The sequence below is a fragment of the Nostoc sp. 'Peltigera membranacea cyanobiont' 232 genome, from assembly GCF_002245985.1.
Lineage (GTDB): Bacteria > Cyanobacteriota > Cyanobacteriia > Cyanobacteriales > Nostocaceae > Nostoc.
Map to the genome: position 1 here is coordinate 1 of NZ_NOLK01000036.1, position 57,671 is coordinate 57,671.

The window sequence follows — 57,671 nt, forward strand, 5'->3', positions numbered from 1 at the left end:
GGGGAGCAGGGGGAGCAGGGGGAGCAAGGGAAGTAAATTCCCCCTCATCCTCCCCATCGCCTCTCCTCATTCGCATTATGCTGCGGCTAACTCCCGGTATTGAATGCCACACTCACGAATATATTCGCACGGGACACTTAGATAGCAAATTCGGCTTTGATCCCAACGATTTAGGTGAAGTTTTTACCTTTGTCAGTCAACAGCCAACCCTTAATTGCGTAGGGGTACACGCTCATATTGGTTCCCAAATTTTTGAGCGCCAACCGCATCAAGATTTGGCTGCTGTCATGGTGCAATGGCTGCGGGATGCCGGGAAGTATGGTTTAAATATTACAGAGTTAAATGTTGGTGGTGGTTTGGGGATTAAGTACACAGAATCAGACGATCCCCCCAGCATTGAAGAGTGGGTGAAGGCGATTTGTGAAGTTGTCCAAGAAGCCTGTGCGGTCGAAAATCTGCCTTTACCGAAATTACTGAGTGAACCGGGGCGATCGCTAATTGCCACAGCTTGCATCACTGCTTATACTATTGGTTCATCCAAAGTTATTCCAGAAATTCGTACCTACATAGCGATCGATGGGGGAATGTCCGATAATCCTCGCCCGATTACTTACCAATCAGTTTATCGGGCGGTAGTTGCCAATAAAATGTCTTATCCTTTAACTCAAACAGTCACAATTGCTGGTAAACATTGTGAATCAGGAGATATTCTGATTAAAAATGCTCTCCTCCCAAAGACTGAACCAGGAGATATTCTCGTAGTTATGGGAACTGGTGCGTACAATTACAGTATGGCATCTAACTATAACCGCTTGCCCCGACCGGCAGCAGTTGTGGTGGCGAATGGCGAAGCAAATTTAATTTTGCAACGTGAAACTTACCAAGACTTAATTCGACAAGATAGCCTACCAGAAAGGCTGAAAATTTAGTCATTTGTCCTTGGTCATTGGGAGCCACTGCGTTGCGGTGAGGCAGTCCGGTCTTCTCCCAAAGGGAGAGGCTAGCGCCAAGGGGGTTTCCCCCATGAGCAACTGCCGTTAGCGCAGCGTTAGCGAGCCTGCGAGCGTCACCCGAAGGGGGGTTCGCCCCGTTAAAGCAAGTGGCGTTCATTAGCCAGGAAATAATTACAAATGACTAATGACCAATGACTAAGTGTAATTAGAGGCAAAAGTGTAATCCAGATGTCATGAGAGATTGGTGGAAGCAATGGCTGATAAACCTGGGGTGGTCACAGTCCTTGCTACTTGGGACTCTGGATATAGTGTTAGTGTTGGCGCTGACGTACATGATACTAGTTATTATTAGTGAGCGCCGGACACTGTGGATGGTGCGGGGGTTCATTATCTTAATGCTAGCCTCAGCACTAAGTGGCAGATTAGGACTACCTCTGCTGAGTTTTGTACTAGAAAAGTTGGTGATTGGTTGTGCTGTAGCAATGGCAGTTGCTTTACAGTCAGAGTTTAGGCGGTTTTTGGAGCAATTGGGGCGTGGCGAATTTCGCCAGTTATTTCAACCCGATCGGCTGGCAATTCCCAAATCTGATAGTGTAATTGATGAAATTGTTGAGGCTGTTAAAGAATTGTCAAAAAACCGGATTGGAGCTTTACTAATTGTGGAAACCACAGGGCCAATTGATGAGCGAGATTTTTCTGTGCCAGGAGTAAAGCTAAATGCGGAGGTTTCTAAAGAACTAATCCAGACAATTTTTCAGCCGAAAACTTTGTTACACGATGGAGCGACATTAATCCGTGGCTCACGGCTCATATCATCGGGTATAATTTTACCACTTTCGGGACGCACAGCCTCGCGCCAGTTGGGAACACGCCACCGAGCGGCAATGGGAATTACTGAGCGGGTCGAAAATTGCATTTGTGTCGTCGTATCTGAAGAAACGGGTTCCATTTCCTTAGCGGAACGGGGAACCCTAAATAGACCACTGACGATTAAGAAACTAAAAGAGTCATTAGAGGCTCTTTTGTCACCAACCGTAGATAGGGAAGCTGTTGCTCCTGGTCTGTTGAGTTTTGTTCGTCGGATAGGTGGGAAGACACTAGCACTGGTTTCACGTTTACTCGGATTACCACGTCTTCGACGCGCTACGCGAACGACCGCTTCTCGAGATAAAAAATGACAGCACAACAAACTAAACTGCAAGATTTGCCTACTGACTTAAAACGAGAACTATTACCGCAGCATGTTGCGGTGATTATGGATGGCAATGGTCGATGGGCTAAACGTCAGGGTCTACCTAGATTTATGGGTCATAAGCGAGGGGTAGATGCTCTCAAGGATTTACTTCGCTGTTGTCAGGATTGGGGAATTCAAGCACTCACAGCGTATGCTTTTTCCACAGAGAACTGGAAAAGACCGCAGGAAGAAGTAGATTTTTTGATGACTCTGTTTCAAAGAGTTTTGCGCCAAGAACTGCGGGAAATGGTCGAAGAGAATGTTCAAATTAAATTTGTAGGAAATTTGCAGGCTCTGCCACGATCGCTCCAGCAAGAAATATCCCGGTCAATGGAAAAAACCAAGGATAATCGCGGTATCCGGTTTTCAGTGGCAACTAATTATGGCGGACGGCAAGAAATTCTACAAGCTTGTCAGGCGATCGCAAAACAAGTTCAACAAGGTCTGTTACAACCTGATGAAATTGATGAACAGGTATTTGAAAGCCACTTGTATACTGCCGGAATTACTGACCCAGATTTATTAATTCGCACCAGTGGAGAAATGCGCCTCTCAAATTTCCTTCTCTGGCAAATGGCTTATGGAGAAATTTATATTACCGATGCTCTCTGGCCCGATTTTGATCGGGCTGAGTTTCATCGCGCTTTGTGTGCTTACCAGCAACGGGAGCGGCGATTTGGGAAAGTCTAAAATCTGTGAGAAGTTAGTAATTCAGTAGGGTGGGCATTGGTTTCAATCATTTTGACAACACTCAGTGCTGAGTGCTGAGTGCTGAGTTAAAAGACCACGCCACTTGCGGGTGGGGTATCAACCAACCTCTTGAGTTAAGAAGATTCCGCCACGCCACTTGCTCCTCTTGGCTACAAGCCAAGACCGCAGTGGCTCCACAAGGGGCGGGGCTTGTACCAAGTACATAAGTGATGAGTAGTTTTTTGACTTACTCAGCACTCAGCACTCTTCATGCGATCGCACATTTTTAGAAATACCCACCTAACAAGATCGGCGATCTCCCTTTTAAAATCCAATCACGCATCAACGAGTACGATCAATTTTCCATGTAGAGTTATCTAAAACGTAACTCTCACCGTCGATTCCATGACTAACTTCACCATTTGGACTGACTAGAGTTTTTGGTGCAAGGCTCTTGCGACGAAGTATACCTGTTACAATAATCATCTTACCCACAAGGTCACTATGCCATTCCTGAATTCCATCCATATAAACAGGTGTCTCATCCTGCGTTAATACGATGGCACCAAGAGAAGCATTCTCTGCCCTTCCGTGAATCGTAATAAGTTGGTTTATGCTTGCTTCAGAGAGAGTAGCATTTCTATTTGTTGTGTCTGTCTGATTGATTTCAGCTACGCTTGGATGTGCTAGCGGTAACTTTGTAGAATTACATCCAGTCAAAACAAGCGTTAATGCTAATCCCGGTAAAAAATATAACATCATTATTGGAAATACCCACTATGGAGCAATTGTCCAAGTTGGACTTTCTAGAATATAACTATCGCTATCAACTCCATGACTTACTTCACCTTTAGGGTTGATAGTAGCCTTTGGAGCGATACTCCGACGACGCAATATACCTGTTACAACTATTTCGCTTTCGGCGATGTTACTATCCCACTCTGGGATTCCATCTAAGTAAACAGGTGTGTAATCATCTGTCATGAGGACTGCACCCAGGGAAGCATTTTGTGCAATACCCTGAATCGTGGTTTTCTGATTGATTTTGTCTGCAAAATCTAGCTCTTCCATAGTTAAACCTACGCATCTTTCATAACGATTTTTTATGCTCTAAGGTGATTTGACTGCTTTTGCCGGATCGTAATTTTTAGCGATCGCAACACAATAAACAATTCTGTCAAAATCGATGTAACCTTTGGCAAACTTTTCTTTGGTACTTTGATAGACTTTCATCCCTGGTTGGCTATGATTGGCGTGCCAAAAGCTCTGGCTAGCTTCATCCCAGAATCCGTAATCAAAGTTGACAAAACCTGGTCTCTCAAGGTATTTGTATTCGCTCATGTCTACCTCACCAGTTTTTTTATCAGGTCTAAAGGCATTCTTATTTGGTTTCTTACGTTTCTTCTCATCCGAATCTTGATTTGACCAAAATAATTTGGCAAAAAGCACAGCACGCTGATCCTTAAAAGAATCATAAAGTTCAGTCATACCTAGATTGAGTGCCACATCTTTTTGCAATGCCAAACTTTCATTTTTCTTATCCATTTTGGCTTTTGCTTGATCGAAGGTAGCATAACAGTCATCAAGGGGTGGGTTGCCGCCACCACTGAGGTCTAAAGCAGTAATACCGATACACCCCCGTGCAAGAGTTTGTTTCTCAATATCTGTTAACTTGCGCCCCTGTTCAGCTTCCCACATTTCTATGTATTGTTCGACTGAATATTGGCGCTGTTTTCCATCTTTGGTTGTGCCTGATGCTGGTTTAATGTTCGGTTTAACTTTAAGTGATTCACCCAAACGCTGTACTGTTAAAGTATTTGTATTTTTGAACTGCAAATCTTGTCTTTCTCGTTCTGGTGATTGAGGTATCTGTACCTCTTGACCTTCCTCGCAGACTGGACATTTTCGCTGTACAGATGATTGATTTAAAGATTCACTAGTTTGAATATTGCCAGTCTGTTGCACTACATGGGTCAATTCATGGGCAGTCAACGCATCCTTACCGGGAGCCTTACCCGCCCCAAAGTAAACATCCTGCTTGTGTGTAAAGGCTTGAGCATTCAACTCTCGGTTCATCTGCACTGCTTCGCCGCCTGTATGCACTCGCACCTGACTAAAATCGGCACCAAAGCGGGGTTCCATAAACGATCGCACCTCATCCGGCAGCGCACTTCCCCCACCCTGACTACTACTTAGCCGATTTTCAAGATTGCTCTCCGCTTGAAAACCTGCATCAGGGAAGCTTTTTGTTTGAATCTCCTCTTCTTCTTCTGGCATTGCCTCTCGTTGCAGAGTCCCATTGCCCAGAGTTTTGGTTTGGAGTTCCTCCTCTTCTTCCGGCATTACCTCGCGTTGAATTGAGTTACCCAGAGTTTTGGTTTGAATTTCTTCTTCCTCTTCCGGCATTACTTCACGCTGGACTAACGGTGCGATCGTTGCTGCTAAAGTTTTGGTTTGGATCTCCTCTTCTTCTTCCAGCATCGTCTCACGCTGAATCGAGTTACCCAGAGTTTTGGTTTGAATTTCTTCTTCCTCTTCTGGCATCGTCTCGCGCTGCATAGATCCCTTGCCATCGGGCATACTCATTACTTGGTCAGCAACGCGATCTGCTTCCTGCTCATACATATCATTTGGCGCACCCACCGTCAGTTTTGTTTGGGGACGACGCAATGCTATGGAACTAATGTTGTGACCAGCAGTCTGCACTTCTTGAAGGTTGATTAATTCATCAGTTACTGTTTGGATGACATTATTCGTTGGTAAACCAAAGCCTCGCACTGGATTTGCCAGTGTCGGAGTTGTTGCTGAGACAAGGGAGGGATTTGAAAAAGTTGATGTAGCTGCTTTCTTCTGCCCAAACGTGCGTAGGCGTAGCCCGTTGTAGATATCGCTCATCTCACCCTTCCCTCATTGATGGGTAAAGCCGTAATTCTTACTACCAAGCAAATTTTACACTTTATCTAAATGCGATCGCTATCGACTTTTGTCTAAATTTACCTGTACTCACTACTTCACTTATGGCCCAGAAAACACAGCTTGTTCGACATCATCTCGACTAAGAGAATATTTGAATGAGCGTTGGATATCTTGCCCATTTTCCCCAGATTGGACATATCGCACTACAATTTGTTCAACGTCGAGCCATAATTCAGCTTGCCAACTAGGCCGCTGCACATGCCAGCAATGCTTCTGGGTTTCGTCTTGTTTACAGCCTTGGTCTTTTAGCCACTGTTCAATTTGTGGCAGGGGATGATTATATAGGGGGGTATCAGAGGGAAGGAGAGGCATAGAAATTTTGGATTTGCAATTAGGAAATTTTTTAATTTTTAATTACCATAAGGGTAATTAGTTGCGATACATAGTTAATCGGCTGTTGTACAGATGGAGTTGACTGTAGTAAGTGGGTTGGAAAAGCAGCATCACCACGAGTTAAGCCAAGGGCAACTGCTAATAGCAGACAACCTACAAATGTTAACACCAGCATAAATAAAGCAAAAATTTCGCCAGATGATAAGGGGCGATCGCTAGCATCAAGGTAAGCTGATTTTGACCAGTCATGACGCGAGACGGGATGATTCAAGTCGGGGGGTGGTTGAATCACTCCAAATCGGGAATAGCCAATTTTTAAATCGTAGCTTAATCGGCGTTCTGGATGGCTAAGGGTAGCGTAGGCTTCATTGATTTGCTGAAATTTAGCAGTAGCGATCGCAGTAGGCAAATCTGTAGTATCAGGATGATAGCGTTTGCTCAGTTCTCGATAAGCGCGACGAATATCAATTACTGATGCCGAGGGATGCAGTCCTAGCAGGGAGTAATAAGTTGGTTTACTGCTTTCTGGCATTGCCCCGTTTTGATTCACGGCTGTTTGAGTCACTTTGCTCAAAGATATTTTTTATATTTTAAATCCTTTGTGAATTGTGGAAGACAGAACAAGACACAGCAATTTTGAGTTAGTAATTATTTTGGTCAATAGCTTGATATAATTCCTCACCCCTAACCCAATAAATCAGCACGGGGTTTAAAGGTTTCAATTTGCCGTAACTTTTCGTAAAGTTCCCGTTCTTCTTGAGTAATATTTTTCGGTGTGACTATTTGAATTTCTACTAATTGATCGCCACGTTTACCGTCTTCGCTGGGGTAGCCTTTATTCCCTAGTCGGAATTTTTGACCAGACCTAACTCCTTGGGGGATAGTCATTTTCACTGGCCCGTCTAAAGTTGGGGCTTCTACCTGTCCTCCTAAAACTGCTTCGCTGGGAGTAACTGGTACTTGGCAGAGGATATTTAAACCTTCTATCTTAAATAATGGATGAGGTTCAACGGTAATTTTTAAGTATAAGTCGCCACCACCAACGCCTTGATTCCGCAAACGGATGGTTTGGCCTGTCACCATCCCTAGTGGCATATTAACTTCTAGCGATCGCCCATCTTCTAAACGAATGCGTTCATTACCACCTTGATAAGCTTTTTCTAGTGGTAGGGTTAATCTAGCTTCTATATCTCGACGGGTAGTGCGAGGTGGGGTGTTAACGGTATAGGCAACTTTTGTTCTGGGTGAACGAAAGGGATCGGTAGTATTGCTATTACTGGAGTTAGTTGTCCCACTCTTATTTTTGACACCGATAACTTGATTAATAAAGCTTTCAAAGTCAGAGAATTGACTTGGATCTACGTCCTGATTGCCGTTGCGATCGCTAGCGCCACTCTGCCAAGTTTTAGCCTTTGGTGTTTGTTTGTTGCCAGCAAAGTCTTTTTGCTTCCAGTAGCGGCTAAACTGGTCGTATTGCGATCGCTTGGCGGGATCTGAAAGAACTTCATAAGCCTCGCCGATATCCTTAAATTTTTCCTCAGATTCTTTGTTACCCGGATTGAGATCGGGGTGATATTGTCTTGCTAACCGCCGATAAACTTTTTTAATTTCCTCCCCAGAAGCATCTTTAGATACTCCCAAAATCTCGTAATAATCGCGGAAATTCGGCAAATTTTGCATAGTTAGTTATTTAAATTTTAGATTTTAGATTTTGGATTAATTAGGAGTAGAGACGCAATTAATCGCGTCTGTACAGGAGTTAGGAATTGAAAGATTTAATTTTTAACTTCTCACTCCTAACTCCTCACTCCTAACTCCTCACTTTTATTAAAAGTACTACAACCAATCATTGTCATCTTCATCATCCCAGTTATCTTGATAGCTAGGGCGGGCTTTGCGTGGAGGACGGTTTTCATAAGAGGAGGAACGACTGTCACGGCTATTATCTCGGCCATAGTCTCTGTTATAATCTTTACCGTAATCTTTGCCATAGTCCTTACTGTATGAGTCGCGTTCTCGATATGTATCTCTAGGAGATTCGCGGTCTTTATCCTTATCACCACCAGTAAAGATGTCACGGATAGTACCGAACAAGTCGTCATCTTCATCTTCAGCATAAGTCTCGCGGACTTCCCGATTTAGCTCGTAGAGAGCATCTTGCAAATCGGCGTAGGCTTGATCGATACCGCGATCGCTATTTTCCTTGAGACTCTCTTTTAAGTCTCGACAAATATTATCAATTCTTTGGCGGCGGCTGCGGGCAAACTGCATACCAAATTCGAGTGCTACTTCTCTAAGTTGCCGTTCTGCTTGGAAAATCAGCGCCTCAGAACGAGTCCGCTTTTCTACCCGTTCTTTCCGTTCGCGATCGACATCGGCGTATTTCTGAGCATCCTGAATCATCCGATTCACTTCTGACTCGTTCAAGGTGGAAGCGCCTTGAACGGTGATACTCTGTTCTCGCCCAGTAGTCCTATCTAACGCTGTAACTTGTAAAATACCATTAGCATCGATATCAAATGACACCTGAACTTGAGGAATTCCTCGTGGGGCTGGCGGGATACCATACAGCTTGAAACGTCCTAAAGACTTATTGTTTGCTGCCATTTCCCGTTCTCCCTGGACTACGTGAATTTCCACAGTATTTTGGTTATTTTCAGACGTGGAAAAAATGTCAGAACGGCGGACTGGGATGGTGGTATTGCGGGGAATAAGTTTTTTCATCACGCCGCCAATGGTTTCCAATCCCATAGAAAGGGGTGTAACATCCAAAAGCAGCACATCTTTGAGTTCACCTGCGAGAATTCCGGCTTGAATTGCAGCACCTACTCCCACCACTTCATCGGGGTTAACGTTTTCGTTAGGTTCTGTGCCAATTAAGTCCCGGACTAGCTGCTTTACCATTGGCATCCTTGTAGAACCGCCAACTAACACCACTTCTTCAATGTCTCTAGGCGAAAGTCCAGCATCTTTGAGGGCGCGTTTCACTGGTGTCCGCAATCGCCCCACCAAATCACCACACAAACCTTCAAACTGGGAACGAGTTAAACGAGTTTCTAGATGTTTGGGGCCTTCTTGGTCAGCAGCAATAAAAGGTAAGTTAATATCGGTAACGCTGACAGAGGAAAGTTCCATTTTTGCCTTTTCGGCCGCTTCCATCAGGCGTTGTAAAGATTGTCTCTCGCGTCTTAAGTCTATTCCGTCAGTTTCCAGAAATTGCTCTGCTAACCAATCTACTATTTTTTTATCAAAGTCATTCCCACCAAGTTGTGTATCCCCACTGGTAGCTTTGACTTCAAATATTCCATCGCCTACATCTAAGATCGATACGTCAAAAGTACCGCCACCCAAGTCAAAGACTAAGATAGTTTCCGTCTCACCCCGATCTAATCCGTAAGCCAAAGATGCAGCAGTCGGTTCATTGAGAATCCGCAGCACCTCTAAACCGGCAATTCTGCCAGCATCACGGGTTGCCTGCCGTTGAGAATCGTTAAAATAAGCGGGGACTGTAATCACTGCCCCTGTCACTGGTTCACCCAAATATTGACTAGCATCCTCTGCCAATTTCTTCAGCACCATTGCCGAAATTTCTTCTGGGGCGAAATCTTTATTGAGGCGGGGACAGGCAATTTTAATATTACCTACTTCGTCTTTGCGGATGGTGTAGGGTACACGCTTGGAATCTGGACTAAGTTCGGCATATTTGCGCCCAATGAAGCGTTTTACTGCAAAAAAGGTATTTTGGGGATTGAGGACGGTTTGCCGCCGTGCCATTTGCCCAACGACCCTTTCGCCTTCTTTACTGAAGCCAACTACGGAGGGTGTTGTTCGCATTCCTTCTGCATTGGCAATCACCACCGGCTTGCCACCCTCCATAACGGCGACTACTGAGTTGGTTGTACCCAAGTCGATGCCGACTACCTTGCCCATGCGTTACTCTTCTCCTAAAGTGTCTTATATATTATTTATTATGATTGGGCGAAACTACCTCTAGCTTGAATGCTATGGGATGAAAACACCTTAATGGTATAATAGTCATCCTTAAGGCAGTGAGCTAAGAAGTACAGCTAGAGGAGATAGTTGCAAGACTAGGATAGCATTGACGATGATTGCTGTGTCCAAGCAGCCTCAATTCTTGTTATCCGGTTGCTTGTATGCACTGAATCTATGAAGTTGCTAAATGCACTTTAATAATAAATTTCTGCTTCTTCGAGTGCCTGAAAACCTTAACATTACCGCTATTTTAAAAATTTGAATTTAACAGAGCGATTACAAACTTCCCTGGGTGCGATCGCGCGAGAACGCGATCCTTACATGGCAACGGCTGGACATTTTTTCGTCCAAGAATACATCCGTCAAGAATTTTCTCAATGGGGGAGTGTGGAAATCCACACCTTTGAAGTCAGGGGTAAAGCTTGTAAGAACTTGATATTAAATTTACCCCCTGAAGCTAGACGACAAAAAAAGGATTTGCCACCGATTTTAATTGGCGCTCATTATGATGGAGTTCCGGGAACATCTGCGGCTGATGATAATGCCACAGGTGTGGCTGTGTTGCTGGAATTGGCAAGAAAGTTTGCATCTGTGCCGATAAGATATCCTTTAAGGCTAGTTGCTTTCGATATGGAAGAATACGGCTTACTGGGTAGTGCTGATTATGCAGCCTTGCTGTACCAACAAAAGCAACAGCTACGCTTAATGATCTCCCTAGAAATGCTGGGCTATAAGGATTCTACACCTGGTTCGCAAAATTATCCCCCGCCTCTAGAACGCTTCTATCCAGATAAAGGTGATTTTATTGCTTTAATTGGCAATTTGCGGACATTGCCTGATTTAATTGGCATGAGCCGTAATATTCGCAAAGCTGGCGTAGCTAGTCAATGGCTACCTGTGCCGAATCGAGGTTTAATAGTTCCCCAAACCAGACTTAGCGATCATGCACCTTTCTGGGATTTGGGTTATCCGGCAATGATGGTGACAGATACAGCATTCTTGCGAAATCCCCATTATCACAAACCTAGTGATGCGATCGCTACTTTAGATTTAGATTTTCTGAGTGGTGTATGTGAAGGGTTGGAAATTGCCATTCGGCGGTTGTGAAAATATTAGACATATCCAGAAATTAAATATGCGTTATCCATAACCCTTGTAGAGATGTAGCAATGCTACGTCTCTACATTCTTTTTTACCAGATTCCCAATGCCCAATGCCCAATTCCCAATTCCCAATTCCCAATGCCCAATGTCCAATTCCCAATACAGTTGTTACCAATTACCACTTTGTGACTATAAGGATTGTACGAATTGACACGAAACAATGAGGCTAATGAATGCCAAGATCAAAAAAGGATGCCCCAAGGATATTAAAAGTACTATGCCAGAATTACACCAATCAATTGCCCAGCATTACCACGAACGGACTAAATACAACCCTGAGACTCTTGCCTCCAAAAGTCAGCAGTTAGACTGGACTAAACAGCCAGTACCTTTTAAAGAGTACAAAATTGGCTCTAGTTTTGATCTCAAACCCTATATTCAAGAAAAACCAGAAGCTTATGCTAATAATCCAGATGCTCAATGGTGGCAAAGACTTTCTCGGTTGCTGTTTCGCAGTTATGGATTGACAGCGAGAATGCCTTCTATGGGTAGTGCGGTGTATTTACGTGCTGCTCCCAGTGCAGGCGGATTATACCCTGCTGAGGTGTATGTGGTTTCCCGTGGTACGGCGTTATTGCCACCCGGTTTGTATAACTACCAGTGTCGGACTCATTCTCTGATGCATTATTGGGAAAATGATGTTTGGCAAAGTCTCCAAGCAGCTTGTTTCTGGCATCCTTCTTTAGAAAATACCCAACTAGCAATTATTGTCACTGCGGTATTCTATCGTTCTGCATGGCGCTATGAAGATCGGGCTTATCGCCGGATTTTTCTAGATACGGGACATCTGTTAGGCAATATCGAATTGGCTGGCGCGATTACAGACTTTCGCCCTCATTTAATCGGCGGCTTTGTGGACGAATCGCTAAATGACCTACTTTATATCGATCCGCAACAAGAAGGTGCGATCGCTGTCTTACCTCTGGCAGACTTGTTAGATGTCAATCAAAACTTGCCATTGGGATGTACTGCTTTACCTTCCGCCACCGAAACCAGTTATCCCCAAATCCCCGATGGTGAATTGCTGACATATTTCCATCGACATACCCAAATTCAATCAGGTATAACTGGCAATCTCAATCTACCAGTTATTAAACAAGAAAAATCTTTAGAGGATAAATATAACTTTCCTTTCTGTTTGAAAATTCCCACCACCACTGCACCTATAGATTGGGGTAAAAAGCTGTCAGAACTAGAAAGTACTATGTATAAGCGACGCTCTACCCGCGCTTATAATGGTGATGATTTAACTTTCGATGAATTAAAAAGTTTACTCGATTTCACCTACCAACCGCAAAATTATATCGATCAAAGTTTAGATATTTCTCCAGACTACTTTGATTTGAATTTAATCGAAACATTTATTGCTGTTTGCGGAGTTAAAGGACTGGAGGCAGGTTGTTACTATTACGCACCCAAAGCCCAAGAATTACGCCAAATTCGGTTTAAAAATTTCCGGCGAGAGTTACATTTTCTCTGTTTGGGGCAAGAATTAGGACGGGATGCAGCAGCAGTGTTGTTTCATACAGCCGATCTGAAGGCTGCGATCGCGCAATATGGCGATCGCGTTTACCGTTACTTACATCTGGATGCCGGTCATTTGGGACAACGCCTGAATTTAGCCGCAATGCACCTAAATATAGGCGTTAGTGGTATCGGTGGATTTTTTGATGACCAAGTAAATGATGTTTTGGGTATTCCTGCTGATGAAGCTGCTCTATATATCACTACATTGGGACGACCAAGATAAAACGTAAATGTGCATAATTTTACCGCAGGCTACCGCAAACAACATCAAGTCCACTTAACTATAGCCTTTTGGAATTTGTCGTAATACCAGACTTTCGTAGGGTTAGTTAAGACGATCGGTGCGTTAGCCTACGGCGTAAGACAACGCCAACGCACTGGCTCTCATATAAGGAAATGCAGTTCGGCAAAAAAGATATGTTCGCTTTAACAAATTATCGGGAACTATCGCACTTGAATGTGTAGTCAATCAATGTACATAGAGACTGATTTCATCTTTGTGGAGAACCAAAAAACAAAGAATCAGTGCATAAAACTATAGAACCTAACCGTATGTATTTATATAGGTTCAGATACAACAAACTCAATCTAGTTTGAAATTTTAAGGTGAAAAATTATGACAAGCTTTATCAAAATTCAGTCAAAAAATGACCTACTGCACCCACTCCGCCAGTGGTTGGAAACGATAGAAATTCATAACTCCAAATTGGCTCATTTTCTGTGCAAAGCGATCCCTGCTCAGTGTCCCTTTGAGCAAGACATCAGGCTCCTTGGCCGGAAGCTATTTCATATCCCTCCAATGTGTAAATTAAATCCCCTATACGAAGAAGTGGTTGGTTTGCGTTTTAAAGCGCTCTGTTATCTTGCCGATGAATGCGGTGAAGATATTGCAATCTATTGCTAATAGCCAGTCAAGTCGTTCTTCGATCGAGCAGCCATCGGTATTTGAAAACTTACGGTTGTTACTTACTCAGCTTTATACTAAGCTAACTTACACCTAATTTTAGATGTTTGGCTATGTAAGTAGCTGGCACCTCACTAAAGTGTTTCCAGACAGTATTTCTACTTACCGTACCCTGCTGAAATTATTAATATCATCATGACGCACATCTTACTGGTTGAAGATGAAGTCAAACTGGCGCGATTTGTCGAATTGGAATTGAATTATGAAGGCTATCAAGTCAGTATTGCCTACGATGGATTAACTGCACTTACCGCAGCGCGTGAGTTACATCTAGATTTAGTAATTTTAGACTGGATGTTGCCAGGTTTGTCAGGGTTGGAAATTTGCCGCCGCCTGCGAAGTATTGGCGATAAAGTGCCGATAATCTTATTAACCATCAAAGATGAAGAGAGCGATCGCATTGCAGGCTTAGACGCTGGTGCTGATGATTACCTCGTTAAACCCTTCAGCGTTGATGAATTATTAGCCAGAGTTAGCGCTCATCTGCGAAAAAATCGGCAAGTAGACGTTGCAGATGTTTTAGAATTTGAAGACCTGAGTTTAAATCGTCGCACTCGCCAAGTGTACCGAGAGCAGAGGTTAATTGAGTTAACTGCTAAGGAATTTGATTTATTAGAATATTTGCTCGCCCATCCGCGACAAGTAATTACTTGCGATCGCATTTTACAAGAAGTCTGGGCTTACGACTTCATGGGCGATGCCAACATCATTGAGCTTCATATCCGCTACCTGCGTCTGAAACTTGAAGCCAATAACGAAAAGTCCCTCATTCAAACAGTGAGTGGTATCGGCTACAAATTGCATGATTGAATTTGTTATGGGGAATTGGAAATTGGGAATTGGGAATTGGGAATTGGGAACTTGTACTGAGCGTTGTCGTGACGCAGCCTCTCGTAAAGAAGTATTGGGAATTGAGAATTGAAAATAGGAGCGGAGTGCAATGAGCAGAGGGGAAAACTACTCTCCCATTCCCTATTCCCCATTCCCCATTCCCCATTCCCAATATTAAATTTCGATGAACACAGAAGCCCAAAAGCTTTTATCTTATGAAGATTTGGGGTTTTTGGCAATATCAGCAAAAACTCATCCAACTTAGGGTTAATTATACTAGGATGCACAAAGCTGTCATCATCTAATAATCTAAAGTGGCATGACCTATCTAGAAACAGCAGCCCAATTCTACCGCGAAGTTGCCGAAACCCCGCAAGTTGGACTTTGTTGTGTGCAAAGTACACCTCTGCAATTACCAGGATTAAAAGTTCCTTTGGCAATGCAGGAAATGAACTATGGTTGTGGCACCACCGTTCATCCCACCGAACTAGGAAAGCAACCGACTGTGCTTTATGTCGGCGTTGGTGGCGGCTTAGAAGCTTTGCAATTCGCTTATTTTTCCCGCTATGCAGGTGCTGTAATTGCCGTTGAACCGGTTGAAGCGATGCGGGAAGCAGCCACACGCAATCTGGAAATTGCTGCTCAAGAAAACCCGTGGTTTGACACCAGTTTTGTGGAAATCCGCGAAGGCGATGCTTTTAACCTACCCATTGCGGATCTTCGCGTTGATATTGTGGCGCAAAATTGCCTTTTCAATATTTTTGAGCCAGAAGATTTAACCCGTGCTTTAAAAGAAGCCTATCGGGTATTAAAACCAGGGGGACGTTTGCAGATGAGCGATCCCATTGCTGCTAGTCAAATTCCGGCACATCTTCAAGAAGATGAACGACTAAGAGCCATGTGTTTATCAGGCGCACTCACATATCAAGAGTATACTGAACGGATTACAAATGCTGGCTTTGGTCAAGTTGAAATTCGCGCCCGTCGTCCTTATCGTCTACTAGATTCCCAGACTTATAATCTAGACAATCATCTACTTTTAGAAAGCCTGGATTCTGTCTCCTTTAAAGTTGCTATTCCCGACGATGGCGCTTGTATTTTCACGGCAAAAACAGCAATTTATGCTGGCTCGGAACCCTTCTTTGACGACTCAGCAGGACATCTACTCCAGCGAGGTATTCCCGCAGCAGTGTGTGATAAAACTGCTGCTAAACTTGCGGCACTCAAGCCAACAGAAATAATTGTTACCAATTCAACCTGGCACTATAGCGGTGGTGGTTGCTGTTAATTTCTTAGGAAAGAATTCAGGTGTCAGTAGTCGGAATAATGCCTCCGGCACGCTCCGCGAACAGAACAATTCTGTGCGACTGGGGAATGAATGCACAATTTGAATATTTCACGAATTGCATTCTGAATTATAGATTCTGACTTCTTCTTTATAAACCCCAAAATGCTGTTAATTAGTCTATTTATCGCTACGCTTTTTTTAGCATATTGCAATGGTGCCAATGACAACTTTAAAGGGGTAGCAACGTTGTTTGGTAGCCGAACTACCAGCTATCAAACAGCAATTTTGTGGGCAACTTTTACAACTTTAGGTGGTGCAGTAACTGCAACTTTTTTGGCAGGTACGCTAATTAAAAACTTCTCTGGGAAAGGACTAGTACCTGATGCGATCGCTAATGCACCAGAGTTTCATATCGCAGTTGCGATCGCTGCTGGTTTAACTGTACTGATCGCAACCCTCATCGGGTTTCCTGTTTCCACAACTCACAGTTTAACAGGTGCTATTGTTGGTGCTGGATTAGTAGCCTTCGGACTCCAAGTCAATTTTGCAGTTTTGGTAAATTCCTTTATTTTACCTCTATTACTCAGTCCCATCATTGCTATTTCCTTGGGAGCAGGAATTTACAGCTTGTCTGGCTATATCAATTCCAAGTGGAACCTACCAGTCAATCAGAAAAGAATTGATGCTTGCCATTTTATCAGCGCTGGAATTGTCAGTTTTGCGAGAGGATTAAATGATACTCCTAAGATTTTCTCAATCGTTCTAATTATTGAGTATTTTTCGATTCAGGGGGGAATGATCACAATTGCGATCGCAATGGCACTTGGCGGTTTACTCAACTCCCAAAAAGTTGCTATCACTATGAGTGAAAAGATTACTTCATTGAATCATATTCAAGGCTTATCAGCAAATATAGTAACTGCAATTCTGGTCATTATAGCTAGCCGATTTGGTCTTCCTATTTCTACCACTTATATTTCAGTTGGTTCTATTTTTGGAGTAGGATTAACTGGTAAAAAAGTTAATCTACGTGTTTCTTATCAGATATTATTACCGTGGATTTTAACTTTACCTACTGCTGCAATTATTAGTGCAATAACCTACAGATTATTGCAAGGTTAGAGGATGTTTGAAAAGTCCTATTGTAGGTATCAAAACGTTCTATATCCCCCTAAATCCCCCGATAAATTGGGGGAAGAATCAAAGTCCCCCAATTTATCGGGGGGTTGGGGGGGATCGCTAAGTGCCTAAAATCACGGCGAAATTCTTTTCAAACATCCTCTTAGAAAATTTGAATATATTTCTACCATATTTAAGGGATAGTAACTAATGCAAACTCAATCACAAGTAACGCTAGATTCAACAGTCACATCATTTAAAGATAAACTCAATTCCCCTTTGACAAAAAAGGGAATCACTGTTTTACAAATAAATCTAGGTAAGCGCTGTAACCTTTGCTGTACACACTGTCATGTTGAAGCTGGGCCAAAACGTACAGAAGAACTTTCTCCTGAAATTTGCGAACAATTGATTTCGCTAATTTATAAATCTCCCGAAATTAAAATTGTAGATTTAACTGGTGGCGCACCAGAAATGAATTATGGATTTAAGTTATTAGTAGAAGCAGCTAGAGCATCTGGGAAGCAGGTAATTGTCCGGTCTAATTTGACTATTTATTTTGAAGATGGATTTTATGATTTACCAGAATACTTTGCTCAACACCAAATAAGAGTTGTAGCTTCCCTACCTTGCTATTTAGCAGATAATGTTGATAAAATGCGTGGCTCTGGTGTTTTTGATAGTTCAGTCAAAGCTTTACAATGGCTTAATCAACTCGGCTATGGTAAAGAACAAAATTTAATTTTGGACTTGGTATTTAATCCCCAGTTACCCACGAATGAAAAATTCTCCTTAGCTCCCGAACAGACTAACCTAGAACGAGATTATAAAATGTTCTTACGAGAACATTTTAATATTGTATTTAACAACCTCTTCACCATTACCAACCTTCCAGTTGGTAGAACAAAAATGCATTTAGAACGGAGAAAACTGTACACCAGCTATTTGCAGTTTTTAGAGTCGCATTTTAATCCTGGCACAGTTGAACATTTAATGTGCCGCGATGAACTTTCAATTGATTATCTAGGAAATGTGTATGATTGTGACTTTAACCAGATGATGAATTTGCCTGCAAAAACTCGCAATGGTGAAACCTTAACAGTTAGCAAATTGCTAGAAGCTGGCAGTTTAGACCTGATTAGTGAGATCCAAACGGCTGCTTATTGCTATGGTTGTACTGCTGGATGTGGTTCTAGTTGTGGTGGTGCTTTGCTTTAAAGACAAATAACAGGGCTTACGCAAACAACAGCCAAAACCCTTATTTTAGGGTAGGGGCAATTCATGTAGACGCAAAGCGGCTTCCCGCAGGGTATTGCCCCTACAGCGTATACCTGAGAGTATCATTGCAAAAAAAAGTCTGTTACCAAAATTGTTACGAGTGCGTTGTTGTTGGGTGGTTACTTTATCATGATATATACTTAAACTCCTCACACCACACTGAAAGCCGTGAAACATTATGTTTTGCGGTTTTTTCCTTTTTAGGAATGATACACCTGGGACAATCGTGCTGTGAGATGAGGTGCGATCGCATCTTTCTACCCCTTCTAAAGAATTATCACTCTTTTCAGTGCTTATATGCAAAAAAAGCTTATTCTCATACATTACTCCAGCAATCTCTGCAAGAGTGTATAAATGTCCCCTTTGTCACCCTCTTTCCGTAGTCCTACCCCAACCACTAAAACCACAACTTTCTCTAGTTCTACTTTATAAATAATTCTGTAGCGTTGACCTACAGCCCTGACACTACGATATCCTTTCAGCTTGTCAATTAGAGGTTTTCCCTGCTTTTCTGGATCTATTTTGAGTTTGTCGATTCTATCGCTCAAAGATTTCTGATGACACCGATCCTTAACACTAGTCAACATTTCTAAAGCTAGCGGTGTCAGTTCAATTTCATAGTCTGTGTTAATGGGTTGTGGTATATCAGAGTCCAAGTTGGGCCTTTGCTTCCTTCCAGCTAATGGTTTCTTCCCGTTCCCCTTGGCTTATACTCTCCTGTAGTTGATGGGCAAACTCCCGATCAGATAAGATTACCAAGGTTTCTAACAAAGATTCAAATTGTTCAAAGCTAAGTGCTGCCATTACTGGCTTACCATGCTTGGTGATGATTACTGGTTCATCTTTCAACTCATCCGGCAAATCTAATAGTTGTCGTCGAGCTTCCGTAATGGTTAAGTACTTTGGCATAGAAATAAGTGTACACTTAAATGTACACTTATTATAACCTCAACGGGATGTCTACGAAGGGCTATGCGATCGCAGTTTTCCCTCAGACATAACTTTGTATCCACCCTCTGCGCTAAAGTTGCATAAGAACGTGCATCTAAAGCCAGGAGGAAAGAGTCGTGAAAGCAGTCTTGATGACAGCAGCTGGCAGTCCCGAAGTTTTGCAAGTACAGGAAGTACCAAACCCTGCTGTTCCTGTTGGGAATACTGAACTTTTAGTACGTTTGGTGGCAGCTGGCATTAACCCCATTGATACTAAACTTCGTAGCCGAGGCACTTTCTACCCCGATCGCACGCCGACAATTTTAGGATGTGATGGTGCAGGTATAGTCGAAGCGGTAGGTGCTAGCGTTCAGCGTTTTCGCGCAGGGGATGAAGTATACTTTTGCTACGGCGGATTGGGCGCACACCAAGGTAATTATGCTGAATATACCGTTGTGGATGAGCGGTTTGTGGCACCCAAACCCGCGTCTATCTCCTTTGCCGAAGCAGCCGCAGCACCTTTAGTATTAATCACCGCCTGGGAAGCTTTATACGAACGGGGACGATTGTCACCTGGGGAACGAGTTTTTATTCATGCGGGTGCTGGTGGTGTCGGTCATGTAGCAATTCAATTGGCGAAACTCAAAGGTGCTACTGTTGCTACCACAGTCAGTTCTGAAGAAAAGGCTAATTTCGTCAAAGAACTCGGTGCAGACCATGTAATTTTTTACAAACAAACGGACTTTGTGCAAGCGGTATTAGATTGGACTGGCGGCGAAGGCGTAGACTTGGCTTTTGATACCATAGGCGGCGAAACCTTTCACAAAACTTTCCCCGCAGTGCGAGTCTATGGCGATATTGTGACGATTCTCGAACCAGATGCCAATACTGTTTGGAAAACTGCTAGATTACGCAATCTCCGTATTGGTTTAGAATTAATGCTCGCACCAGCGTTGCTAGGATTGGAAGAAAGCCTCCAGCACCATGCAGAAATTCTCGAACAATGTGCCACCTGGATCGATGAAGGCAAGTTAAAAATCCATGTTAGCCACAAGTTTCCTTTAAAAGAAGCGGCTAAAGCCCACCAACTAATTGAAAGCGGTTCTGTGACGGGTAAAATTGTTCTACTAATTAGCGACGATTGATCGAACAATTTGCACAATTTATTTTTTCAAACTAGATGCACGCAAAAGTTAAACGCAGAGTTACACAGAAGGGTTTCTTTGCACTCCTCTGCGCTTTTCGTGTTCCTTTGCGTTGTATCAATTCTCATTTTCCCTCTATCAACCTGGGCGGCACAAACGCAACCAGAACGTATACCCTTAACTCTGGAATTATTACAAGAACGTCTACGCACACCGACACTGCGTGAAGGCAATTTGACGGTAGATTTGCAGAAGATGGTGATTGATTTGCGCCCAGAAAACGCTAGCTTTCGCGATGCTTTTTACCAACTACTGCGAAAAGAATTAGGTGCAAAACCTCTGGGTTTAGACCTCAGCTATGCCCTGATTTTAGGGGATTTTGTGGGCAGCGATTTGGGTTTAAGAACACCGTTGTATGCTAAAGCCATTGCTCCGATTTTTACCTCTACCGAACAACAAGAACTAGAACGTTTGCGCTTTGTTTGTCTGGAGTCATTAGTGAATTCTAAAGATTGTCGATCGCTATTAGGAACAAAATCAACTCCATCCAGTGAAATTGCTGTCTTTCGTGGTGTCTTGAAACTCGTGCAAACTCGCTTCAATGGCGAAATAAAGTTCTCTAATACATTCTTTCTTCAGTCTGTGGATGCCCAAGGTGCAACTTTTCTCCAATCCACTAATTGGACTGAAACCCGATTTGGTCGTCCTGTCAGCTTTAGCGGTGGTAAATTCAAGCAACCAAGCAATTTTCAAGGTAGTATTTTTTTTGAAAAAGCTAATTTCAAACAAAGCCAATTTCAGGAATTCGCTGATTTTCAAGGTAGTATCTTTGAAAATACTGCCAATTTTAACCAAGCAACTTTTAAAGAGTTGGCTAAATTCAATAGTGTGCAGTGGCGAGAAAATGCTGATTTTTCTGATGTCCGCTTTGCCAATCAAGTACAGTTTACTAAAGCAAATTTTAATCAGTTATTTATTTTAACAGATGCGACTTTTGAGCAAGCTGCCATATTTCGAGAAGTGGAGTTTAATCAATCGGTGAATTTGCAAGGTGCAAGCATTCTCAACCAAGCAGATTTTAGCGATGCTAGATTTTCTCCAGAAGCTTGTTTAAGCGTACCTGGTTTAACTTTTAATTCTAACCAAGCAAAAATTTTAGGTAATCCCGGTCAGATTGGTAAGATGTTCTGTACCCCGACATTGCAAGGTAATCAAAATATCTTGCGGAATTTAGGGCAAAATTTTCGTCAGCAACAACAAGTTACCGATGCTAATGAACTGGAATACACAAAACAAGAACTGCGATTAGTAGAAATGAGTCGCCGTTTGACGGCTACAAATATTAATAGTGCAAGTGTTGCAAGTTTGATTAAATTAGGTTTTTCTGCAACTCAAGCCGCAGCGATCGCCCAGCGTCGTCTGATAAAATCTTTTCGTAACAGCAGTGAGTTACTGACCTTAGCTGATATCGATTTAGAAAAATATACTCAACTTAGCGTAGACGTGCAACGGCTTGTCGCTAGACATCGCTTAAGTGTTGGCGAACCCCTTTCTATCGGTGGGTGGTTACTGCAAGCTTGGAGTTGGTTGGGGTTGAGTGTACTACTGCTGTTGAGTGGCTATGGGACAAATTTTTGGTTAGTGTTTGGCGTGGGAGGAGTTGCGATCGCTTATTTCGGCTTACTATTTTGGCTAGTAGATCGCTATCGTCGCCTGCATCCCATACCAATTATTCCCACAGCTTACGAAACCATTTCCATATTAGTCAGTTTTAGCGTTTTAGAATTCTTGAGCTTCCTAGCCATCTTTCGCAATACTCAACAACCTTGGCTGACATTGGGGTGTCTTTTCATAATTCTTGTCCCCGTACCACTGGCGTTATTAATCCGACTTTATCAACAAGGTCGTTATCACGACTTAATGGACGTTTCTTACTTTACCGAAGATGGTACATTTCGCCAGTTACGATTATTGATTGGGCGTTTACCAGTGATCCCAAGGAATCAGACATTTCGGGAACGATATATGCCTCTACTGAGCGATCGCCGTTGGAACTGGCTCAACTACTATGATTTTAGTCTCAACAACCTAGTTAAATTAGGATTTAATGATATTCGCCTGCGAGACGAACACTTACCAGGGATCATCTCTGCACTTGCTTGGTATCAATGGAGTTTAGGCGTAATTTACATTACATTAGTTTTATGGACACTTTCACGCACAATTCCAGGATTGAATTTGCTAATTTATCTGAAGTAATCGGTAGTCATTGCAGCTTTGCCCTTAAATAGGCTCCAGATTTTGTTTTAGAGTTAATATTACCAAGCGATCGCTCACTTGCCGGATTGGTTCTCAATGAGATTAAGCTGTCATTACCATTTGTGTTGTTCGTAGCATTGACATCCTGGTGCTTATGGAAACCACCAGTTACTTCTATTGCTGTAAAACTGAAACCGTCCAAAACCAAGAAATTGTCCGTGAGATTTTTCACCCACCGGGAATGCTGTCACACCTAGTAAGTAGACACCAGAAAAGCTGGGATTACTCACAGGACGCAAGGCGATTGTCACTGTCTGTCCCGGAGTGACAGGCGGATCAAAGTTCACAGTAACTGTTCGTGTGTCGCGTTCGTCTGTGACTGCGCCTAGTGTTAGGCGAGATTCTTTGCGCTCGCGTGTTCCGACAAAGGCGCGGGTATCATTAAGATTGTAACGGATGTTTTCTGTTCCTTCCCTTTGTGCGATCGTCACTTTCTGGAGGGATTCTCCAGCATTATCCGGCAGGTTGATCGTGAAATAGTAAGTTCCGCCCCAAATATTCACATCTTTATAAGTAGTCGTTGCATTCACAAGTTTCGGCGGTTGAACAAAGTAGACTGTACCATCTCTAAGCTGCACCGCTTGAGTCACCGGAGGCGTTAATCCCCCAACACCCATTGCTAACGAGAGTGTTATTCCAAATAAAGTTGCAACACGCATAATTCAAATATAAAAAACGCACTCATTTCAATTTTAATTCTTTGGGAATGAGTGACTTAGGAATGATAGAAGCTTGTTTTTTCCAATCAGAAGATTTAGTGTACCACCAAGCCCAAGCAATTAAAACTCCTTGAAAGGGAAGTCTGATTACGTGTACCCAAGGTGAATTTGGTATATGTTCTAGTTGAATATGATTAACCGCCATATTGATATTGGCAGGGTAAACAGCAATAAAAAGAGCAATAAGTCCCCAAGCAGCAGCTTGACTTACAGGCGGGACTAATAAGCCGATACCACCTAAAATTTCATAAAAGCCACTGAGATAAACTAATCCTAAAGGATAAGGAAGTTGCGGTGGCATAATTTTGACATAGGGTTCTGGAATAACAAAGTGTGTCACTCCAACCACAATGATGGATATAGCAAGAACTACACGTAATATTTCCTTATACTTGTTCATGATTGTTGCCTCATTATATACTTGCCCCTATTACTTCAGTTTGACTGACGGATTTTAATCTGCCTTGAGTCAATAGGAGTAAAAATCAACAAAATTCTCCAAAATACTAAGAGATTTATCTCTTTGCCAATCATGTCTTACAGCTATATAAGCGGTTCTTTAATGTTCGCTTCACTTAGTATGATATTATTTCAACTTTATCAGTAATCAATTTATTACCTGTTACGAATTATTCATAAAAAATATGAGCGATGCTTTTAGCCGACTTGCCCCCTTCATCCAAGAATATATTTATCATCATCAGTGGACTGAATTACGACCAGTCCAAATTGCCGCTTGTGAAGTTATATTTGACACCGATGCTCACTTGCTAGTTACTGCTGCAACTGCTGCGGGTAAAACAGAAGCAGCCTTCGTACCAATTTTGACTTTATTACATGCCAACCCTGCCACAACTATAGGCGCATTATATATTAGTCCAATCAAAGCTTTAATTAACGATCAATTTGAGCGCCTCAACGACTTACTCAAAGAAGCAGATATTCCAGTATGGCACTGGCACGGTGATGTTTCTCAAAGTCGAAAAAACAAACTTTTAAAGAATCCTCAAGGAATTCTCCAAATTACACCAGAATCTCTAGAAAGTTTGTTAATCAACAAAAATAACGACCTACTCCGCTTATTTGGTGACTTAAGATTTGTCATTATTGATGAAATTCACGCCTTTATGGGTTCCGAACGCGGTTGTCAAATTATTTGCCAATTACAACGTTTAGCAAGGTTGACGCAAAGACAACCACGCCGGATTGGTTTATCGGCAACTCTTGGTGATTATTCAATAGCTGAAGATTGGTTGCGTTCAGGAACAGATAAATCAGTGATTACACCACAAACCGATGGGATAAAACGCCAAATAAAATTAGCTGTAGAACATTTTTATATTACTGATGAAATAGATGAATCAGAGGCAACAGATTATGAACAATATATTTTCAACCTTAGCAAATCTCGGAAATGCCTAATATTTGCTAATAATCGCACGCAGACTGAATCTGTAATAGCATCTTTGCGACAAATTGCCACAAAACAAGGACTACCAGATATATATCATGTGCATCATGGAAGTATATCTGCTAGCTTGCGGCAAGCTGCTGAAAATGCCATGCGTGAACCCAACAATCAAGCAGTTACTGCTGCCACTCTAACTTTAGAATTAGGTATAGATATTGGTCATTTAGAGCGAGTTATTCAGTTAGAATCACCCTTGTCTGTAGCTAGCTTTTTACAGCGCTTAGGACGTGGTGGTAGAAGGGGTGAAGCTGCCGATATGCGCTTTGTCTGTGCTGAAGAGAAACCATTATCAGAAGCTTCTCTACCAGAACAAATACCCTGGCAACTGTTGCAGTCTATCGCTATTATTCAACTTTATTTAGAGGAGAAATGGATTGAACCAATCAGACCGATTAAATATCCTTTGAGTTTGCTTTATCACCAAACAATGAGTATTTTAACAGCAACAGGAGAACTTTCGCCTAATGCCTTAGCTAAACAAATTTTTAGCTTACCGCCTTTTGCTGCTATTTCCAAAGAAGATTTCCAATTATTGCTCCGCTATTTAATTGATATTGGTCATATTCAGCATACTGAACAAGGTAAATTAATCCTGGGTTTGGCAGGAGAAAGGATTGTGAGGAAGTTTCAGTTTTATGCTGTCTTTGCTGAACAGCAAGAATATATTGTTAAGCAAGGTGCAACAGAAATTGGCAGTATAGTTACGCCGCCTGCTGTTGGCAATCAATTTGCTTTAGCTGGCAGAAGTTGGGAAGTTGTAGAAGTGGACTTTAAAAAGAAGGCTATTTTTGTAAAACAAGCCGAGGGCAAAGCTAGTATTTATTGGCGCGGAAGTGGTGGCACTATTCATACCAAAGTTTTACAACGAATGCAACGAGTTTTATTTGAAAATATCGAGTATAGTTATTTGCAAAAAAATGCTTTACAACGGTTACATCAAGTTCGCCGATTGGTGCAGCAGGTTGGATTAGATAAACAAAATATCTTAGAATTGGAAAAAGGGAAATGCTATATTTTTCCCTGGATGGGTACGGTTGCTTATCGCACTTTAGAAAGATTACTCAACTCCTACTGTCGAGAATCGTTGGAAATTATCAGTATTGGCGGATTAAATCCCTATTATTTCACAATTAAATTAGGCAAGGGTAAATTTAAATCTCTTTATCATGAAATTGCTTCATTGTGTGAACAAAGAATTACCCCAGAAGATTTACTCAGTACTTCAGAAGCACCAGAAATTCAAAAGTACGATCGATTTATTCCTCATCCACTTTTACGAAAAGCTTTTGCTAGCGATTATTTAGATATGAGAGAACTCCAACAGCAAGTGGCATTGTGGAGAGAATAGACAATAATACAATATTTTAATTATCTTAAAATTCCTATGGCAATCTTAAATGAGTTGTGTTGGCATAGCTTACCGTAAGCAGAAATTATTATTTTCAACGAACCGCAGAGACGCAGAGAAGCCAGTGCGTTGGGAGGGTTCCCCGATTTTTAGCAACTGGCGTGACACAGAGAGGGAAATAAAGAGAGGTTTTCACGAATGATTTAGAACTGCTATTTTCACCCAGAAAAATTATAAGCAGGTAATCCAGTAACATCAGTTTGGAGAGCAAATAAATCACCAGAGGAGAAACTTTTATCGATTTCTGCTTGGCTGAGTCCAACTGAAGCAGTGGTAATGTAAAGTGTTCGCAAATCCTCGCCCCCAAAAGCGCAGCTAGTTGGCAATTGCACAGGTAGTTTTATCCGCAATATCTCTTCCCCTCTGGGGTTGAAACGAATCACACACCATCCACCCCACATAGCTGACCAAATATGTCCTTCACTATCTATTGTCAATCCATCTGGGTAGAAGGATTCATGAGTTAAATCAACAAAAATCCGACGATTAGTAATGTTTCCTGTTACGGAATTAAAGTCGTATGCATATATTTTTTGCTGAGGAGAGTCTGTTAAGTAAAATGTTTTTCGATCGGGACTCCACCCCAGACCATTAGAGATAGTCAATCCTGTTTCCATTACATGCAATGAACCGTCAGTTTCATAGCAATAGAGGCTAGCCTGGGGTTTCTCCAAAGAACACATTGAGCCGAACCAGAAACGTCCTTGAGGGTCATATTTACCATCATTGAGACGATTATCTGGCAAATTTCCTTCAATTTCCAAAATGGGGGTAACTTCACCTGTTTGGGTGTTGAGAAATGCTAGGTGATGACGCAGCAACATAATTAGTTTATCTTTACCTGCTGTTGCGATCGCGCCTACCACATCTCCTACATTAAAAAACAAGTCTTTCCCCGTAGCAGGATTGAACTGATGTACCCGATGGTTGTAGATATCAACCCAGTAAATTACGTTTTGGGTAGAATCCCAGATGGGCCCTTCACCTAAGCGGGCACGGGATTCTAGAACATTGTGGAGTGGATATTGTTCCATAAGCAGTTAATTTGAATATTAAATAATGTATACATCTTTACCCAATATCTACTGAATCTCTACCATTAAGTTCTTGGTTTAACTTATAACATCTGGATTTTATGCGTTTTATCATTCTTTTGAATTTAAACCATTTTGATAATAATAATTCGGGTTAAAATTTACTATAATTTTTTCTTCTAAATCATAATTACATTCCAAATCTCTATCTTCGTCCAAAAAATAAGCGTTTTGTTTATAACATTCCGTAACTATTAAAATAAAATCTTTAATATTTTTACAAATTATATATAAAACATCATCTTTAGGAGTCCATACAACTGATTGATCGTCTGACAAAGTTCTGACGCAATAGTAATCACCTCCGCTACCGTATAAAAAAGGAATCATATCTGATTGCCATTCCCAAGAGTCTGGATTTTTATGTACGCTCTGCAAAAGATTTATAACACTATCTACTTTATCAATTTCGATTAAATCGTATCCAGTAAGTAAATATGTAGGAAAATCAAAATTTTTAGGAAGTTCCAAATCACATCCTTTAGCACATGAATATATAGCGATTAAACCTTCAGGAATTGGATGAGTTGTAATGCTATTCTGAATTTCATCATCGAGTAAACCTTCTTTTAAAACAGCAATGTATCCAGGTCTTTGTTTTTCAATAATTTCTAGGAGATTTCTGAAATATTGTTGAATATTTTCTCGCTCATTCATTTTCAAAAATTTGTCTTTTGATTTTCGCCAAACCTTTGTCCTGATCCGTTAACTTAAAATTAGTCGGTCAGGATTCCCCTTATGTACCAAACAGACCCTCCGCGCCCTCCAAAAGAAACCCTACCCACCATGTACGATCTTCCCAGTGAATACCCGGAGGACTCTGGTTTGCCTGACGAATTTCACCTTTTTCAGCCCCAACTTCTGCGCGAAACCTTCTGTCCACCTAACTATCCAGCAGAGGAGGTATTTGTTGCCAGTGACTTAAACCTTTACTATGACCTCCGCCATACACTATGGTACAAACGCCCGGACTGGTTTGCTGCTGTGGGAGTTTCGCGTCTCTACGAACAGCAAAACTTGCGTCTGAGTTACGTCATCTGGCAAGAAGGGATTGCTCCTTTTGTAGTGGTAGAATTGCTTTCTCCTGGCACTGAAAAAGAAGACTTAGGACAAACTCTACGGGAGATTAACCAACCACCAACCAAATGGGAAGTTTATGAGAGGATCTTACGAATTCCTTACTACATTGTGTTTGACCGCTACACCGACAAACTCCAAGTATTCCAATTAGTTGCAGATAGTTACAGCGAATTGGACTTGAGTACTCCAAGGGTATGGATGCCGGGTTTGGAACTGGGCTTAGGACTTTGGCAAGGTTCTTACCAACAAATTGAGCGATTATGGCTACGTTGGTATGATGCATCCGGGAATTGGCTTCCCACACCGCTAGAACGAGAAAGTCAACGTGCTAACAGATTAGCAGCACAGCTGCGAGAGTTAGGCGTTAACCCTGATGAGTTATGAAGATGCGAAAAGCATCAGTAGAGGCACACGCCTGTATGCCACTACTCACAACGCTTGTAAAATCTCCTCATCTACAGAAAAATCAACATCAGCTTTGTCTTTTGCATTAGCTAAATAATCATTTTCCAAAGAGTCTTGCAACCCAGAAATCAAATCATATTCAGGCTGCCAGTTTAATTCTGTTTGCGCTTTATGCACCGAAGCAAAGAAATGCTGCACCCGCATCGGAAAAGCTTTACGTTTGCCAAAATCAAACTTTTTAGGGTCGTAATGGACGATTTTTACCGCATCGGGTGATTTGCCAGCCGCTACAGCGCTAGCACGGGCTAAACCATCAAAAGTGACAAAGCGATCGCCAGATATATTATAAATCTGTCCTATGGCCTGTTGATTACCCAAAACCTGAGTCATTGCTAGTGCCAAGTCTTTTACATGCCCTAGCTGCGTAATGTGCAACCCATTTCCAGGGATAGGAATGGGGCGATCGCGCACAATCCTATCAAAAAACCAGCCTTCCAACTCATTATAATTACGAGGCCCGTAAATATAAGTAGGACGAATAGAGGTAAAGGGCAATCCCAATTGAGTCAGATAAGCTTCTGTTTCATGTTTACCCTTATGGCGACTTTTGGGATCTACTAAATCTCCTTCGACATGGGGTAGTTGATCGGATTTGAGATACACTCCCGCAGAACTCATATATATAAAATGTTGCACTCGCCCTTGAAAAATCTCTGCAAGTGGTTGAGTATCAGTAAGTTCCCGGCCATTATTGTCAAAAATGACATCAAAGTTTTCTTGTGATAACTTTGCCTTTAATTGGGTAGCGTCAGTGCGATCGCCTATAATTTGTCCTACTCCCTGTAAAGAAGGTACTGTCCGATTTCCCCGATTGAACAGCACCACCTCATGTCCTTGTTCCACTAGTAATTGAGTCAAATAGACACCAATGAACCGAGTACCACCCAGAATTAGAATTCGCATAAATTCACCTTTTCCATATCAGTTGTCGTCAAGGACTAGGGATTGGGGACTGGGGAGACAAGGAGAAATAACCATTCCCAATCCCTAATACTCCAATCTGAGGTTATCAGGTTGCAGCATCCATCTGGAACATCTCAAGGAAAGATTGCGTCCTATGTGCTAATCTGGTGCGCTTCCCGTTAATTAATCAGAAGGGGAAACTTTTCAGTTAACGTCATCAAGTTGGTCTTTGTATCTTCCATTTATTCAAGTTAGCTGTGCCCTTGAAATATGCTCTGGTTCATGAGTGGCTGACACCCAAAGCCACCGGTGGTTCAGAACTCGTTGTCCGAGAAATTTTGAATCACATTGATGCTGATTTGTATGCTCTGATCGATTTTGAATCCAGCAATAGAGAAAGTTATTTATATAACCGTCAGATTGGCAAGACGTTTCTCCAGAACTTTCCATCTGCCCGCAACGGTATACAAAAATACTTGCCTTTGTGGCCCTTGGCAATCGAACAACTTGATTTGCGGCATTATGACGTAATTCTGTCTTCATCTCACGCTGTTGCCAAAGGAATCCTGACCACTCCCGAACAGATGCATATTTGCTACTGTCACAGCCCTATGCGCTACGCCTGGGACTTGACTTTTGATTATCTGCGCTACAGCAAACTGGGTAGTGGCTTACCTGGGTGGGTGACGCGATATTTATTACATCGTTTGCGCCAGTGGGATGTATTGAGTGCCAATCGCGTTGATTACTTCATTGCTAACTCGCAACATACAGCTCGGCGGATTTGGCGTTGCTATCGACGAGAAGCAACAGTCATTTACCCACCAGTGAATATTGCGGAATTTCCGTTCCTGTCTGAGAAAGAGGACTTTTACCTGACAGTTTCCCGCTTAGTGAGTTACAAGCAAATATCGCTGATTGTCAAGGCTTTTAATCAACTAAAACGACCATTAGTAGTTATTGGTACAGGAGATGAAATGAACAAGATTCGCGAGATGGCAAACTCTAATATCCAAATACTCGGATGGCAACCCGATAATGTGGTAAAAAAATATATGTCTAGGGCTAAGGCGTTTGTGTATGCAGCTTGTGAAGATTTTGGGATTGCCCTAGTGGAAGCACAAGCCTGCGGCACGCCAGTAATTGCCTACGGTGCAGGGGGGGCACTCGAAACAGTGCGAGATATCCGCTCTTGTGTGGATACAGGGACAGGTATATTTTTCCAGACGCAAACCGAGGCGGCTTTAGTGGAGGCAGTAGAAAAGTTTGAAGTATATGAGGGTTCGTTCAGTTCCGAGTATATGCGATCGCACGCCGCGCAGTTTTCACCGCAAATCTTTGCAGATCGTTATCTAAATTTTGTAAACAAATGCAACGAAAAAGACCGTTTTCGGAATGATGGTCTTGGTTAACGTCTTATTTTTTTAGGCTTTTGGCAATTTTCCCCCAGAAGCACATCATTTTGGCTTTAATATTGGGACTATGTGTGGTGTGGATTATTAAGGAGTATGATGACTGCCCAGAGCTCACTCCTCTCCGGCAAGCGAGGCGTACGGCAAGACACTAGAGCGTCTACGCGTACTTTCTTAAAACGCGGTCAAAAAACAAAGACGCCGAAAGTTAAGCCCAAAGGTTTATCTTTTCAGGGTTTAAACGGAGAGTTTGCCAAACGACTGTTCGATATAGTGTTTTCGCTGTCGGTATTAATTTTGTTCTTTCCCGTCTACTTAATTTTGACCTTGCTGATTGCCTTTAGCTCAGAAGGCCCAATTTTTTATGTCCAGGAACGGGTAGGGAAAAATTACAAAGCGTTTAATTGTATTAAATTCCGAACAATGGTAAGCAATGCGGACGAAATCCTCATGCAAATGATGGAAACATCGCCCGAATTACGACAAGAATTTGAGAGCAGTTTTAAGCTGAAACAAGACCCCCGGATTACCAAAATTGGTCGATTTTTGCGAATTACTAGCTTAGACGAATTTCCCCAGTTCTGGAACGTTTTAAAAGGGGATATGAGTGTAGTCGGCCCCCGACCCTTGGTAGCAGAAGAACTACCAAAATACGGTTGTCACATTGATGAGATTTTAACAATCCGTCCAGGAATTACTGGTTTGTGGCAGGTATCTGGGCGTAATGATATTCCCTATCCTCGGCGAGTCCAAATAGACCTGCATTATGTCAAATTTAGGAATTTCTGGCTTGATTTATGGATCATCTTGAAAACTGTTGATGTGGTAATTCTACCAAAAAATAACGGGGCATACTGAGCAAATACTTAGGTTCGACGATCTGGGGCAGTTAATGCCCCTAAAAACCTAATTTCAAATATCTATTTTATTTAGTCTTCACAAAACCAGATATATATGAAATTTTGGCAAAAAAAACGACGTATATAAAAAGAATGTTGATATATCTGATAAAAGAAAAATATACATACTTAAACAATCCTGGTTTATTTTAAGGTTGAGCTTAGGGATTAAATTACTTTTTGTTAAGTATATTTATTTACGGAAAAAGTCTCATAACAACAAGAACTCGTAGGTTTCCCATTAGGCAATTCAGTAATTAGCTGCTAGGTTGTATCAGATTGCCTGTAACTTTTTAATCAAAGATAATAAGGGATAATTGAGCATGACGCAACAGAAGCGAGCGTTGATTACTGGTATCACGGGTCAAGATGGTTCATATTTGAGTGAGTTTTTACTAGAAAAAGGTTATGAGGTTCATGGAATTATTCGCCGAACTTCTACCTTCAACACAGACCGCATCGATCACATTTATGAAGACCCCCACAAAGACGGGGTGCGGTTGTTTCTTCACTACGGTGACTTGACAGATGGTACAACGTTGCGGCGTATTTTAGAAGAAGTTAAACCAGTAGAGATTTACAACCTCGGCGCTCAATCCCATGTCAGAGTTAGCTTTGATTCACCAGAATATACGGTGGATGCTGTAGGAATGGGGACACTGCGTCTGTTGGAAGCAATTCGAGACTACCAACACCGAACTGGAATTCAGGTGCGATTTTACCAGGCAGGTTCTTCAGAGATGTACGGTTTAGTACAAGCAGTACCTCAAAATGAGACAACACCCTTTTATCCCCGCAGTCCCTATGCCTGTGCGAAAGTTTACGCCCATTGGCAAACTGTAAATTATCGTGAGTCTTATAATTTATTTGCTTGTAACGGTATACTTTTTAACCACGAGTCACCAAGACGGGGTGAAACCTTTGTAACCCGCAAAATTACTAGAGCTGTGGCTGGTATCGTTGCTGGTAAGCAGAAAAAGATTTACATGGGTAATCTAGATTCCAAGCGAGATTGGGGCTATGCAAAAGATTACGTGAAAGCAATGTGGTTGATGTTGCAGGAAGACCAACCAGACGATTTCGTAATTTCTACTGGTGAAACCCACTCGGTGCGGGAGTTTTTGGAACTGGCATTTAGTTATGTAAATCTCAATTGGCAAGATTATGTAGAGTTTGATGAGCGTTACCTGCGTCCATCTGAGGTAGATTTACTGATTGGCGATTCTACAAAAGCACGCCAGAAGTTGGGCTGGAAAACATCAGTAACCTTTGAAGAACTAGTTTCCTTAATGGTAGAAGCAGACTTACAGGCATTGGGTCACACTTCACCCAATGGAAATGGTTCGCAATTTCCACATGATATTGCTACTGTTCGTCAAGAACTGGGCGCTTTGCACTTCTGATTCGCACCACAGAGGATAAAAAATATGACCGCCTTAGAACTAAAAAATCAACGAATTCTCGTCACTGGTGGGTCGGGGTTTCTAGGCCGTCAGGTGATAGATCAACTGTGTAAAGCAGGGGCCGATCGTGAGAAGATTACAATTGTGCGATCGCGCGACTGCGATTTGCGTGTTTGGGAAAATAGCCAACGGGCAGTTGATCAACAAGACATAATTATTCACTTAGCAGCTCATGTGGGCGGCATCGGTCTAAACCGCGAAAAACCCGCAGAGTTGTTCTACGATAACTTGATCATGGGAACCCAGCTAATTCATGCTGCCTATCAAGCTGGAGTAGAAAAATTCGTTTGTGTTGGCACAATCTGCGCCTATCCTAAATTTACCCCAGTGCCATTTAAAGAAGACGATCTTTGGAATGGCTACCCAGAAGAAACCAACGCTCCCTACGGAATTGCTAAAAAAGCGCTTTTAGTTCAATTGCAATCTTACCGCCAGCAGTACGGTTTTAATGGAATTTACCTACTGCCAGTTAATTTATATGGCCCAGAAGATAACTTTGACCCTGGAAGTTCTCATGTTATTCCAGCGTTAATTCGCAAAGTTCACGAAGCCCAAATTAAGGGCGAAAAGCAACTCCCAGTTTGGGGTGATGGCAGTCCTACCCGTGAGTTTCTGTATTCAGAAGATGCAGCAAGGGGGATTGTCATGGGAACTCAATTCTATAACGACTTGGAACCAGTTAACTTGGGAACGGGTTACGAAATCTCCATCCTTGATTTAATAACTATAATCTGCAAATTGATGGAGTTTAAGGGTGAAATTGTTTGGCAAACTGACAAGCCTAATGGTCAACCCCGCCGTTGTTTGGATACTGAACGGGCGAATCTTGCCTTTAATTTCACGGCTAAAGTGGGCTTTGAGGAAGGGTTAAAGAATACCATTGAGTGGTATCGTCAACACGCTGCATAACGATGTACTGGTGAATGTAGGGTGTAATAAGCTGGGCATTGCCCAGCTTATTTGTTTGATGCTATAAATTTTATGGACAAAGTTGATCGTCAACTAAATAAAGCAGAACTACGCCACACTCTACTTAAAACACGCCAATCAATGTCCGTTGGAGAATGGAGAGAAAAAAGCGATCGCTTATGCTCTCATTTACAAAACTCTACTTTATTCACCGAAGCAAAAAAAACAATACTTGCTTATTTTAGCTTTCGCCAAGAACCTGACCTCAGTCCACTATTTGCAAACACCAAATATCGTTGGGGATTTCCTCGTTGCGTTGATAAATCCTTGTGTTGGCATATTTGGACACCTGGCGATTCTATCCAAAGTGGCGCTTATGGCATTACTGAACCACACCGCGACGCTCCAATCATAGATGCTGCTGAAGTAGATTTGATTCTCGTCCCTAGTGTAGCTTGCGACTATCAAGGATATCGCTTGGGTTATGGCGGGGGATATTACGATCGCTTGCTCAGTTTACCGCAGTGGCAGACAAAACCGACTATCGGAATTATCTTTGATTTTGCCTATTTGTCCCAAATACCTATTGAATCTTGGGATAAACCACTACAAGCTGTTTCTACAGAAACCGGATTGACTAGGAAAGGCTAAGGATTCAGGATGATGAAGACACATCATAAAATATTTATGACTAACCCAACATCATCTACCACTGAGCAGGAAGCAATAATTGACGAGATTATTGCAAATAGTCTCCAAGCTCAACAAAAAACAGGCCCAGACCTCCGGCAAATTCATAGCAAAAGTCATGGACTCCTGGCAGGAGAGTTTATTATTGAACCCAATCTTCCTGAAGACTTGAGAGTAGGTTTGTTTAAAACACCACAAACCTATCCTGCATGGATTCGTTTCTCTAGTGGTGGTTCGCCTAAAAAACGTGGTGAATTCACCTCCGATAGTCAGCCGGATGTTCGCGGTATCGCCATCAAGGTGATGAATGTGGACGGGCAAAAAGTTCTGGATGATGAAGAAAAAACTCAAGATTTTATCCTCAACAATTATCCAATTTTCTTGGCCAAAGACGTTCGTGATTACGCCGATATATCCAGAGCCGGAAGTGGACAACTTAGCCCAGAGCGGTTGCAGGAACTTGGTTATGCCTTTGCAATCTTGCAAAAAATTGGCAGTAATAAAGTCGGAAATCCGCTTTTGATTCAATATTGGAGTATGGCTCCATTTAAGTTTGGGAATCGCATTGTAAAACTATCTGTCAAATCTCAACAGCCGGAACAACCACCCGAAACACTTCCCGAATCAGAAAATTACCTTCGGGAAGCAATAGTCAAATATTTGACTGAAGAAGGTAAAGAAGCATCTTTTGACTTCTTCATTCAGTTTTATGTAGATGATGAAAAAACGCCGATTGAAGACCATGTTATAGAATGGCAAGAAGCAGATTCACCGTTTATTAAAGTTGCGACTGTCCGCATTTTCAGTCAGAAATTTGACTTTGAAGAACGCAAACGTTTAGATGAGGGTTTGCTGTTTTCTCCTTGGCATACACTGTTAGATCATGAGCCTGTTGGCAGTGTGAATCTCTCTCGCAAGAGGCTTTATAGCGAACTTGCAAAGTATCGACGAGAGCAAATTGCCCAACGCTTGCGGGAACCACAACCTTATGTAGCGGTTGAAGATTAACTACTGTAAATTAGCTTCAGACTGCAAGATAAATCTTTTACATCTGTGTGTGCAGTATCTCAGTTTCTAGCAATTATATCTGATTATTGAAATTTGAAAGCCCCAGATTCCCGACTTCTCTAAGAAGTCAGGAATCTTGTTTTTAACAAATGATTTTAGGACTGCTGTAGATTGTTTTTATGCGGATAATAGCTCAAAAAATCTGATAAATGTTTAATTTATGCAACACAATGCCTTTTGTCAATTGGAGACAAACTATGAAGGAAGATAGTGAACTAACTGAAAAGCTGAATAATATGTTAATTGAATCCGCAGATAAAGAATCTGTTATTAAGTTCTTGAGATTGAGTAATTATTCAAAAGCTGAATCAATTGGAATTTTAAAAAAGGCTTTGAGTATTTCTTATTGTGAGGCACAAGATATCATTCACAATAGTCAAACATGGAGTGATGTAAAAGAATTTGATGCAAAACTAATGAACGACTTCTTTGATGTACTGGAAGAATTAGGGAGTTCGGAAAGTGAAGAAACTTAATTATACTCATACCTGAATAAATTCCATAACAGAATTAGGTGAATTGCTTTAACCAGATTTTTGATGATAGGTTAAGATAAAATTAATCAAATCATCAAGTAAACCTATGTCTGACTCAGTTCAGTATGTCACTAACGCACGGGGAGATAAAGTTGGAGTACTGTTAGATTTAGAAACTTACCAACAGCTAACTAACTTATCTATAGATTCTGAATTATTGATTGGTTTAAGCCAAGATGAGTTGCAAGCTTTGGCAGAAAGTTATTTATCTCCCAAAGCTCAGATACAATTACAGGAATTATTAATTAAAAACTCTGAGAATGATTTGTCACATGACGAGACCGAAACCTTAGACAGATTATTGGCGCAGGTTGACCAATTAAATATTCTTAAAACTAGAGCTAGATATACCTTAAATATTTTTCAAAATAAACAGCAAGTAGCGTGAGTGTTTACATTCCTGTTGAATTAAAAAAGGAAATTCACAATAATTTTGCTTCTTCTCATTGCAAGTCTCTAAGCGCAAGCAATAATTATATATAGGTTTCACTGTATTTAAATATTTAAAATTATCCAAGATTTTCCCATTCACCCCATTCATCCTTACACCAGCCAAGACTACGCCAATGCCCATTATCATTAGATTGTTTTTCAAAAGCAAATGAAAGAAAGCTTTCGCCTGTTTTTAGACGTAACCGATTGTTACCAGTAGTATCGAATAAAAATAGTACAATACTAACATGAAAAATATCCCCCGACTCTTCAGTTCCTATAATATCGCCACCAATTAAGGCTGACCAAGTTACAGATAGAGGGAATTCTCCTTTTTCATCAGTCCATATCCAACGACCAAATGATGGACAATTCGGGTTTTCAATATTTAATTGAATTTGACTATCGCGGTAAAAATCGTGGACAACAAACTGATGAAAATCATCTAATAGAGAATCTATGATTTCATACCATGTTTCTTTGCTATATGCTTTTTCTTCTTTTCCTGCATTCCAAAGCTTCTGTTCAAGTTCTAAATTCATCTTTTAATATCCCAAAATAGTAGGTTTAGAATATTTAGGTTATTAATCAAATGCTGAACTGGAAAAAATCACGATCGCAAAATCTGCTAATGTATCTGCTATTGGGAGCGATCGCACTGGTAATGCTCTTTCCTTTACTATGGCTAATTAGTACGGCCTTGAAATCGCCGACAGAAAATATCTTGCAGTCCCCGCCACAGCTATTGCCTGCGTCACCGACACTAGATAACTTCTTTAGTGTGTGGAACTCTCTACCTTTTGGACAATACCTGTACAACAGTACTTTGGTGTCAGTGCTGACGGTTGGCTTAAATCTACTGTTTTGCGCTTTAGCTGCCTATCCCTTGGCAAGATTGTCGTTTCTGGGGCGAGACTGGATTTTTGTAGCGATTGTCTCCACGATTATGATTCCCTTCCAAATCGTGATGATTCCCCTCTATATTTTGACAGTCCAGTTGGGTTTGAGAAATAGTTATTTAGGGATGATTTTTCCGAGTTTGGCTTCTGCCTTTGGCATTTTCCTGTTACGCCAAGCTTTCATGAGTGTCCCTAAAGAGATAGAAGAAGCCGCCCGAATGGATGGCAGTTCGGAGTTAGGATTGTGGTGGCATATAATGTTGCCAGCAGTTCGCCCAGCATTGGTAACTTTAGCTATTTTTGTATTTATTGGTGCTTGGAGTGACTTTTTGTGGCCTTTGATTGTCATCCAAGACGAAAATTTATACACTCTTCCCCTGGGAGTCGCAAAGCTAGCAGGGACTTTTTCTCTTGACTGGCGTTTAGTAGCTGCTGGTTCAGTAATTGCGATCGCTCCAGTATTATTATTATTTTTATTTCTACAACGTTACATTGTTCCCACGGAAACTGGTAGCGGTGTCAAAGGTTGAATAAAAAAGTGGAGATGCGAAAAGGCGGATAATGACAAATGACTAATGACTAATTCAATAAGCACCAGTCTTTTTCAATACCACCCAGATAGTTTTAAAAATCAGACTCAGGTCATAAGTTACAGACCACTTGCGTTGATAATCTATATCCATCTTGACAATGGTTTCAAAGTCTGAAATGCTCGAACGACCATTAGCCTGCCATTCTCCAGTCATACCTGGTTTAACTCGTAATCTATCCCAGTGGTGTGGATCGTAATTGCTGACTTCATCAGGAGTGGGTGGACGAGTCCCAACTAAACTCATGTCTCCTACCAGAACATTCCAAAATTGGGGAAACTCGTCTAAACTGGTGCGCCGCAAAAACTTACCCACAGGGGTAATGCGAGGATCGTCAACAGATTTAAAGATGTGACCTTTGGCTTGGTTTTTAACCAAATGCTTGAGTTTATCAGCATCAACGATCATGGAACGGAATTTCCAGATGCGAAAAGTTTTTCCGTTCAAACCACAGCGAATTTGGGAATAAAATATTGGACTTGGCTCATCAATAAAGGTAGCGATCGCCACAGGGATTGCTACCATAAATGTAATAATCAGCCCCACAATGGCTCCAGCAATGTCAATTAACCGTTTTCTCACGCTTAAAGTTGACGGATGTAAAGGCTGTTGCGAACAATTAATTGAATAAAGAGAAAGATTATTCACAAGGGCTAACTTATTTTATAACAGGGATTTTTGCATTAGTAGTGTAGACATGGAGATAATTTTTAGGCGGTTTTTACTGCTTTTGTCGCTACTACTGAGTAGTAATGTACACAAAATAGGAGCAAAAAAAACACTGAAAACCCAAAGTTTACAGAATCTTTTAATTAAAGTAACATATTGTAAATTTACAGTATTTTTGACATCAGATAAAAAAGATAGTTTTAGAGGTACACTTCCAAAAATTCAAAATGCTTACGCTATAAGCATTTTGAATTTTGAGTAGTATTCTTGTTTCTAGCGTGATGCACTAGTCTCAATGATGAACCTCTAAGAGGATGTTTGAAAAGTCCTCTTGCTGGTATCAAAAGTCTTAGATCCCTCTAAATCTCCCGATAAATTGGGAGACTTTGATTCTTCCCCCAATTTATCGGGGGGTTAGGGGGGATCTAAAAGTGTCTAAAGTTACAGCAAACTACTTGTTCATTCAACCTCTAAGGCGAAATTCACTGTATATGGTTCCTCCAGTGATTGCTGATTACTAGCCTTGATCGCATCTAGATAGCGACGCAAAGATAACAGTTGTTGGGAATTGGGACGATAGGTAAGACTCCCTTGTTTTTCAAAAAGTGGTGCTGTAGCGATCGCCTGATAATCAGGATTTTCTTGTGAATTCTGGGTTAGCCAAGTCGAATCTGTAACTGAAGGGATCAATCCCGACGGCAGTTCACCTTCCAAAAAAGCCAGCAGGCGTTGTTGACAAGTGCGAGTATTGATCCCACGACCCTCAAATAACTGGACAACTTCACCGAAAGATAAAGGACGATCTGGTAGCAGCCGCAGCAATTCTGTAAATAGGAAATAATCAGTGTATTGTTGCCTGGGTATATCTAATATCTGGGGGTGTAAAGGCAGCATCGCCAAACCATAAGCAACGCGACTGCAATTAGGAGCGCCATTTTCGCCGAGATATGAATCTTGAATAATCTTAGCGTTGGGGAGTTTTTGCCTTAACCAACGGTTCACTGTCCCTATACAAGCCACCCCACCAGTTAGGATTGCTTGATTAATTGCTTCTGTAGGGATACCACGAGCTACCAATAATTTATTGAGTTCTCGATTCAGGCGGCGCACAAAGGGGATAAATACCTGGCTTTCTAAATCTCGTCGCTGCAAAATCCACTGCTGATCGGCCAATTCCAGGGTAAAAGATTCTTGGTGTTGCAAAATCAGCTTCAGGGCTAGTGCTGCATCTAATACCGCCTGTCCCAGTAGAGAACTTTCTAGACGCTGCTGGAGGCGAATTCGGGCGGTGATATCTGGTTCTCCAACTCTGGGTAGTCCTAAGTCTTCCAAACCTAAACTCTGCCAACGCATTTGGTCTAAACCGGGAATTGACGGTTGCCATTGCCAAGGATTACTGCTAATAGTTTTGCTATCGCTTTGTGTTTCTCTGCGTGATTGCCGAGATTTCGGTGGCAATAGCAGCTGGCAAATAATATCTTGTTCAATTCCCTTGCCAGCATAAGCAAAACTGTGGAGCATGAAATCATTGTATGTCAATTGCACCAAGCTTTCTGGGACATCGACCAGCAACATTTCTGTGGCAGTTGTCCCAATGTTAATTACCAGGGTGTTACCAACAATCGGATGTTCGCTGGTTTTTACCGGATGAGAACCTTGACGTTCGCTTAATTTTACTTGCTCACCGCTAACAGCATTGAGTTCTGGGAGTAGACTAGCGATCGCTTCTTCCACAAAAAAGACTTGCTGCGGATGTTGGATGAGTTTGCTGGTGAGTAAAGCTTCCCGGACGTTAAAGCGGTATTGTTCTGACCAACTAGATGGACAGGTGCAAATTACACCAGCAATATTATTGATAATCTGCGGAAAATCTGATTCGCCGATCCCAAGCGCAGCAGCTATTAAACTAGGGGTGGTACTTGTTTTTTCAGATTTCAGGGTTAATAGTAGTTTAGAGAGCGATCGCACAACCCAAATTAAAGGCCCTGCCGAAAATTCATTTAATTGCAAAACAGGTTCCCATTTTTGCCGTTCATTTTTGTAGGGAATGGCTACTTGTAAATAGGGCTTCAACTGCGCTGAGTAGAGATTATTTGTTGTCGAATCTGCTGTGGGTCTAGATGTTGCAGGAGTGGATGATTGGTCAGGCGCTTTATCTGGAGCAACAGCCGCAGGTGCTGTCCGATCGTGGACTTCAATACTTTCATTTTCTCCTTGGGGTACAGAAGCTGTAGGAAGATAAACCTCTGTTGGTAAACGAAACGATTGCTGGAAAGAACTTGTTCCCGGCGGATTTTCTGCTGACCAATAGATAGGATGCACTACAAAAGTTGAGCGATTTAATAATGCGGCAGAAATTCCTGTTGTCCCTAAATCAATTCCTAAATACCAGACTGGTTCTAGAACATTGAGCGAAAGTTCTGGATTGTTAATGGAGTTGGAAATTGAAGATAAAGAACTGTTTTGAACAGGAGTTGGAACTTCCTTTTGTTCTTCAATTTCTACCGGGGTAACTGCCAAACTGGATAAAGCAGCAGTTGAGGTATTTTCTGTTTGTGGTTCAGGGGGAGTTGTGGGAATTGTGTCTTGAGTTTTATCAATTAGTTCCGATAAAATATCTAAGTTGGTAGTTGGCTCCGACTCAAAATTTAGCTGCCGATCAAAATTAGCCAAATCCCGATCTAATTGCTGCAACTGTTCTTCATCTAAAGAAATATCAGGTACGACTGTAGCCTGGTTTGACTCAACACAAAGTAAGTTTTCTTGTGGCGAAGCAGCAATATAGTTATCTACAAACGGTTCTGGCCGATCGTTGTCGATCGATACTTCCGGTGTGACTTCCGGTTTGATGATACTTTCTGTGCGAGACACTATGCTAACGGTAGGCTTTGCCAACGCAATTTCTGCTATTTCTGGAGTAACTAGTGCTGTAGTTGTGGCATTATCCATAAAGGATGATCCGTCCAGCAATTGCTGTTCACTGCCTGCATCAGGCAATAGCTCAGTTAGGGTATTAATTGTATCAACACTAGCTGGCTGAGTGTTAAGTTGCGTGGGAGAACTGTCTGTTTGTGGTGTAGAAAAGCTCAGAGACGAATCTAGGTCAGTATCCTCTTCAAAAAAACTAGCTGGCTGAGTATCGAGTTGTGTAGGGGAATCTGTTTGTGGTGTAGAAAAGCTTAGAGGCGAATTTAGGTCAGTATCCTCTTCAAAAAATAGTTTTTCTTGTGGCTCTGATAATGAATCTCTAGTTTCTACTAAAGTCTCTTGGGCTGAAATACCTATATTTGGTGTCAAAACCGTAGAATCAACGTTTTGAGAGACAGATGGACTCTCCGCGATGTTTAACGTTGATTGGGAGGCTGTGGAAGCAGATAAGTCATTTGTGGCTAGATCGAGACTTAGATTATTGACATCACCAGTACCAAACAAACTGGCATAAAGTTGGTCTACTTCATCACCAACTAATGCAGAAATATCTTGCGGTAGTTCGGTTTGGTTTTCAGAAGATTCAGACGATTCTAAGCCAAGCTGCAACAGCACTGCATCTAAATCTTCTGTGAGGGAAGTATCCTGTTGCTCAGAATTAATTGTGAGTGGAGATGAAGTTTCTAGCTGTATCAGATCCGAGGGTTGGAGGTTAAGTTCAGCAGCAATCTCGGCTGGATCGGCCAATGATGGCGATCGTGGTGTATCAGATTGTGCTTCTGGGAAAGATGACGGGGAGCTAGGGGATTCTTGCTGTAAATGCTGGGTCAAATTGTTGAGGAAGCTGGCCATCATCTGTTCGCCTTGCATTCCCTTGCTATGCATCCTTGCCAGTGCTTGCGACAGAGATTCGTAATAAGTATTAATGTTGCGCTGTAGTGCCTCAAAGACTACATTGACAGTCCCATCTAGTGATAATAAGCGTTGATCCAACTCCCTGGCTAGCTGGGTTAACTGCTCTACACGGTCTGCTGATTCTAATAAAGGTTGAGTTGCAGAGGTTGGTGATTCTGCGTTGGCGTAATTAATAACTTCTGATGAACTGGAGGAATTTGCCAAAGTTTGTGTTATCAGTGGCGTTAAAGTTTGCACAAGGCGACTCATGAGTACCTGTAAAAACTCGGTAATCATTTGATCCTGGTTTGTCAACTGCTGCGCTAAGGAGTAGTTTTGTAATCGCCTTTGCTCTAGTTGCCGAATTTCCTGTAGGAGAGTAGTTCGCTCTTGCAATAGCCCTTCCAATTCCGATCGCAATGGCTGGAGCAAGCTCGAAAATTCACTTTTTAATTGTCCGGCTCCAATGGGACTCTGTTCCTGATTGGATTCGAGCGGCGGTAATGGATACTGGTTATAACCTCGATCGATAAATTTTGTTAATAAAGGCGATGGCGGTTCTTCAGAAGATTGATTTGGGATGCTGTTTTCTAATGCTTCTTTTTCTTGGAGCCTCACCAAGAAGTTGCGAATTCGTTCTAAAACTTCTTTAGGCTCCTGCGCCTGACCAGGCAGAAATCTAGACAAGCGCTTGCCACCACTGGCAAGTAAGTTGTCAATGTCTGCGATCAGCTTTTGAATTTCATCTGCACTGGAAGTCACTTTTATCACCTTACCTAAAAACGTATGTCAACTAATGTGGCAATTACTTTACAATTACTGTACCCCTGCGGAAAAGCAAGCTACGCGCAGCATCGACCATAGGAGAAGTTTTGAGTGGCAAAAGCCGCTGCTTGGACTTATGACTGTCATTATGTTATGGATTACTGGGAGTACTGGCAATCTTCAGTCAGCTTTTGTTAAATAAAAGAGGTAGTTAAAGAGAGAGGAATGCTACCCGACGCTCGTGGACTCGCTCTCAGCGTACTCCTGCAAAGAAGCAAGCTACGCGCAGTATCTCTAAAAGTTGCTATGCCGCAAGCTTTAGGCTGCGCTATCCTGCCTCTTGCCTTCTTCACGAGTTTTGCAGCTCTTGGTTGCCTATTTTTGAAAATCGGTAAAATACCTGAGCAATAATTTACTGGCTTTAGTATCATTGATGTTGTTTGCCTATATTTTTAACTAATCAAGTTTGCAGTGCAGCTAGCCCCTAAACAATACAACCGTCGGCTATAAACTACTTTTTGCAAAACTTTTACCCCGTTTTTACTTATAGGTAAAGATTGTTCAGAAAAACGTTCTTGTCGCTTTCTTATGTAGCATAGTTTAGTTTTCTCTTTGAAAGGGAGCTGTGCAATGATAGCTTAGGCTAAGAATGGCGCTTTTTTTGTTGTGTTTATATAGCAGCTTGAATAAAAATGTGGTAATGGAAGACCGATATAGCTTGCAAGCACAGGCTAATCCCTGGATGATCGCCTCGGCTCCCTTTTTTCAAGGGTTGCCAGAAACTGTTGTAGAATCAGCTCTCATCCATCTTGTCACCCGCACTCACCCAGCTAATCAGGTAATTCTGCTGGAAAATGACTGGGGTGGTTCTGTGTATTTTATTCTAGACGGATGGGTAAAAATTCGTACCTATAATCTAGAAGGAAAAGAGGTAACACTGAATATTCTTGGCAAAGGGGAATTGTTTGGTGAAATGGCCGCGCTAGATGAAGTCCCTCGCTCCACAGATGTAATTACCTTAGCTCCGACAGTAATTGGCAGTATGCCTGCTCAAGATTTTGTCAAGTTACTTCATATAGAACCCTTGGCGGGAGTTCGATTGGCGCAACTAATGGCACGACGTTTGCGGCAAGTAAATCGCCGATTGCGGTTGCGGGAATCTGATAGCCAATCACGGGTGGCAGATACATTGCTATTTTTGGCAGAAGGACAGGGTAAAAAAGGCCAAACAGGAACAGAAATACCCAATTTACCTCATCGGGAATTGAGTAGTTTGAGTGGACTGGCGCGGGAAACTGTGACACGAGTGTTGACAAGGCTAGAAAAAAAAGGCTTGATTAAACGGGATCAAGACACTATTTGTATTCCCGATTTGTCAGCCTTGGAAAGAATGATCGTTTAAGAACTTGTCAAATATGAGTATTTTAGATTCTCTGCCAGATGAGCCGGAGGAAGATCCATCGCCTGAATCTCCAACTCCCCACAATCATTGGTTAGACAAAGAACAGCAGTTAATGCCTCCTAAAATCAAGGCTGATGCGCCATTAAGGATGGTAGAAACGGCATTTTTAGCCAGTACTGCTAGCTTAATTTGGTTTATTAATTTCTACTTTCCCTTAGGGCCAGTTTTGCGGATATTTTTTCCAGTGCCGATCGCTCTAGTTTATCTCCGTTGGGGCAAGCGGGCGGCATGGATGGCAGCACTCACTTCTGGTTTACTACTAACAGTACTGATGGGTCCAGCCCGCAGTTTGCTGTTTGTTATGCCCTATGGGTTCATGGGCGTGCTTTTGGGAGCGACATGGTATCGTCGTCGTGTTCCCTGGATTGTTTCTATCACCTTGGGTACGCTGTTGGGTACTTTAGGAGTTTTTTTTCGGCTGTGGTTGCTGTCCGTTTTGTCGGGTGAAGACCTATGGATTTATGTGATTACCCAAGTGACTGAGTTCATTGAGTGGGTATTTTTAAAGCTGAGTTTATTGGCGAGTCCCAGCGTGTTTTTAATTCAAGTGGGAGCGATCGCTCTGATTCTACTCAACAACTTTATCTACCTTTTTGTGGTACACCTCGCAGCATGGTTTCTTTTTGACCGCCTGGGAAACCCTATTCCCCGTCCACCACACTGGGTACAAGTCCTCATGGATTATGAATGATAGTCATTTGTCATTTGTCCTTGGTTAAATAATAAATTTTAACTAATTCCCAATGCCCAATTCCCAATGCCCAATTCCCAAATTCGTATTTATACTCAAAAAGAACAAGGTGAAGAATGGCTACAACGGTATCGTGGTTGTCTACCCGTATTTGCCTGTGTTTTAGGATTTACTGAAACTGGTTTAATTCCAGGGATTTCAGCTGCCGGTCGCACTCCAGAGGATCGGAAATATACCGCTTGTGCCGATGCCGAGTTTTTGTATTACGGCCCAGAACATAAAGCCCAATATCCCCTACCACCATTAGCGGCTGGGGCTTCACCTGTGCTGATTTCTCGCGCTGTATTTGAGTCACTAAATATACCAGTTTATTTATTTAATGCTGGTTTACCGCAGCCTCCTGCTGTGCCAGTAATTGATTTGGGGGGCACGGCTGCTAAGTGTTTAAGTGGAGGTGCTGCTATGGAAGTCACAACGGTAAAGCACTTGTTTAAACAAGGGCTACTTTGGGGAGAACGCCTTGCTACCAATATTCAACAGGGGTATGTAATTCTCGGTGAGTGCGTCGTCGGAGGCACTACAACTGCCCTGGCAATCTTAACTGGTTTGGGTATAGATGCTGCCGGAAAAGTTAACAGTAGCCACCCTGTTTGTAACCACGGACAAAAGTGGGCATTAGTGCAAGCTGGGCTGGAGAAGATAATGGGGAGCAGGGGACTCTTAGCTGGAAGCAAAGAGCAGGATGACATATATCAATCTCAAATTCTAACTTCCGTAGATCCTCTAAAACTCGTTGCCTCTGTGGGCGATCCGATGCAAGTGGTAGTAGCTGGGATGGCGATCGCAGCTAGTCGTAGTTGTGGTGTAATGTTGGCTGGTGGAACGCAAATGCTGGCTGTTTATGCTTTGATAAGTGCGATCGCTCAAGTTTACGCCTTATCATGGCAACCAGAAGCAGTAGTTGTAGGCACAACCCGTTGGGTAGCGGAAGATCCTACTGGTGCTACAGTTGACTTAGCCCTCAGTTTAGGGGAAGGCAGCTTAACTCAGAGTGGAAAAATCCCTCCTCTATTAGCAACCGATCTCAGCTTTGCCGATTCTCGTTATCCCCAACTGAGAGCTTATGAGCAGGGCTTTGTGAAAGAAGGTATGGGTGCTGGAGCAGCTTGCATCGCTGCTTATCTTAGCCAAAATTGGCAACAACACCAACTTTTAGCAGCCATTGAATCTCAACTTGAGCGGTTAAGTATAGGATTTCATTAATTCGTAGCGAATTAAATTTGGCAGGACTTTGCACTCGCACCAAAATTATGAGCGGAAGTTTCCTGTAATGTCATAGCGAGGTGTAAATCCTAGTGGAACACTCTGTCCCTTTGGAATTTTTAAACCTGTATTAATGACAGTCCCTTTAAGAAAAGTTTGACTACCTATGGTTAAATTGTTCTGGAGAGTAATTTTTAGGTTTGCCGTTGGTTGACCTTGCAAACTAGCGATCGCTACACCTAATTCATTCGATATCTTACTCAAGCCCAGTCCAAAACCGAATACTTCTTGGAAACCAAATGTATCGCCAATCTTACGATTGAAGAATATATTTTCACCTTTAGCGATTAATTCCTGGGTGATTTTGACTGCCCCTACCTGTTGATAGGAAATGGGGTTATTAGGATCGAGTCCCTTATTTATAACCACTCCTGCGGCTTCTTGAGGGCTAAGTAGTTTGCCAAAATAGTCGTAATAGCCTAACGCTTGAGTAGGAGCAGGTTGTAAAAAGTCAACCTTTGCGAAAGCTGTCTGGCTTGTCATCAACCAATTTGATAACAAGATACCAAAAACACTAATGATAAAAACACAGATTAATAAGAAAATCTTGGTTTTTGAAGTATGTAATGCCCTAACTACAACAGTCTTAGGGTTGTTTTTTTTGTTTAATAGTGAGCAATGCTCTAAAAGCTTATAAGTAGGTATATCACACTATTACGTAAATATATGTAATAGTGTGTTTAAGTTTTTTATCAGTTTGATAGCTGGATTAGTTGATTATACTTAATATAGCCCTAGTCACATAGGTTAGGACAGGTTGATTGCTCAGAACAATAAAGTTCATCTCAGGCTAAATGCCCTGCTACCACTAACAGCACTTTGCTATGTAAGTAGAACAGGGTAAATAATTAAAGGTTTGTAGCGAGAACTTTAGTTCTCAAATCAGGACTAAAGTCCTTACTACGAACTGATTTTCGCTAAAGTTACATTACTTTACATAGTTTGTTTTTTTCAAGTCGTTCTACTTATACCCACGAAGCCATCACTGAGAATTCAACCTAAAGGCTTGCCTTCACTAAGCTGTCGCGCATTTAAATTTGATAATTTAGCGCCTGAAACCGTTTCCTGTCTTAGATTGCCTTGTAAAACTAGATGACGAACAGCTTACCTCCAGGCATTTTTTTTGATTCGTTGAACTCAGGTTAAATTTAATGAATTCTCTCTCTGAGTAATTGTTCTTCCAAGGCAGCAATGCGATTGTATGCTGCTGTTAATTGTGCTGTCAGTCGTTGTATTTGAATTTCTGGTGTTATGTTATCTCCACTTTGACGATGCATGTCTAGATAAATACCATCTGTTAATACATCCTTGTGTTCCATTTCTGGATTTAAACTGGTACGTCTGAACTGGTAGCCTCCAGCCGCGCCATTTTCCTGATGATTATCCTTTGCTTGTGTATTTGCTAGAGAACACTCTGAGAAAGCTTGAGCTACCCTACCATCAAGCTGCTCAATTACTTGGCACAGGGCATCCAGTTTTTTGCTTAAAGTCAGGATCTGCTGCTGTAATAGCTCCATTTAATACCTTTATCCGTACATTTTCTCTATGTTATTCAATTTACTCCCAACCTTAACTTTACTTATGAATTATTTAAGTATTGATAATTTTTGCTGGAAATATGACATTTAAATTATTATTTCTAAATATAAGTAAAGTTATACTATCAGTACCAGTAAGGAAATTTATGGAATAAAATCAATCTTTAGGTACTAATTTGCGGAAAAATTCGCTAATTTGAGTCAAATATTTAAATTTATCAGCATTACCAAGAAAAAATACCGATAATTTTCCAACCACAGTTTTTCACCTAGTCAGGCTCTGGTGAATCTCTGCTTAATATTAGGTATAATCAAAACTCTCAAATCCAAAATCAATGGATCGACGGTCTTTTTTACTAGGTACAAGCACACTGGCACTTTCACAACTGCTTTTTGGCTGTGGTGGAAACAACCAGACGCAACTAAAAGTACAGTTATTAAAAGGTTCTATACCTGGTCAGGTGGTGAATCAGTTCCACAACGGTTTGCAACAACAGGTGCAGTTAAAATTCACCCTAGTTGAGCAGGTAGAGGATTTATTTCAGCAATTACAAAATTGGCAGCAAAAACCAAAAGCCACCGATGAGCAGGGATGGAGTCGCTTTATACCTTTTAGGCAAGGTCAAAAAACGGCTGATGCAGACCTAGTGACATTGGGAGATTACTGGCTAAAAGCAGCTATTGAGCAGAAACTGATTCAACCACTCCAAGAGTTACAGGGAAACGAATTAAAGCAGTGGCCTACTTTAGATGAAAATTGGAAAAAATTAGTAACGCGCAACGACCAAGGTAACTTGGATACTCAAGGGAAGGTGTGGGGTGCGCCTTATCGGTGGGGTAGCACGGTAATTGTTTATAACCGTGACAAGTTGCGAGAATTGGGTTGGACACCCAAAGATTGGAGTGATTTGTGGCGAGATGGAATGCAGCAACGCATTTCCCTACTAAATCAACCACGAGAAGTTATTGGTCTGGTCTTAAAGAAGCTAGGAAAATCCTACAATACAGAAAATCTTGACCAAGTACTAGACTTGGAAAAGGAATTAAAGACATTAAACCAACAGGTGAAGTTCTATAGTTCCAATAACTACTTAGAACCTTTAATTATGGAAGATACTTGGCTAGCAGTTGGTTGGTCAAGCGATGTACTGCAAGTTCTGGGACGTTATCCGCAACTTGGCGCAGTTATACCCAAGTCAGGAACAGCAATCTGGGCAGATATGTGGGTACGTCCCGCAGGTATTACTAAGAGTAATTTCTCAGATCGGTGGATTGATTTTTGTTGGCAACCAAATACAGCTAAACAAATTTCGGTGCTAACCAAAACTAATTCGCCAATTGCTACAAATATTGACTCTTCCGATATCCAAGAACCATTTTGGAGCCTGTTAAAGAGCGATCGCAATGTTTTTGATAAAAGTGAATTTTTGCTTCCCTTGTCGCCATCAGCAATAAAACAATACGAGTCTTTGTTCGCCAAAATTAAGGTTTAATTGGGGATTGGGGATTGGGGATTGGGAATTTAAATTTTTCCATCTCCCTCATCTCCTTGAATTCCTAACTCCTAACTCCTAACTATTTACTAAGGGACTTCCAATTAAAAAAATATCCAATTTTGTAGGGTGCGTTAGCGACAGCGTAACGCACCGCCAGATATCTCGGTGCGTTACGGCTTTCGCCTAACACACCCTACTGTATATTTTATTTTTTGGAAGTCCCTAAAGTAAACGCTGTAACCCTATCTTGTTCTTAACAGTCGTTTGGATGCTGCATAAAGCTGGACTTGTATTAAAGTTACAAGTGTAGGTTGCCAAGGGTTCTTTTTGATAATTAAATACTCGGACATTGTAACCAAAGTTCCGTGCAGCGCTACCCAAGCGATTTACAAAATCATAGCGCTCTACATATTCTAGTAAACTCCAAATTTGCTGATTAACAATCAAGTCTACTCGTGCAGGTTCTTTGTCAGAAGCTGGATATGCTATCCAATTATCCAATAACTTTTTCTCAGAGTTTTGTTGTGCCCACCATAAACTGGGAACGGTTAATCGCGCTGGGTTTATGGTGTTAGCTGTGATGACATAATCTTTTGGCTTGGTCAATAAGTCTAGTTCTAGAGGCGCACTAGAAGGCGAGGGTATTGTGCGGGGTTGCGCTAGTGAGGGCGGGACTAGTAAGGTTGTAAGGCTAATGGTTAGTAGTAATGAAAACGATGTTTGGCGATAGCTGCGCCAACACCAAGGGCGATCGCACAAGAATTTAGATATATGCATAGCTGATACTAATTCGTAATTAAGTACTAGTAAAAATTCGCACTATTTAAAGTTTAATAGCAACGATGCGAATTCTTCGATAGTCTGCTGTCCAAACTCCTTGTTGATACAGCGTCGGCTTGAGATATTCCTCTACGACGCGAATAACTTGTATTTGTTGCTCATCAGAAAGTCCTGCTAAAAAAGGACTAGCGAACATCTGAATCCAGTTTGCCATACCTGCTTCTCCTTCTGCTAAAGGAGTTGGACGAGCAAAAAGCATGGCATGAATGACATCAAAGCCTTGCTGTTCCAGTAGGCTGGCGTACTCGCCAATACTAGGGAAATACCAAGGATTTAGGGCTTGTGCAGGGATATTAATTGCTTCTAAGGCGCTTTCTAAAGCTGTGGCGATCGCCTGCACATTTCCCTTACCCCCAAATTCTGCCACAAAACGTCCCCCTGGTTTTAGGGATTGATGGATGGAAGCGATCGCACTCTCTGCTTCTTTCACCCAATGCAATACAGCGTTGGAAAACACACCATCCAATGGCTTGTCTACTTGAAACTTCCTAGCATCAGCAACATCAAAGCGGATATGGGGATAGTTTTCTCTTGCCTTTTCGATCATCGCGGATGCATAATCAACTCCCATGACTTCAGCACCAACTTGGGCAATTTTTGCTGTGAGTTGTCCAGTACCACAGCCTAGATCCAAAATGGATTCTCCTGGCTGAGGGTTGAGGAATTTTAGTAAGTCCTCGCCATACTGCCAGACAAAGGCGTGTTTATCTTCGTAAAGGGTAGCGTCCCAATAATTTTTAGGTATTGAAAGATTATTCATAAGTAGTGAAATTACAGTGTGTTGATTTGCCGATTGATAACCGCCCGATCATCACAATAAAAATGTACAAGATACTACCCCAAAAGTTAGCATTGCGATGATTTGGGACTTCCAATTAAAAAAATATCCAATTTTGTAGGGTGCGTTAGCGACAGCGTAACGCACCGCCAGATATCTCGGTGCGTTACGGCTTTCGCCTAACACACCCTACTGTATATTTTATTTTTTGGAAGTCCCTTTGGCGAAAAAACGAGACATCTTCAACAGTACAGAGGTTTCTGGAAATAGTTAGACAAGCTGCCCAGCAGTGGTAAGTGTAACAGCTATCACCTAAGTGTTGACACTCCCATAGGGCCACGAGTCACGCCTAATTGATTTTGTAGCTTCAACTCACGCCAGAGTTGGGAACCTGTAATTTCACCCTGCAATAATTGACTATAGTAATGTATTGTTTTACTCACTTGCTCTGGTGTCTCATTCACAAACTCGATGCGAAAGTGACGTAATCCCAATTCTATGAGACGCTGTACGTACTCTGCTCCAGTTTGAGCAGTGCCGTTAAATACAGTATTACGGCAACCTACATCTGCCTTGAGGACGTGTTCGCTACCTACACGGTCTTTTAATTTTACTTCCTGCTTTTCACAAGGTCGTCCACAGTTGGTATGGTCTGTACCCGTCGATAGAAAAGCACAAAAAACACAATGCTCCATGTGGAACATCGGTATATGCTGATGGATTGTCACCTCAAACCACTGGGGTGGACAATTGGTAAGTAGGTCTTGTAATTGGGTAATATTCAGGTCGTAGGATGCTGTGAGCCGTTCTAGACCAAAGCGTTGCTGAAAGTAATCTGCTGTTAAGGGATTAGCAACGTTGAGCGAAAAATCTCCAACACAACGGTCTTGAGCAAAGAATTGCAGTTGATCGTAGTTTCGTATCAGATACCCATCTGCTTCACAGGCACGTACTTGCTGCAAAATCCAGTTTTCACCCGGTTTAGTAATTCGGGGTGGTGCAACCCAGATTGTGGGAAATTGGGAGTTAGGAGTTAGGAGTGAAGAATTGTCTGCTTGGCTTTTTTGCTGTTGTTGGCGTACTATTTGCACCGCTTCTCGGTAGGTGCGGGGGTCTTCAAATTCACAGTAGAGTGTTTCAACTCTAGCTTTGAGGGCGGCTTGGAGTTGCTTGAGGTTTCGGACTAAGACAATGAGTGAAGGCGATGTAGCTTTAGCTTCCCGCAGGGTGGGGGATGAAGAAGATGAGGACGGGAGTAAGTCTTGGAAAGAGACATCAGAATGCAATTGCCAGCATTTGGGTTGACTTCGTAATTCTTCCAACTGCACCACAATTTCCCGCCGCATCCGATTCAACTCGCTGACGGGCAGCATAAGGGAAGTGCTGAGGTGGTTGGTTAGTTTTTCCAAAACGAAAGGTGTGTTACCGAGACGACCAAATTGTTCTTGTAAACGGTCTGTATCTAAGGGTTTGGTGTGCGCCTCCACTAGAGAAATTGCAGACTCAACCTGCACAATATTACCGAGTCGATCGCGAGCGATCGCAATTAATGGCTGACCAACTTCTCCATAAACCTCCAAGTCAATCGGACGCTGAAATTGGGGATTTTCACCTGCAAAACTCTGACGTAGTTGTTTATCGAGTTCTGGATCGCTGGTTTTCCAAATGCGATCGCCTATATGCACTCGGTGCAGATTCAAGTCATTTCGCCCAAAGGTCAGCATGGCTTCTTTACCCTTAGACACCACTCCATAAATCCGGCCGCCTTCTTCCTTCGCCTCTGGATGACCGCAGTCAAAAACAATTCCATCCCCTGGTTTTACAGGCGCTTCCAATTTGACTGTTACCTGTTCATTGTGAATGCGGGTAACTTCACCTAAATAAACCCCACGTTTTTTACCAAAGCGGGCGTGAACTAATTCTTGATTATTAATCCCGCCAAACCAACCCGTGTAGAGTCCGCGAGAAAATGCCATTTCTAGGTTGTAGTGTTCTTGATTTAATTGACCTCTCCCCCAACCCCTCTCCGAAACGGAGAGGGGAGCTTTTATTCCCCCTTCCCTCTCTTCGAGACGCTGCGCGAACGTAGGGAAGGGGGTTAGGGGGTTAGGTCTTTCCAATTGTGTCATCACGCCATCCAGGGCTTGGCGATAAACACGGGTGACATTAGCAACATACTCTGGAGCTTTTAGGCGACCTTCAATTTTGAGACAAGTTACTCCTGATTTCACCAAATCTGGCAAAACATCTAACCCTGCTAGGTCTTGAGGACTAAGTAAATATTTGCGTTCTTTTAAATTTACAACTTTCCCATCAGCGATTAAATCATAAGGCATCCGGCAAGCTTGGGCACATTCACCTCGGTTAGCAGAACGTCCACCTAAAGCCTCGCTAGTCAAACACTGGCCGGAGTACGCCACGCACAAAGCACCGTGAACAAAGACTTCCAAGGGCAGCGAAGTATCTTGTAGGGCAATCTGCTGCTGTATTTTATTGATTTCCTGAAGAGAACATTCACGCGCCAGCACCACCAATTGACAGCCGAGAGACTTGGCAAATTCTACTCCAGCCGCACTGGTGATGGTCATTTGGGTGGAAGCATGGATGGGAAAATCGGGCGACAGATGACGGATGAGACGACAAATTCCCACATCCTGAACGATCGCTGCATCCACACCTGCGGCAATAATTGTGCGGAGATATTGCTGGGCTTCTGCTAGTTCTTTAGGAAATATTAGTGTGTTGACAGTGACATAACCCTTTACACCACGACGATGCAGAAATTTCATCAATTGGGGTAAGTCCGCCTCAGTAAAATTTTCTGCCCGCATTCTGGCGTTAAACCGATCTAAACCGAAGTAAATCGCATCTGCTCCATTTTCCACAGCAGCTTTAGCACAGTCCCAATTACCTGCTGGCGCGAGTAGTTCAGGACGTTGAGGGGAGAGTTGGGAAAAAGGGCGATCGCTTTTCATCAGATTTAGAGAAGGTTAACTAGCACCATAGTGATTTTATCGAAGTTATTGGGGGATGGTGCGATCGTAGTCCTCATCTTCAGTTTCTTCTTTTAGAGCTATTCCTGTTAGATTACATTGAGGATCGGTATCTACAAGGATAACTCTCTTACCCTTTGAAGCAAGCATCCAACCTAAGTTAAAAGTCGTTGTGGTCTTACTGACACCACCTTTATGATTGAACAAAGCAATTTTGTGAACCATCTTATTTTGCTTTTGATACTTCTGAAATATTTTGAGTACAGGTATTATTTCAGAACCTGGATGATTTAAATATAGCTTTTAAAAAGCTTACAGAACAGCACATAATTTAACGCACCTTACCCCAATCCCTCAACGTCAGTACTTTCAGGTTCCGCCTCAACAGGCTCAAACTTCACCTTGTTGTATAAATCCTGTAGGGAAATCTCAAATTGTACGGTTACAAGTGCGATCGCTTCATCTTCTTCGTCATATTCACGAAGCGTCCATTGCTTTTTCCCAATTTTAGAAAATTGCTCTACATGAATCCGAGTTTGGTCAATTAATAGATATTCTTGGAAAGTGGAAATCGTTCGGTAAACCTGAAATTGATCTTCGCGATCGTAGTTGTTAGTAGATTTAGACAAAACCTCAACAATAAGTTGGGGATTTGTAATAATATCTGTACGGTTGTGGAAAAATTCTGGTTCACCTGCTATTACTGTCACATCTGGATACGTGTAGATATGCTTTTGGTGTATCCACAGACGCATATCGCTATTAAAAACTTCGTATTCTTGTTGTCTGAACGCGAAGTTTAATACAGCATAGAAATTACCAGCTATACGATTGTGATTTGCTGTTCCACCCGCTATAGGAATTATTTGCCCATCAATGTATTCACTTTTGTACTCAGCAGCTTCTTCTAGCTCTAAATATTCCTCTGGGGTATAGTATCGCTGTTTTGTTATTTGCATAATTTTATCCGGTAACAATGTTTAACGATACGGAGCGTCTAGTGACCGATGTTTACTGAACAGTTTAACGTGGTTAGATAGAGATGTTATGTACTTTGTAAAAATTGAGCGTAGGTGCAGCCCGCCGTAGGCATTGCTATCTCAATCCACAAAGATTGCTAGCTTCTTTTCCTATTGATAACCGGCTGCTTGTAACATAAATAATTTGGCATAACGTCCTCCTAGATGTAACAGTTCTTCGTGAGTTCCCTGTTCTATAACTTCCCCATTTTCTATTACTAAAATTTTGTCAGCCATTCGTACCGTCGAGAAGCGATGGGAAATCAAAAGTACCATCTGATTTTGAGTAATAGCGCGAAAATGATTGAAAATCTCAAACTCAGCTTGGGCATCGATTGCTGATGTTGGTTCATCTAACACCAAGATATCTGCTTGCGATCGCATAAAAGCACGAGACAAGGCAATTTTCTGCCACTGTCCCCCAGAAAGTTCCTGTCCTCCCTTAAACCAACGACCAAGTTGAGTCTGGAAGCTTTGGGGTAATTGGTCAATAAAAGATTGGGCCATGCCTTTTTCAGCAGCAGTTTGCCAATAGGTTTTATTTTCGAGATGTTCTACATCACCCACGCCAATATTCTCCCCCACAGTGAACTGGTAGCGGACAAAGTTCTGAAAAATCACACCAATCCGACGACGCAGCACATCCACATCCCATTCCTGCAAGTCCAAGCCATCTAAAACAATTCGCCCAGAGTCGGGGGTGTATAGTCGGGTAAGTAGTTTAATTAAGGTAGTTTTACCGGAACCGTTTTCACCGACAATTGCTAGTTTTTCTCTGGGTTTCAAATGCAGCGAAATGTTTGTCAACGCTGGCTTAGAACTTCCTGGGTAAGTAAATGATACGTTCTCAAAACGAATACCATCTTGGGGATTTAAACCAATGGTTGCCTTACCCCAAGACTTTGGTACTTCTTCTTCTAGGAAATCATAGAGATTTGAGAGATATAGGTTATCTTCATACATCCCTCCAATAGAAGTGAGGGCATTAGAAAAAGTAGATTGTCCTTGGCGAAACACAGTGAGATACATTGTCATATCTCCCAAGGAAATCTTTCCTCGCACTGTTTCCAACACAATCCAAGCATAAGCTAGGTAAAAAGCACCAGTACTGACTAAACCCAGGAGATAGCCCCACACTCCTCGCCGCAGAGTCAAATCGCGGTCTTCGCCATAAAGTTGATCGAACAGGTTGCGGTAACGTCCTAGCAACATCTCTCCCAACTGGTAGAGTTTGATTTCTGTGACAAAATCTTCCCTTGCTAGCAGATTTTCTAAGTAGTGCTGTTGACGAGTTTCTGCTGCCCGCCAACTAAATAAGCGAAAGCCTTCCCCAGCAAACTTTGTTTCCGCAATAAATACGGGCATAGCTGCCAAAATCAGCACCACCACTGCCCAAATTGAGAAATGTACTAGCAAAACACCGTAGGTAATCAGGGAGAGGGCATTTTGCACCAATCCAAAGGTGCGGCTTACTAACGAAAGCGGACGAACTGA

53 protein-coding genes (1 of these 53 running past the window's edge) are annotated in these 57,671 nt (G+C 42.0%); 27 read left to right on the forward strand and 26 right to left on the reverse strand.

Features of this window, described 5'->3' with window-relative positions:
• The 3 genes from lysA to CDG79_RS14425 form a co-directional block, all read left to right on the forward strand.
• On the forward strand, positions 1–929 hold a 929-nt coding region (gene lysA, locus CDG79_RS14415), incomplete at its 5' end, for a diaminopimelate decarboxylase (RefSeq protein WP_223278150.1).
• 257 nt (positions 930–1,186) lie between these two features.
• Positions 1,187–2,131, forward strand: a complete 945-nt coding sequence (cdaA, locus tag CDG79_RS14420) for a diadenylate cyclase CdaA (protein ID WP_094342729.1) — start codon at positions 1,187–1,189, stop codon at positions 2,129–2,131.
• Positions 2,128–2,877, forward strand: coding sequence for an isoprenyl transferase (locus CDG79_RS14425; RefSeq protein WP_094327353.1), 750 nt, complete (start codon positions 2,128–2,130; stop codon positions 2,875–2,877). The genes cdaA and CDG79_RS14425 overlap by 4 nt, the downstream gene beginning before the upstream one ends.
• 342 nt (positions 2,878–3,219) lie before the next feature.
• On the opposite strand, the gene CDG79_RS14430 is transcribed toward CDG79_RS14425, so the two are convergent.
• The 7 genes from CDG79_RS14430 to dnaK all read right to left on the reverse strand — a co-directional run bounded on the left by CDG79_RS14430 (position 3,220) and on the right by dnaK (position 10,116).
• A complete protein-coding gene (locus CDG79_RS14430) occupies positions 3,220–3,639 on the reverse strand; it encodes a hypothetical protein (protein WP_094342730.1) in 420 nt (139 codons plus the stop codon).
• Between the two features lie 15 nt (positions 3,640–3,654).
• Entirely contained in the window at positions 3,655–3,948 is a 294-nt protein-coding gene (locus CDG79_RS14435; protein WP_094342731.1) for a hypothetical protein, read from the reverse strand.
• Positions 3,949–3,987: 39 nt separating this feature from the next.
• Positions 3,988–5,772, reverse strand: coding sequence for an eCIS core domain-containing protein (locus CDG79_RS14440; RefSeq protein ID WP_143855481.1), 1,785 nt, complete (start codon positions 5,770–5,772; stop codon positions 3,988–3,990).
• 120 nt (positions 5,773–5,892) lie between these two features.
• Positions 5,893–6,165: a DUF3143 domain-containing protein gene (locus CDG79_RS14445; protein WP_094342732.1), complete on the reverse strand. Its 273-nt coding sequence runs from the start codon at positions 6,163–6,165 to the stop codon at positions 5,893–5,895.
• A 31-nt stretch (positions 6,166–6,196) separates the two neighbouring features.
• Positions 6,197–6,718, reverse strand: a complete 522-nt coding sequence (locus tag CDG79_RS14450; protein WP_094342733.1) for a J domain-containing protein — start codon at positions 6,716–6,718, stop codon at positions 6,197–6,199.
• A 152-nt stretch (positions 6,719–6,870) separates the two neighbouring features.
• A complete protein-coding gene (locus CDG79_RS14455) occupies positions 6,871–7,866 on the reverse strand; it encodes a DnaJ C-terminal domain-containing protein (RefSeq protein WP_094342734.1) in 996 nt (331 codons plus the stop codon).
• 156 nt (positions 7,867–8,022) lie between these two features.
• Complete coding sequence (gene dnaK / locus CDG79_RS14460) at positions 8,023–10,116, reverse strand: molecular chaperone DnaK (protein WP_094342735.1); 2,094 nt, start codon at positions 10,114–10,116, stop codon at positions 8,023–8,025.
• Between the two features lie 321 nt (positions 10,117–10,437).
• On the opposite strand from dnaK, the gene CDG79_RS14465 reads away from it, so the two are divergent.
• Positions 10,438–11,286, forward strand: coding sequence for a M28 family peptidase (locus tag CDG79_RS14465; protein WP_094342736.1), 849 nt, complete (start codon positions 10,438–10,440; stop codon positions 11,284–11,286).
• 33 nt (positions 11,287–11,319) lie between these two features.
• Here CDG79_RS14465 and CDG79_RS42365 read toward each other — a convergent pair whose 3' ends face one another.
• A complete protein-coding gene (locus CDG79_RS42365; protein ID WP_189524995.1) occupies positions 11,320–11,457 on the reverse strand; it encodes a hypothetical protein in 138 nt (45 codons plus the stop codon).
• Between the two features lie 102 nt (positions 11,458–11,559).
• Between CDG79_RS42365 and CDG79_RS14470 the strand changes: the two genes are divergently transcribed.
• The 6 genes from CDG79_RS14470 (at position 11,560) to arsS (ending at position 18,289) form a co-directional block, all read left to right on the forward strand.
• Positions 11,560–13,092, forward strand: coding sequence for a SagB/ThcOx family dehydrogenase (locus tag CDG79_RS14470; RefSeq protein WP_094342737.1), 1,533 nt, complete (start codon positions 11,560–11,562; stop codon positions 13,090–13,092).
• A 393-nt stretch (positions 13,093–13,485) separates the two neighbouring features.
• Complete coding sequence (locus CDG79_RS14475; protein ID WP_094342738.1) at positions 13,486–13,773, forward strand: Mo-dependent nitrogenase C-terminal domain-containing protein; 288 nt, start codon at positions 13,486–13,488, stop codon at positions 13,771–13,773.
• 195 nt (positions 13,774–13,968) lie between these two features.
• Positions 13,969–14,643 carry a response regulator transcription factor gene (locus CDG79_RS14480; protein WP_094342739.1) on the forward strand — a complete coding sequence of 225 codons (675 nt, stop codon included), beginning with the start codon at positions 13,969–13,971 and terminating at the stop codon, positions 14,641–14,643.
• A 340-nt stretch (positions 14,644–14,983) separates the two neighbouring features.
• Positions 14,984–15,952 (forward strand): arsenosugar biosynthesis arsenite methyltransferase ArsM, encoded by a 969-nt coding sequence (gene arsM / locus CDG79_RS14485; RefSeq protein WP_094342740.1) that lies wholly within the window; start codon positions 14,984–14,986, stop codon positions 15,950–15,952.
• A gap of 162 nt (positions 15,953–16,114) precedes the next feature.
• Positions 16,115–17,074 (forward strand): inorganic phosphate transporter, encoded by a 960-nt coding sequence (locus tag CDG79_RS14490; RefSeq protein ID WP_094342741.1) that lies wholly within the window; start codon positions 16,115–16,117, stop codon positions 17,072–17,074.
• Between the two features lie 207 nt (positions 17,075–17,281).
• Positions 17,282–18,289 (forward strand): arsenosugar biosynthesis radical SAM (seleno)protein ArsS, encoded by a 1,008-nt coding sequence (gene arsS, locus CDG79_RS14495; RefSeq protein ID WP_094342742.1) that lies wholly within the window; start codon positions 17,282–17,284, stop codon positions 18,287–18,289.
• A 383-nt stretch (positions 18,290–18,672) separates the two neighbouring features.
• On the opposite strand, the gene CDG79_RS14505 is transcribed toward arsS, so the two are convergent.
• Together CDG79_RS14505 and CDG79_RS14510 are read right to left on the reverse strand one after the other, a co-directional pair.
• Positions 18,673–19,005: a type II toxin-antitoxin system RelE family toxin gene (locus tag CDG79_RS14505; protein WP_094342744.1), complete on the reverse strand. Its 333-nt coding sequence runs from the start codon at positions 19,003–19,005 to the stop codon at positions 18,673–18,675.
• The gene (locus CDG79_RS14510; RefSeq protein ID WP_094342745.1) at positions 18,995–19,258 is read right to left on the reverse strand and encodes a type II toxin-antitoxin system Phd/YefM family antitoxin; all 264 of its coding nucleotides are present in this window, start codon (positions 19,256–19,258) and stop codon (positions 18,995–18,997) included. The genes CDG79_RS14505 and CDG79_RS14510 overlap by 11 nt, the downstream gene beginning before the upstream one ends.
• Positions 19,259–19,416: 158 nt before the next feature.
• Here CDG79_RS14510 and CDG79_RS14515 point away from each other — a divergent pair, with 158 nt between their 5' ends.
• Together CDG79_RS14515 and CDG79_RS14520 are read left to right on the forward strand one after the other, a co-directional pair.
• Complete coding sequence (locus CDG79_RS14515) at positions 19,417–20,424, forward strand: zinc-dependent alcohol dehydrogenase family protein (RefSeq protein WP_094342746.1); 1,008 nt, start codon at positions 19,417–19,419, stop codon at positions 20,422–20,424.
• A gap of 99 nt (positions 20,425–20,523) precedes the next feature.
• Positions 20,524–22,683: a pentapeptide repeat-containing protein gene (locus tag CDG79_RS14520; RefSeq protein WP_442946209.1), complete on the forward strand. Its 2,160-nt coding sequence runs from the start codon at positions 20,524–20,526 to the stop codon at positions 22,681–22,683.
• Positions 22,684–22,835: 152 nt separating this feature from the next.
• On the opposite strand, the gene CDG79_RS14525 is transcribed toward CDG79_RS14520, so the two are convergent.
• Together CDG79_RS14525 and CDG79_RS14530 are read right to left on the reverse strand one after the other, a co-directional pair.
• Positions 22,836–23,402: a DUF2808 domain-containing protein gene (locus CDG79_RS14525; RefSeq protein ID WP_094342748.1), complete on the reverse strand. Its 567-nt coding sequence runs from the start codon at positions 23,400–23,402 to the stop codon at positions 22,836–22,838.
• Positions 23,403–23,424: 22 nt separating this feature from the next.
• Positions 23,425–23,862: a DoxX family protein gene (locus tag CDG79_RS14530; RefSeq protein ID WP_094330124.1), complete on the reverse strand. Its 438-nt coding sequence runs from the start codon at positions 23,860–23,862 to the stop codon at positions 23,425–23,427.
• Between the two features lie 244 nt (positions 23,863–24,106).
• Here CDG79_RS14530 and CDG79_RS14535 point away from each other — a divergent pair, with 244 nt between their 5' ends.
• A complete protein-coding gene (locus CDG79_RS14535; protein ID WP_094342749.1) occupies positions 24,107–26,281 on the forward strand; it encodes a DEAD/DEAH box helicase in 2,175 nt (724 codons plus the stop codon).
• Between the two features lie 218 nt (positions 26,282–26,499).
• Here CDG79_RS14535 and CDG79_RS14540 read toward each other — a convergent pair whose 3' ends face one another.
• Both CDG79_RS14540 and CDG79_RS14545 read right to left on the reverse strand, forming a co-directional pair.
• The gene (locus CDG79_RS14540; RefSeq protein ID WP_094342750.1) at positions 26,500–27,375 is read right to left on the reverse strand and encodes an SMP-30/gluconolactonase/LRE family protein; all 876 of its coding nucleotides are present in this window, start codon (positions 27,373–27,375) and stop codon (positions 26,500–26,502) included.
• Positions 27,376–27,486: 111 nt separating this feature from the next.
• Positions 27,487–28,092: an SMI1/KNR4 family protein gene (locus tag CDG79_RS14545; protein ID WP_094342751.1), complete on the reverse strand. Its 606-nt coding sequence runs from the start codon at positions 28,090–28,092 to the stop codon at positions 27,487–27,489.
• Positions 28,093–28,173: 81 nt separating this feature from the next.
• Between CDG79_RS14545 and CDG79_RS14550 the strand changes: the two genes are divergently transcribed.
• Positions 28,174–28,899 (forward strand): Uma2 family endonuclease, encoded by a 726-nt coding sequence (locus CDG79_RS14550; protein ID WP_094342752.1) that lies wholly within the window; start codon positions 28,174–28,176, stop codon positions 28,897–28,899.
• A 45-nt stretch (positions 28,900–28,944) separates the two neighbouring features.
• Here CDG79_RS14550 and CDG79_RS14555 read toward each other — a convergent pair whose 3' ends face one another.
• Positions 28,945–29,883 carry an NAD-dependent epimerase/dehydratase family protein gene (locus tag CDG79_RS14555; RefSeq protein WP_094342753.1) on the reverse strand — a complete coding sequence of 313 codons (939 nt, stop codon included), beginning with the start codon at positions 29,881–29,883 and terminating at the stop codon, positions 28,945–28,947.
• A gap of 257 nt (positions 29,884–30,140) precedes the next feature.
• Between CDG79_RS14555 and CDG79_RS14560 the strand changes: the two genes are divergently transcribed.
• From CDG79_RS14560 to CDG79_RS14595, 8 genes are all read left to right on the forward strand, one after another.
• Complete coding sequence (locus CDG79_RS14560) at positions 30,141–31,295, forward strand: glycosyltransferase (RefSeq protein ID WP_094342754.1); 1,155 nt, start codon at positions 30,141–30,143, stop codon at positions 31,293–31,295.
• Positions 31,296–31,394: 99 nt separating this feature from the next.
• The gene (locus CDG79_RS14565; protein ID WP_094342755.1) at positions 31,395–32,153 is read left to right on the forward strand and encodes a sugar transferase; all 759 of its coding nucleotides are present in this window, start codon (positions 31,395–31,397) and stop codon (positions 32,151–32,153) included.
• 364 nt (positions 32,154–32,517) lie between these two features.
• Positions 32,518–33,597 carry a GDP-mannose 4,6-dehydratase gene (gene gmd / locus CDG79_RS14570; RefSeq protein WP_094342756.1) on the forward strand — a complete coding sequence of 360 codons (1,080 nt, stop codon included), beginning with the start codon at positions 32,518–32,520 and terminating at the stop codon, positions 33,595–33,597.
• Between the two features lie 24 nt (positions 33,598–33,621).
• On the forward strand, positions 33,622–34,566 hold the full coding sequence (locus CDG79_RS14575; RefSeq protein ID WP_094342757.1) for a GDP-L-fucose synthase family protein: 945 nt from the start codon (positions 33,622–33,624) through the stop codon (positions 34,564–34,566).
• A gap of 72 nt (positions 34,567–34,638) precedes the next feature.
• Complete coding sequence (locus CDG79_RS14580; RefSeq protein ID WP_094342758.1) at positions 34,639–35,217, forward strand: 5-formyltetrahydrofolate cyclo-ligase; 579 nt, start codon at positions 34,639–34,641, stop codon at positions 35,215–35,217.
• A 36-nt stretch (positions 35,218–35,253) separates the two neighbouring features.
• Complete coding sequence (locus CDG79_RS14585) at positions 35,254–36,264, forward strand: catalase family protein (protein WP_223278151.1); 1,011 nt, start codon at positions 35,254–35,256, stop codon at positions 36,262–36,264.
• Between the two features lie 257 nt (positions 36,265–36,521).
• Positions 36,522–36,800 (forward strand): hypothetical protein, encoded by a 279-nt coding sequence (locus CDG79_RS14590; RefSeq protein WP_143855482.1) that lies wholly within the window; start codon positions 36,522–36,524, stop codon positions 36,798–36,800.
• A gap of 106 nt (positions 36,801–36,906) precedes the next feature.
• Positions 36,907–37,248: a hypothetical protein gene (locus CDG79_RS14595; RefSeq protein WP_094342761.1), complete on the forward strand. Its 342-nt coding sequence runs from the start codon at positions 36,907–36,909 to the stop codon at positions 37,246–37,248.
• 121 nt (positions 37,249–37,369) lie between these two features.
• On the opposite strand, the gene CDG79_RS14600 is transcribed toward CDG79_RS14595, so the two are convergent.
• Entirely contained in the window at positions 37,370–37,834 is a 465-nt protein-coding gene (locus tag CDG79_RS14600) for a hypothetical protein (protein ID WP_094342762.1), read from the reverse strand.
• Between the two features lie 50 nt (positions 37,835–37,884).
• Between CDG79_RS14600 and CDG79_RS14605 the strand changes: the two genes are divergently transcribed.
• On the forward strand, positions 37,885–38,721 hold the full coding sequence (locus CDG79_RS14605; RefSeq protein ID WP_094342763.1) for a carbohydrate ABC transporter permease: 837 nt from the start codon (positions 37,885–37,887) through the stop codon (positions 38,719–38,721).
• Between the two features lie 54 nt (positions 38,722–38,775).
• Here CDG79_RS14605 and CDG79_RS14610 read toward each other — a convergent pair whose 3' ends face one another.
• Positions 38,776–39,429: a sugar transferase gene (locus CDG79_RS14610; protein ID WP_094342764.1), complete on the reverse strand. Its 654-nt coding sequence runs from the start codon at positions 39,427–39,429 to the stop codon at positions 38,776–38,778.
• A gap of 480 nt (positions 39,430–39,909) precedes the next feature.
• The gene (locus CDG79_RS14620) at positions 39,910–44,034 is read right to left on the reverse strand and encodes a hypothetical protein (RefSeq protein ID WP_094342766.1); all 4,125 of its coding nucleotides are present in this window, start codon (positions 44,032–44,034) and stop codon (positions 39,910–39,912) included.
• Between the two features lie 703 nt (positions 44,035–44,737).
• Here CDG79_RS14620 and CDG79_RS14630 point away from each other — a divergent pair.
• The 3 genes from CDG79_RS14630 to cobT all read left to right on the forward strand — a co-directional run bounded on the left by CDG79_RS14630 (position 44,738) and on the right by cobT (position 47,453).
• On the forward strand, positions 44,738–45,439 hold the full coding sequence (locus CDG79_RS14630; RefSeq protein WP_094342786.1) for a Crp/Fnr family transcriptional regulator: 702 nt from the start codon (positions 44,738–44,740) through the stop codon (positions 45,437–45,439).
• 13 nt (positions 45,440–45,452) lie between these two features.
• On the forward strand, positions 45,453–46,190 hold the full coding sequence (locus tag CDG79_RS14635; RefSeq protein ID WP_094342768.1) for a DUF2232 domain-containing protein: 738 nt from the start codon (positions 45,453–45,455) through the stop codon (positions 46,188–46,190).
• 66 nt (positions 46,191–46,256) lie between these two features.
• On the forward strand, positions 46,257–47,453 hold the full coding sequence (gene cobT / locus CDG79_RS14640; protein ID WP_094342769.1) for a nicotinate mononucleotide-dependent phosphoribosyltransferase CobT: 1,197 nt from the start codon (positions 46,257–46,259) through the stop codon (positions 47,451–47,453).
• A gap of 45 nt (positions 47,454–47,498) precedes the next feature.
• On the opposite strand, the gene CDG79_RS14645 is transcribed toward cobT, so the two are convergent.
• Together CDG79_RS14645 and CDG79_RS14650 are read right to left on the reverse strand one after the other, a co-directional pair.
• Positions 47,499–47,996, reverse strand: coding sequence for a hypothetical protein (locus CDG79_RS14645; RefSeq protein ID WP_094342770.1), 498 nt, complete (start codon positions 47,994–47,996; stop codon positions 47,499–47,501).
• A gap of 665 nt (positions 47,997–48,661) precedes the next feature.
• Positions 48,662–49,030 (reverse strand): hypothetical protein, encoded by a 369-nt coding sequence (locus CDG79_RS14650; RefSeq protein ID WP_094330143.1) that lies wholly within the window; start codon positions 49,028–49,030, stop codon positions 48,662–48,664.
• Positions 49,031–49,386: 356 nt separating this feature from the next.
• Here CDG79_RS14650 and CDG79_RS14655 point away from each other — a divergent pair, with 356 nt between their 5' ends.
• Entirely contained in the window at positions 49,387–50,544 is a 1,158-nt protein-coding gene (locus tag CDG79_RS14655; RefSeq protein ID WP_094342771.1) for an extracellular solute-binding protein, read from the forward strand.
• Between the two features lie 225 nt (positions 50,545–50,769).
• Here CDG79_RS14655 and CDG79_RS14660 read toward each other — a convergent pair whose 3' ends face one another.
• The 6 genes from CDG79_RS14660 to CDG79_RS14685 all read right to left on the reverse strand — a co-directional run.
• A complete protein-coding gene (locus CDG79_RS14660; protein ID WP_189524996.1) occupies positions 50,770–51,324 on the reverse strand; it encodes a hypothetical protein in 555 nt (184 codons plus the stop codon).
• A 46-nt stretch (positions 51,325–51,370) separates the two neighbouring features.
• Positions 51,371–52,147 carry a class I SAM-dependent methyltransferase gene (locus CDG79_RS14665; RefSeq protein ID WP_094342772.1) on the reverse strand — a complete coding sequence of 259 codons (777 nt, stop codon included), beginning with the start codon at positions 52,145–52,147 and terminating at the stop codon, positions 51,371–51,373.
• 326 nt (positions 52,148–52,473) lie between these two features.
• On the reverse strand, positions 52,474–55,140 hold the full coding sequence (locus tag CDG79_RS14670; protein ID WP_094342773.1) for a U32 family peptidase: 2,667 nt from the start codon (positions 55,138–55,140) through the stop codon (positions 52,474–52,476).
• A gap of 45 nt (positions 55,141–55,185) precedes the next feature.
• Positions 55,186–55,383 (reverse strand): ParA family protein, encoded by a 198-nt coding sequence (locus CDG79_RS14675; protein WP_223278152.1) that lies wholly within the window; start codon positions 55,381–55,383, stop codon positions 55,186–55,188.
• A gap of 116 nt (positions 55,384–55,499) precedes the next feature.
• Positions 55,500–56,117 (reverse strand): Uma2 family endonuclease, encoded by a 618-nt coding sequence (locus tag CDG79_RS14680; protein WP_094342774.1) that lies wholly within the window; start codon positions 56,115–56,117, stop codon positions 55,500–55,502.
• Positions 56,118–56,288: 171 nt separating this feature from the next.
• Positions 56,289–57,671, reverse strand: the 3' portion of a protein-coding gene (locus tag CDG79_RS14685) for an ABC transporter ATP-binding protein (RefSeq protein WP_094342775.1). It continues 426 nt past the right edge of the window; 1,383 of the gene's 1,809 nt are visible here — the last part of the coding sequence; its start codon lies beyond the right edge, outside the window — the gene reads right to left on this strand; it ends in the stop codon at positions 56,289–56,291.

Excerpts from the sequence above, each read along its gene's own strand:
- CDG79_RS14590 (WP_143855482.1), top strand. The coding sequence starts at position 36,522 with ATGAAGGAAGATAGTGAACTAACTGAAAAGCTGAATAATATGTTAATT.
- CDG79_RS14580 (WP_094342758.1), top strand. The coding sequence starts at position 34,639 with ATGGACAAAGTTGATCGTCAACTAAATAAAGCAGAACTACGCCACACT.
- CDG79_RS14440 (WP_143855481.1), bottom strand. The coding sequence starts at position 5,772 with ATGAGCGATATCTACAACGGGCTACGCCTACGCACGTTTGGGCAGAAG.
- CDG79_RS14430 (WP_094342730.1), bottom strand. The coding sequence starts at position 3,639 with ATGATGTTATATTTTTTACCGGGATTAGCATTAACGCTTGTTTTGACT.
- CDG79_RS14455 (WP_094342734.1), bottom strand. The coding sequence starts at position 7,866 with ATGCAAAATTTGCCGAATTTCCGCGATTATTACGAGATTTTGGGAGTA.
- CDG79_RS14525 (WP_094342748.1), bottom strand. The coding sequence starts at position 23,402 with ATGCGTGTTGCAACTTTATTTGGAATAACACTCTCGTTAGCAATGGGT.
- CDG79_RS14445 (WP_094342732.1), bottom strand. The coding sequence starts at position 6,165 with ATGCCTCTCCTTCCCTCTGATACCCCCCTATATAATCATCCCCTGCCA.
- CDG79_RS14655 (WP_094342771.1), top strand. The coding sequence starts at position 49,387 with ATGGATCGACGGTCTTTTTTACTAGGTACAAGCACACTGGCACTTTCA.
- CDG79_RS14470 (WP_094342737.1), top strand. The coding sequence starts at position 11,560 with ATGCCAGAATTACACCAATCAATTGCCCAGCATTACCACGAACGGACT.
- arsS (WP_094342742.1), top strand. The coding sequence starts at position 17,282 with ATGCAAACTCAATCACAAGTAACGCTAGATTCAACAGTCACATCATTT.
- dnaK (WP_094342735.1), bottom strand. The coding sequence starts at position 10,116 with ATGGGCAAGGTAGTCGGCATCGACTTGGGTACAACCAACTCAGTAGTC.
- CDG79_RS14545 (WP_094342751.1), bottom strand. The coding sequence starts at position 28,092 with ATGAATGAGCGAGAAAATATTCAACAATATTTCAGAAATCTCCTAGAA.
- cobT (WP_094342769.1), top strand. The coding sequence starts at position 46,257 with ATGCCCAATTCCCAAATTCGTATTTATACTCAAAAAGAACAAGGTGAA.
- CDG79_RS14575 (WP_094342757.1), top strand. The coding sequence starts at position 33,622 with ATGACCGCCTTAGAACTAAAAAATCAACGAATTCTCGTCACTGGTGGG.
- arsM (WP_094342740.1), top strand. The coding sequence starts at position 14,984 with ATGACCTATCTAGAAACAGCAGCCCAATTCTACCGCGAAGTTGCCGAA.
- CDG79_RS14435 (WP_094342731.1), bottom strand. The coding sequence starts at position 3,948 with ATGGAAGAGCTAGATTTTGCAGACAAAATCAATCAGAAAACCACGATT.
- CDG79_RS14650 (WP_094330143.1), bottom strand. The coding sequence starts at position 49,030 with ATGGAGCTATTACAGCAGCAGATCCTGACTTTAAGCAAAAAACTGGAT.
- CDG79_RS14475 (WP_094342738.1), top strand. The coding sequence starts at position 13,486 with ATGACAAGCTTTATCAAAATTCAGTCAAAAAATGACCTACTGCACCCA.
- CDG79_RS14530 (WP_094330124.1), bottom strand. The coding sequence starts at position 23,862 with ATGAACAAGTATAAGGAAATATTACGTGTAGTTCTTGCTATATCCATC.
- CDG79_RS14555 (WP_094342753.1), bottom strand. The coding sequence starts at position 29,883 with ATGCGAATTCTAATTCTGGGTGGTACTCGGTTCATTGGTGTCTATTTG.
- CDG79_RS14510 (WP_094342745.1), bottom strand. The coding sequence starts at position 19,258 with ATGCCAAAGTACTTAACCATTACGGAAGCTCGACGACAACTATTAGAT.
- CDG79_RS14540 (WP_094342750.1), bottom strand. The coding sequence starts at position 27,375 with ATGGAACAATATCCACTCCACAATGTTCTAGAATCCCGTGCCCGCTTA.
- gmd (WP_094342756.1), top strand. The coding sequence starts at position 32,518 with ATGACGCAACAGAAGCGAGCGTTGATTACTGGTATCACGGGTCAAGAT.
- CDG79_RS14480 (WP_094342739.1), top strand. The coding sequence starts at position 13,969 with ATGACGCACATCTTACTGGTTGAAGATGAAGTCAAACTGGCGCGATTT.
- CDG79_RS14550 (WP_094342752.1), top strand. The coding sequence starts at position 28,174 with ATGTACCAAACAGACCCTCCGCGCCCTCCAAAAGAAACCCTACCCACC.
- CDG79_RS14535 (WP_094342749.1), top strand. The coding sequence starts at position 24,107 with ATGAGCGATGCTTTTAGCCGACTTGCCCCCTTCATCCAAGAATATATT.
- CDG79_RS14670 (WP_094342773.1), bottom strand. The coding sequence starts at position 55,140 with ATGAAAAGCGATCGCCCTTTTTCCCAACTCTCCCCTCAACGTCCTGAA.
- CDG79_RS14665 (WP_094342772.1), bottom strand. The coding sequence starts at position 52,147 with ATGAATAATCTTTCAATACCTAAAAATTATTGGGACGCTACCCTTTAC.
- CDG79_RS14490 (WP_094342741.1), top strand. The coding sequence starts at position 16,115 with ATGCTGTTAATTAGTCTATTTATCGCTACGCTTTTTTTAGCATATTGC.
- CDG79_RS14595 (WP_094342761.1), top strand. The coding sequence starts at position 36,907 with ATGTCTGACTCAGTTCAGTATGTCACTAACGCACGGGGAGATAAAGTT.
- cdaA (WP_094342729.1), top strand. The coding sequence starts at position 1,187 with ATGAGAGATTGGTGGAAGCAATGGCTGATAAACCTGGGGTGGTCACAG.
- CDG79_RS14660 (WP_189524996.1), bottom strand. The coding sequence starts at position 51,324 with ATGCATATATCTAAATTCTTGTGCGATCGCCCTTGGTGTTGGCGCAGC.
- CDG79_RS14630 (WP_094342786.1), top strand. The coding sequence starts at position 44,738 with ATGGAAGACCGATATAGCTTGCAAGCACAGGCTAATCCCTGGATGATC.
- CDG79_RS14425 (WP_094327353.1), top strand. The coding sequence starts at position 2,128 with ATGACAGCACAACAAACTAAACTGCAAGATTTGCCTACTGACTTAAAA.
- CDG79_RS14675 (WP_223278152.1), bottom strand. The coding sequence starts at position 55,383 with ATGGTTCACAAAATTGCTTTGTTCAATCATAAAGGTGGTGTCAGTAAG.
- CDG79_RS14450 (WP_094342733.1), bottom strand. The coding sequence starts at position 6,718 with ATGCCAGAAAGCAGTAAACCAACTTATTACTCCCTGCTAGGACTGCAT.
- CDG79_RS14645 (WP_094342770.1), bottom strand. The coding sequence starts at position 47,996 with ATGACAAGCCAGACAGCTTTCGCAAAGGTTGACTTTTTACAACCTGCT.
- CDG79_RS14585 (WP_223278151.1), top strand. The coding sequence starts at position 35,254 with ATGACTAACCCAACATCATCTACCACTGAGCAGGAAGCAATAATTGAC.
- CDG79_RS14605 (WP_094342763.1), top strand. The coding sequence starts at position 37,885 with ATGCTGAACTGGAAAAAATCACGATCGCAAAATCTGCTAATGTATCTG.
- CDG79_RS14600 (WP_094342762.1), bottom strand. The coding sequence starts at position 37,834 with ATGAATTTAGAACTTGAACAGAAGCTTTGGAATGCAGGAAAAGAAGAA.
- CDG79_RS14635 (WP_094342768.1), top strand. The coding sequence starts at position 45,453 with ATGAGTATTTTAGATTCTCTGCCAGATGAGCCGGAGGAAGATCCATCG.
- CDG79_RS14680 (WP_094342774.1), bottom strand. The coding sequence starts at position 56,117 with ATGCAAATAACAAAACAGCGATACTATACCCCAGAGGAATATTTAGAG.
- CDG79_RS14565 (WP_094342755.1), top strand. The coding sequence starts at position 31,395 with ATGACTGCCCAGAGCTCACTCCTCTCCGGCAAGCGAGGCGTACGGCAA.